44 protein-coding genes, 1 tRNA gene and 1 riboswitch are annotated in these 49,637 nt (G+C 44.3%); of the genes, 29 read left to right on the top strand and 16 right to left on the bottom strand.

The window, feature by feature from the left end:
* Positions 1-524 precede the first annotated feature (524 nt).
* The gene (locus IV71_RS08225) at positions 525-674 is read left to right on the top strand and encodes a hypothetical protein (RefSeq protein WP_010692143.1); all 150 of its coding nucleotides are present in this window, start codon (positions 525-527) and stop codon (positions 672-674) included.
* Between the two features lie 62 nt (positions 675-736).
* On the opposite strand, the gene IV71_RS06335 is transcribed toward IV71_RS08225, so the two are convergent.
* Positions 737-1,702 (bottom strand): Abi family protein, encoded by a 966-nt coding sequence (locus IV71_RS06335; RefSeq protein WP_010692142.1) that lies wholly within the window; start codon positions 1,700-1,702, stop codon positions 737-739.
* Between the two features lie 423 nt (positions 1,703-2,125).
* Here IV71_RS06335 and IV71_RS06330 point away from each other — a divergent pair, with 423 nt between their 5' ends.
* The 3 genes from IV71_RS06330 to IV71_RS06320 all read left to right on the top strand — a co-directional run bounded on the left by IV71_RS06330 (position 2,126) and on the right by IV71_RS06320 (position 3,446).
* Entirely contained in the window at positions 2,126-2,482 is a 357-nt protein-coding gene (locus IV71_RS06330; RefSeq protein ID WP_010692141.1) for a hypothetical protein, read from the top strand.
* A complete protein-coding gene (locus IV71_RS06325) occupies positions 2,479-2,895 on the top strand; it encodes a hypothetical protein (RefSeq protein WP_010692140.1) in 417 nt (138 codons plus the stop codon). Before IV71_RS06330 ends, IV71_RS06325 begins: the two co-directional genes overlap by 4 nt.
* 74 nt (positions 2,896-2,969) lie before the next feature.
* Positions 2,970-3,446 (top strand): pyrimidine dimer DNA glycosylase/endonuclease V, encoded by a 477-nt coding sequence (locus tag IV71_RS06320; protein ID WP_010692139.1) that lies wholly within the window; start codon positions 2,970-2,972, stop codon positions 3,444-3,446.
* A gap of 53 nt (positions 3,447-3,499) precedes the next feature.
* Here IV71_RS06320 and IV71_RS06315 read toward each other — a convergent pair whose 3' ends face one another.
* The 4 genes from IV71_RS06315 to IV71_RS06300 all read right to left on the bottom strand — a co-directional run bounded on the left by IV71_RS06315 (position 3,500) and on the right by IV71_RS06300 (position 5,961).
* Positions 3,500-4,555: an ABC transporter permease gene (locus tag IV71_RS06315; RefSeq protein ID WP_010692138.1), complete on the bottom strand. Its 1,056-nt coding sequence runs from the start codon at positions 4,553-4,555 to the stop codon at positions 3,500-3,502.
* A gap of 103 nt (positions 4,556-4,658) precedes the next feature.
* Complete coding sequence (locus IV71_RS06310) at positions 4,659-5,255, bottom strand: TetR/AcrR family transcriptional regulator C-terminal domain-containing protein (RefSeq protein ID WP_010692137.1); 597 nt, start codon at positions 5,253-5,255, stop codon at positions 4,659-4,661.
* Between the two features lie 22 nt (positions 5,256-5,277).
* A complete protein-coding gene (locus IV71_RS06305; protein ID WP_010692136.1) occupies positions 5,278-5,802 on the bottom strand; it encodes a GNAT family N-acetyltransferase in 525 nt (174 codons plus the stop codon).
* Positions 5,803-5,889: 87 nt separating this feature from the next.
* Positions 5,890-5,961: transfer RNA gene (locus IV71_RS06300), tRNA-Gln, on the bottom strand.
* A 206-nt stretch (positions 5,962-6,167) separates the two neighbouring features.
* Between IV71_RS06300 and IV71_RS06295 the strand changes: the two genes are divergently transcribed.
* The 5 genes from IV71_RS06295 to IV71_RS06280 all read left to right on the top strand — a co-directional run bounded on the left by IV71_RS06295 (position 6,168) and on the right by IV71_RS06280 (position 10,176).
* Positions 6,168-6,866, top strand: a complete 699-nt coding sequence (locus tag IV71_RS06295) for a GntR family transcriptional regulator (protein WP_010692135.1) — start codon at positions 6,168-6,170, stop codon at positions 6,864-6,866.
* Positions 6,867-7,378: 512 nt separating this feature from the next.
* Positions 7,379-7,519, top strand: a complete 141-nt coding sequence (locus IV71_RS07960; RefSeq protein ID WP_010692133.1) for a hypothetical protein — start codon at positions 7,379-7,381, stop codon at positions 7,517-7,519.
* 103 nt (positions 7,520-7,622) lie between these two features.
* Positions 7,623-8,267: a CPBP family glutamic-type intramembrane protease gene (locus tag IV71_RS06290; protein WP_010692132.1), complete on the top strand. Its 645-nt coding sequence runs from the start codon at positions 7,623-7,625 to the stop codon at positions 8,265-8,267.
* Between the two features lie 148 nt (positions 8,268-8,415).
* Complete coding sequence (locus tag IV71_RS06285) at positions 8,416-8,961, top strand: CPBP family glutamic-type intramembrane protease (RefSeq protein WP_010692131.1); 546 nt, start codon at positions 8,416-8,418, stop codon at positions 8,959-8,961.
* A gap of 30 nt (positions 8,962-8,991) precedes the next feature.
* Positions 8,992-10,176 (top strand): ATP-binding protein, encoded by a 1,185-nt coding sequence (locus tag IV71_RS06280; RefSeq protein ID WP_010692130.1) that lies wholly within the window; start codon positions 8,992-8,994, stop codon positions 10,174-10,176.
* A gap of 38 nt (positions 10,177-10,214) precedes the next feature.
* On the opposite strand, the gene IV71_RS06275 is transcribed toward IV71_RS06280, so the two are convergent.
* The 6 genes from IV71_RS06275 to IV71_RS06250 form a co-directional block, all read right to left on the bottom strand.
* On the bottom strand, positions 10,215-10,880 hold the full coding sequence (locus tag IV71_RS06275; RefSeq protein ID WP_010692129.1) for a YoaK family protein: 666 nt from the start codon (positions 10,878-10,880) through the stop codon (positions 10,215-10,217).
* A 111-nt stretch (positions 10,881-10,991) separates the two neighbouring features.
* Complete coding sequence (locus IV71_RS06270; protein WP_010692128.1) at positions 10,992-11,687, bottom strand: methionine ABC transporter permease; 696 nt, start codon at positions 11,685-11,687, stop codon at positions 10,992-10,994.
* Complete coding sequence (locus IV71_RS06265) at positions 11,684-12,763, bottom strand: methionine ABC transporter ATP-binding protein (RefSeq protein ID WP_010692127.1); 1,080 nt, start codon at positions 12,761-12,763, stop codon at positions 11,684-11,686. The genes IV71_RS06270 and IV71_RS06265 overlap by 4 nt, the downstream gene beginning before the upstream one ends.
* 29 nt (positions 12,764-12,792) lie before the next feature.
* Positions 12,793-13,632 carry a MetQ/NlpA family ABC transporter substrate-binding protein gene (locus IV71_RS06260; RefSeq protein ID WP_010692126.1) on the bottom strand — a complete coding sequence of 280 codons (840 nt, stop codon included), beginning with the start codon at positions 13,630-13,632 and terminating at the stop codon, positions 12,793-12,795.
* A gap of 18 nt (positions 13,633-13,650) precedes the next feature.
* Positions 13,651-14,979, bottom strand: a complete 1,329-nt coding sequence (locus tag IV71_RS06255; RefSeq protein WP_010692125.1) for a M20/M25/M40 family metallo-hydrolase — start codon at positions 14,977-14,979, stop codon at positions 13,651-13,653.
* Between the two features lie 74 nt (positions 14,980-15,053).
* Positions 15,054-15,890 carry a MetQ/NlpA family ABC transporter substrate-binding protein gene (locus IV71_RS06250; RefSeq protein ID WP_010692124.1) on the bottom strand — a complete coding sequence of 279 codons (837 nt, stop codon included), beginning with the start codon at positions 15,888-15,890 and terminating at the stop codon, positions 15,054-15,056.
* Between the two features lie 469 nt (positions 15,891-16,359).
* Between IV71_RS06250 and IV71_RS06245 the strand changes: the two genes are divergently transcribed.
* Complete coding sequence (locus IV71_RS06245) at positions 16,360-16,785, top strand: cytidine deaminase family protein (RefSeq protein WP_010692123.1); 426 nt, start codon at positions 16,360-16,362, stop codon at positions 16,783-16,785.
* 114 nt (positions 16,786-16,899) lie between these two features.
* On the opposite strand, the gene IV71_RS06240 is transcribed toward IV71_RS06245, so the two are convergent.
* Both IV71_RS06240 and IV71_RS06235 read right to left on the bottom strand, forming a co-directional pair.
* Complete coding sequence (locus tag IV71_RS06240; protein WP_010692122.1) at positions 16,900-17,553, bottom strand: NAD(P)-dependent oxidoreductase; 654 nt, start codon at positions 17,551-17,553, stop codon at positions 16,900-16,902.
* Between the two features lie 257 nt (positions 17,554-17,810).
* Positions 17,811-18,191, bottom strand: coding sequence for a hypothetical protein (locus IV71_RS06235; protein ID WP_010692121.1), 381 nt, complete (start codon positions 18,189-18,191; stop codon positions 17,811-17,813).
* 297 nt (positions 18,192-18,488) lie between these two features.
* Between IV71_RS06235 and IV71_RS06230 the strand changes: the two genes are divergently transcribed.
* Both IV71_RS06230 and IV71_RS06225 read left to right on the top strand, forming a co-directional pair.
* On the top strand, positions 18,489-21,167 hold the full coding sequence (locus tag IV71_RS06230; RefSeq protein ID WP_056995044.1) for a calcium-translocating P-type ATPase, PMCA-type: 2,679 nt from the start codon (positions 18,489-18,491) through the stop codon (positions 21,165-21,167).
* A 4-nt stretch (positions 21,168-21,171) separates the two neighbouring features.
* Positions 21,172-21,609, top strand: coding sequence for a hypothetical protein (locus IV71_RS06225; protein WP_029489939.1), 438 nt, complete (start codon positions 21,172-21,174; stop codon positions 21,607-21,609).
* A gap of 133 nt (positions 21,610-21,742) precedes the next feature.
* On the opposite strand, the gene IV71_RS06220 is transcribed toward IV71_RS06225, so the two are convergent.
* The 3 genes from IV71_RS06220 to IV71_RS06210 all read right to left on the bottom strand — a co-directional run bounded on the left by IV71_RS06220 (position 21,743) and on the right by IV71_RS06210 (position 27,065).
* Positions 21,743-25,021 (bottom strand): mucin-binding protein, encoded by a 3,279-nt coding sequence (locus IV71_RS06220; protein WP_056995043.1) that lies wholly within the window; start codon positions 25,019-25,021, stop codon positions 21,743-21,745.
* A 295-nt stretch (positions 25,022-25,316) separates the two neighbouring features.
* Entirely contained in the window at positions 25,317-25,820 is a 504-nt protein-coding gene (gene thiW / locus IV71_RS06215; RefSeq protein ID WP_056995042.1) for an energy coupling factor transporter S component ThiW, read from the bottom strand.
* Between the two features lie 126 nt (positions 25,821-25,946).
* Positions 25,947-26,050: riboswitch (TPP riboswitch) on the bottom strand.
* Between the two features lie 22 nt (positions 26,051-26,072).
* The gene (locus IV71_RS06210; protein ID WP_010692116.1) at positions 26,073-27,065 is read right to left on the bottom strand and encodes a sugar transferase; all 993 of its coding nucleotides are present in this window, start codon (positions 27,063-27,065) and stop codon (positions 26,073-26,075) included.
* A gap of 196 nt (positions 27,066-27,261) precedes the next feature.
* On the opposite strand from IV71_RS06210, the gene IV71_RS06205 reads away from it, so the two are divergent.
* The 17 genes from IV71_RS06205 to IV71_RS06120 all read left to right on the top strand — a co-directional run bounded on the left by IV71_RS06205 (position 27,262) and on the right by IV71_RS06120 (position 49,603).
* A complete protein-coding gene (locus tag IV71_RS06205) occupies positions 27,262-28,656 on the top strand; it encodes an ABC transporter substrate-binding protein/permease (protein ID WP_420889350.1) in 1,395 nt (464 codons plus the stop codon).
* The gene (locus IV71_RS06200; protein WP_056995041.1) at positions 28,653-29,402 is read left to right on the top strand and encodes an amino acid ABC transporter ATP-binding protein; all 750 of its coding nucleotides are present in this window, start codon (positions 28,653-28,655) and stop codon (positions 29,400-29,402) included. Before IV71_RS06205 ends, IV71_RS06200 begins: the two co-directional genes overlap by 4 nt.
* A 39-nt stretch (positions 29,403-29,441) precedes the next feature.
* Complete coding sequence (locus IV71_RS06195; protein ID WP_029489938.1) at positions 29,442-30,887, top strand: ABC transporter substrate-binding protein/permease; 1,446 nt, start codon at positions 29,442-29,444, stop codon at positions 30,885-30,887.
* A gap of 54 nt (positions 30,888-30,941) precedes the next feature.
* Entirely contained in the window at positions 30,942-31,991 is a 1,050-nt protein-coding gene (locus tag IV71_RS06190) for a competence protein CoiA (RefSeq protein WP_010692112.1), read from the top strand.
* Between the two features lie 48 nt (positions 31,992-32,039).
* On the top strand, positions 32,040-33,827 hold the full coding sequence (pepF, locus tag IV71_RS06185) for an oligoendopeptidase F (RefSeq protein WP_056995045.1): 1,788 nt from the start codon (positions 32,040-32,042) through the stop codon (positions 33,825-33,827).
* Positions 33,828-33,863: 36 nt separating this feature from the next.
* The gene (locus tag IV71_RS06180; RefSeq protein ID WP_010692110.1) at positions 33,864-34,796 is read left to right on the top strand and encodes a phosphoglycerate dehydrogenase; all 933 of its coding nucleotides are present in this window, start codon (positions 33,864-33,866) and stop codon (positions 34,794-34,796) included.
* A 631-nt stretch (positions 34,797-35,427) separates the two neighbouring features.
* A complete protein-coding gene (gene pheS, locus IV71_RS06170) occupies positions 35,428-36,477 on the top strand; it encodes a phenylalanine--tRNA ligase subunit alpha (RefSeq protein WP_010692108.1) in 1,050 nt (349 codons plus the stop codon).
* Positions 36,478-36,479: 2 nt separating this feature from the next.
* Entirely contained in the window at positions 36,480-38,939 is a 2,460-nt protein-coding gene (pheT, locus tag IV71_RS06165; protein ID WP_010692107.1) for a phenylalanine--tRNA ligase subunit beta, read from the top strand.
* A gap of 69 nt (positions 38,940-39,008) precedes the next feature.
* Positions 39,009-40,295: a UDP-N-acetylglucosamine 1-carboxyvinyltransferase gene (locus IV71_RS06160; protein ID WP_010692106.1), complete on the top strand. Its 1,287-nt coding sequence runs from the start codon at positions 39,009-39,011 to the stop codon at positions 40,293-40,295.
* A gap of 90 nt (positions 40,296-40,385) precedes the next feature.
* Positions 40,386-40,649: a type B 50S ribosomal protein L31 gene (locus IV71_RS06155; protein ID WP_010692105.1), complete on the top strand. Its 264-nt coding sequence runs from the start codon at positions 40,386-40,388 to the stop codon at positions 40,647-40,649.
* Positions 40,650-40,730: 81 nt separating this feature from the next.
* Positions 40,731-42,119 (top strand): 23S rRNA (uracil(1939)-C(5))-methyltransferase RlmD, encoded by a 1,389-nt coding sequence (gene rlmD / locus IV71_RS06150; RefSeq protein WP_010692104.1) that lies wholly within the window; start codon positions 40,731-40,733, stop codon positions 42,117-42,119.
* 88 nt (positions 42,120-42,207) lie between these two features.
* The gene (locus IV71_RS06145) at positions 42,208-43,545 is read left to right on the top strand and encodes a UDP-N-acetylmuramoyl-tripeptide--D-alanyl-D-alanine ligase (protein WP_056995040.1); all 1,338 of its coding nucleotides are present in this window, start codon (positions 42,208-42,210) and stop codon (positions 43,543-43,545) included.
* A 7-nt stretch (positions 43,546-43,552) separates the two neighbouring features.
* Positions 43,553-44,713: a serine hydrolase domain-containing protein gene (locus IV71_RS06140; RefSeq protein WP_010692102.1), complete on the top strand. Its 1,161-nt coding sequence runs from the start codon at positions 43,553-43,555 to the stop codon at positions 44,711-44,713.
* A gap of 131 nt (positions 44,714-44,844) precedes the next feature.
* Positions 44,845-46,407 carry a degradosome RNA helicase CshA gene (cshA, locus tag IV71_RS06135; RefSeq protein WP_029489936.1) on the top strand — a complete coding sequence of 521 codons (1,563 nt, stop codon included), beginning with the start codon at positions 44,845-44,847 and terminating at the stop codon, positions 46,405-46,407.
* Between the two features lie 92 nt (positions 46,408-46,499).
* Entirely contained in the window at positions 46,500-47,723 is a 1,224-nt protein-coding gene (locus tag IV71_RS06130; protein ID WP_010692100.1) for a bifunctional folylpolyglutamate synthase/dihydrofolate synthase, read from the top strand.
* Positions 47,690-49,111 carry an MFS transporter gene (locus IV71_RS06125; RefSeq protein ID WP_010692099.1) on the top strand — a complete coding sequence of 474 codons (1,422 nt, stop codon included), beginning with the start codon at positions 47,690-47,692 and terminating at the stop codon, positions 49,109-49,111. Before IV71_RS06130 ends, IV71_RS06125 begins: the two co-directional genes overlap by 34 nt.
* 57 nt (positions 49,112-49,168) lie before the next feature.
* Positions 49,169-49,603, top strand: coding sequence for a JAB domain-containing protein (locus IV71_RS06120; protein ID WP_056995039.1), 435 nt, complete (start codon positions 49,169-49,171; stop codon positions 49,601-49,603).
* The last annotated feature ends 34 nt before the right edge of the window (positions 49,604-49,637 follow it).

Genomic DNA, 49,637 nt, shown 5'->3' with positions numbered 1-49,637 from the left:
TTTTTTTATTTTGGATATAATAGTAGCAAGCTACTCGGGCTGTACGCAGTGGGATAGTGGAAATGACGGGAAAAACGCAGACGTGCGCCCGTCTTTTTTTGTGTTTAAACGCAAATCAGCAGAAAGTCAGCAGTAAATTGTGACTATAAAAGAAAAGACAGAACGCATGTCGCTCTAAGTGTTTCAAGTTTTCATGATTTACTAAGAAAGTAAAAATCAAACATAATTAGAATAAAATCAAACGTAAAAATGCGTTATAATTTGTACGTCGTTACCGTAGCGACTTTTAAAGGGCATTAGTCCTGTACATAAATAGCACCAGAAATTCAGACATTTTTCAGACACATGTTCTTAAAAGTTCTGTTATATAGGCGTTTTCATTTCCGTTAGTCGGCATATATGCTAGTATCTAATTTTAAAAAGGGGTCTGACCATGAATAATGGTCAGATCTCTTTTTTATTCTCTTTTAAATTAGATGTATTGATGTATAATGTCCCTATAAAATTGAAGGGAGGATATTGAAATGTCATTTGAAGAAAAATTCGACGCAACAAAGGATAAGCTAGCTGGAGAGGCCAAGAAGGCTGAGGGCGAAGCAAAGAAAGTTGCTGCTGACGCAAAGGATGCTGCTAAGGATGTGGCCGATAAGGCAAAGGAATCTTTTAAGAAGTAATCCATGGGGCACTGCCCCGTACATAGTGATGTAACAGATAATCAGACGATAAAGAGAGTTGATTAAAGAATTTGTTCGACCCGTTCAATCATGTTTTCTGGAATATTACCAAGCAAGCGACGCATCGGTTCTTCGTTAATTGGTAGTAAGCTATCAAAAATACGGAGTAGGTTTAAAACTTGATCCTTAAAAATTTGCTTTTCACTCTGCTTTAAAAAGAGGCCAAAAAGAAGAAAAAGGATATAAAAATCACTTTCAGTATGTTTAGTCTGTCGTTGTTTGCAGCTAGGTAGTAATTTTTCAGGATAAAAGGCCTGTAGTTGAGATTGAGTGATTGTTTCCTTTGCACAAAGCTGTCCAATTAGTTCGCCATGGGCGAGAGCATTGCGAAAATCGAGGAAGAAACGAAGTGCCTGTTCAAAGAATGGCAAGGTGATTTTTTGGTTTGAGTCGTTGCAAAAGCCGTTGGCAACGGCCTCGCGTATGGCATCAGGGCTAGCGGCATACCAATGTTGGAATTGGCCAAAAGTCATTTCGTTAACTAATACCCAGGGAGGAATGTTTCCTTGTTGTTGAAAGTCTTCCAAGGTTTGCGAAATGTGCCTTTTTTGTTGTGTTATGTGGAATAACCTGGCTAAATGTCGTTTTTGTGCACAGGTGCTGGTGTTATAATGATCGATTCTTAGATAATTGTTTTGTTGAACACCGAATTTTTTGGCCGGTTCATACTGAAAGAGTGATTTGATATTTTTTTCGATTGATAAAAGAGCTTGAAGTAGTTCGGAAGAAAGACGATTTTCTAGCATTTGAAGAACGCCAAGTGTTTCAATGGTGATACCAGGAATGAATTTTTCGCTATGGTGATCTTTTTTGAAGGCTTGCCTATATCCATCAACTAGGGTTTCGTATGAATACTTTTTGAGTGTGTAAATGGCACTTTTAGGGGATTCTACTTCAATGTTATATTGTTCTCTCAGCACGGTCACTTGCTGATTCCAATTAAGAAATGGTTGTGTTTTAACTGACATATTGACACCTAGACCTTTGTATTAACAAAACCTTGTATTTGATAAAGCCATTTTAGCACAAGTGCGAACGCCTGTTCGCGCTTGTGCTGTTTTTTTTACAAAAATGGTTGCTCAGTGGAAGAAACCATTACAAAATTTGGCATTTTTTCTTATTGAATGGACCTATTTTTTCTAATTTTTGGTACTAAATTCAAAACAAACGATTTAGACAAAGACTTGATAAGCTTGCAAAGCTATTGTAATTTGACTTTTTAAGTGATGAAAAAGTCCGCTAAATAGGCATTTAAGTACATATCGTTATGACTTTCACTTGTAAGAAATCTTCTTGTTAAATTTGCTTAATGATTTCGAAATATCTTGATATTCCTCCGACATCTTCAACTTGCTATTCTGACAGGGTTAGAGATTAGGGAGAGCAAGTATATGAGAATCGTAAAAAAAACATTGGTCATAGCGACCTTTACAGCATTGACAATTTTAGCTGCCGTTGGAATTTCGTTTAGCCACACACATACCGGAAATTCACGGTCCAATCAAAAGCAGATGGTGACTGCCGTTTCGTCAAGTATTTCAAAAGTCGAACCGACTTCAGATTCAATCAAAACGGATGATACGCAGGAAAGCCAGGAAGCAACTGGGAGTTCAGTGAAAGCAGACGCAACTGTGCAAAACGAGGGGGCAAGCTCTACCGTTTCGAATGCTAGACCAACTTCACAAGTCAACACGACTGCTTCTACGACAAAGAAGCCAGCAGAAGCGCAAACACGACTGCAGCAATGACGGCTCCAGCAACTGCTGGGACGGCGACGGAGTCAACGACTATTTCGGTTAAAGAGGCGGTTCGTACAGATGGCTTTAACTTTTTAGGTCAGCATTTTGACATTAGTTCTTTTTCAAATACAACTGGTGGCAACACACCTCGCTGGACACCGTATATTTTTCAATGGACAGCGTTGCCAAACTATTACTTAGCTGAGGCTGCTTCAAGTGCAGGATCGGCTGTTCGACAGCTGTCAATTGGAAGTGAAGTTGTTGTTAACGGGCAAACATATCACGTAACAGACATTCGACACGGGATGAAGCGTCTTGATTCGATGGATGTGGTTGAAAGTCTTTCAGGACAGCATCAAATGGGTCTACAGACCTGTGATGACGCTTCCGGATCATACATTTCAACTTATTGGTTTGACTAAATCATAAAAAAGCAGAAGGTTTTCTTTCTGCTTTTTTCGTATAATAAAAAGATAAAAGTTAGGGAGGATTTACCATGCGACTTTGGCATTATCGAATAATTCCAGCATTATCACGGCAGCACTTACTCGGACAGTGGCGAGAATGTTTGGCAATTACGGGGGCCATCCGTAAGAACGGACGGGTTAATCACGCAACGGTGAATCGCTTAAATGATTTTGACTTGCAACACCTGTTTGTCTATGTCGAATTAGTAAAACGGGAGATGACACGGCGTGGATATAAGACTTCTGATAAATCACACCAAAAATTGATTGATGATGTGGAATACGATTGGACACAGCCAATCTCGTTTAGTGAAAATGAGGTGGGTGATGTTTTGTTGACAGACGGGGAACCACTTTTTGACGGTTTTCACGATAAGCGGTATCTGCTGCAAAATCTGTACATGATGCAAGAGAAGGCCGATACGGATCAAATCGAAAAGAAGACCTGGGAGCAGATGTTAAAGCAAGTAGCCAAAAAATACCCAGAATTTTTAAAGATGAAATAAAAAAAGCGAGTCGTCATTAGACGACTCGCTTTTTATACTTTAAATCGGTCTGATTATGCCTTTTCAGCGTTTTGAATTTCTGACTTGTGACCAAGGAAGAAAAGGATCAAACCAACAATGACGTAAGCTGACAAAACGCCGGCTGACATTCCGATGGCATGACCATCAAAGAAAGTTAGGTTACGCAAGAGCGAACCAGTTGCACCAGGTGGCAGGAGTTGTCCGAAGAAGCCCCAACCCTTTGGTAACATTTCAGGTGCTGAAGACAGACCAGAAAGTGGGTTACCAAGAAGAATCAAGAGAACGGCTGCGATTCCAAGACCAGCGTTTCCCATGACTTCGAGCAAACCAAGAACGAAGAAGCCAGTTGCTGCGATCCCAAGCATGGCACCGAGTGACGTCAAGAAGTAGTTGCCGTTGAAGGTTCCCACAACGAATTGGATAACACCAACCAGGCCAAGTCCACCGACAAAGGCGAAGGCGATGGCAGCCCAGAACTTTTGCTTCTTACCCTTCACCGTGTTGGCGATGGCAACAGCACCAATCCAACCACCAAGGGCGATTGGCAAGGCGCCGGCGGCCAGTCCCGTTCCCTTAGGGTCAGCCTTAGGGAAGGCTTTCAATTCAACGACTTTCAAAGTCTTAGCGTCGATGGCTTGAACCTTTGCGTCCAAAGCCTTCAACATCGTGGCATCAGTTGCCTGTGCTTGCATCTGGGCAATTTGGGCCTTGGCAGCCGTCTTTTGCTGAGCAACAACGGCGTTACCCATCGTTTCCAAGGCTTGGGCAACGGCCGTAGAAGCAGCCGTTGCCTTGTACAAAGTCATGTCGCCGGTGTTTGAAACTTCAAAGGCACCGTAGACCTTACGGTTGTTAACGGCGTCCTTCATTGAAGAAACAGACTTGTACTGCTTAACGTCGAAGCCCTTCTTTTCCAAAGGCGTGGCAAACTTATCGTATACAGCCTTGTCAGTCGTGACAACACCAACGGGTACGTTGTTCACACCTGAGTTAACGGCTGGCAGTGAAAAGGTGGTCATCATGATTCCGAGAACCACCGTCAAGCCAACAGCTAAGGTCAGGATGAACTTAGGTGATGATACTTTCATTTTATATTCCTCTCTTTTATGAGCTGTATTAATTATAGAAAAGGAAGCAAAATAAAAAAACCAACAAATGTTGGTTAGGAGTTGGATAAGTATTTAGATAACCTTAGCCATTAGTGTTGTAAGGGTTTTGAACTAATTGGATAGCGAGATTAGGTATGATGTGACTGATAATGTTGGCAAATTCCTCCGGCGATTCTTTGAAACCATTTTTTGCCCAAGTAATAAGGGTTGAAGAAACAGCTGAGGTGAGTAGCACAACAACGTACTCTCTTGGGACTGTCAGATATTCATCAGAGATAATGCCTTCGAAAACAGTGCGACTTTTGTCTTGCATGGTTTTTTCGAAAGAATTGCCAACGTTATTCGAAAGCATCAATACAAAAAGTTCACGGTTTTGATTGATGTTTTGAACAATTCCGGTCGCTCGATCTTGAAATTGTTCGATTAAGGGCTTATTCGATTGCCAGTTCACGTCAGGTAAATTGTTGATCAAGTTATCCAACAGTTCTTCTTGCAATTGGTCCATTAAATCGTATTTATCCAAAAAATGAGCGTAAAAGGTTGAGCGATTAATCGCCGCCTTATCGATAATCATTTTAACCGAAATACGATCGAATTTTTTTACTTTCAGTAAATCAATAAAGGATTGCCGAATTGCTTGATCAGCTTTAGAAAAGCGCACATCGTTTTTATTTTTCATATGAAACTCGTTTCAGTTGACTCTAGTCCGCCTTAACAGGAACCGCAATTTTTCCACGAAAGTCATCGGCAAACAAGCCCATCATGTAAGAGTCATGGTACTGACCTTCAGCAAAAAAGTGGTCCTTGAGGCAACCTTCTTCAACAAAACCAATCTTCTTGTAAATATGCACGGCAGCAGCGTTTTCAACATCGACGTATAGATAAATCTTATGTAGGTTGAGCACGTTGAAGCCGTATTCGATTCCCGCTCGCATACCAGCCTGAGCAAGGCCATGTCCTTGGAATTTTTTGTCAATGATGATTTGAATTTCGGCGTGACGGTGAATCGTATTGATTTCCATCAATTCAACGACACCGGCAAAAACACCATCTTTTTCGATGACGAAACGACGTTCAGTTTGGTCCAACACATGCCGGTCATAAAGAATGGAAAGTTCATCAAAAGAATTGTAGGGCTCTTCAAACCACAGCGCCATCACTGACCGGGAATTCTTTTGTTGATAAATATGGGGTAGGTCCTTTTTTTCTAACGGACGAATGTTCATGGAAACCTCTTTCTTTTTTATAACTAACTTTAGTGTATCATTATTAAAATAAAAAAAGACGGAATCGAAGGATTCCGTCTTTGTTGATTGCCCCTGCTGGATTCGAACCAGCGCATAACGGCACCAGAAGCCGTCGCCTTACCGCTTGGCCAAGGGGCAATTACTTGATATATATTAGCGGATTTTTATTCGAAATGCAAGTAATTTGCATAAAAAAGTCGTTTTTTTTAGTCCTCTATTAAGGGCAGGAATTGACCTAAAATGATATTTGAAAAATCAAGCTAGACCAATTATAATTGATAGAGGAAATAAAGGGGATAACCCCAGATAAAACTGGACTATTCTGGGAAAAGGAGACTTTCACAATGGCTATACCACGTTACATTGAAATACATAATGAAATCAGGCAGCGGATTGCGGCCGGAGAATGGCAAACAAATAAACGTTTACCCGCTGAACGTGAGTTGGCAGCTTCGTTCAACGTTTCCAGAATGACGTTACGACAGGCCATTCAAACCTTAGTCGACGAAGGCATTTTGGAACGCCGTGTTGGTTCCGGAACCTTTGTGGCCGAAAAGAAGGTTTCCGAACGCGCTTTGGGTGTGACTTCCTTTACCGAGCTTATGAAAAAGTCTGGGAGGAAGGCTCAGTCAGTAACCGTTTCTTACAAAGTCACGACACCATCAGTATCTGAAATGGACCATCTGAAGTTGAACGCAGAGGACGAAGTTCTGGTGATGGAACGCTTGCGTTTGGGTGATTCTGAACCCATCCTACTGGAACAGACGACTTTGCCAGTGAAATTGGTGAACAACTTTACTCGGTCAGAGTTGACCGATTCGCTCTACAAGACGTTGATTGACGCCGGAATTCAGCCGGGTCGGGCGGAGCAAACCATCACGGCTTCTCTTGCCACAGAACGCCAAGCTGCACTGTTAGAAATCAAGCGTGGTGATCCTATTTTGTCAGTGCGCCAGGTATCTTATGATCAACAAGATAATCCATTCGAATACGTCCGTTCTTACTATGTTGGTGAACGCTTTGAATTTAAATTAACACGATAATGACTGTGTCCTCCGCTAAGCGGGGGACTTTTTTTGTGCGCTGAAAAAATATTTTTTGGGAGTTACGGGATGCTTCCCTAGTGTTGTGTTGCATATGACGCTATTTACCAAGCGATATTCTTTTGTCCCTTATGCCTGATATTTTTTTAGATAAGAATGGGAGGACCGATGTTATGGTCTTTCTAACAGATTGAAAAGATTAATTAGAGTCAATAAAAAATAGTTATAGAGTCTAAAAAGTCTAAAGTGTCTTATAAAGTGAAGATTTGCACAATGTGAAGGGGGCTGATATAACTAAGTCAGAACTAAGTCTTATGACCAAGAAAATCTGAAAGGAGATTGTCACATGGAGAAAAAATGAGTTACTTTGAACAAATGAACGAGAACAGTTTACAGTTGATCAACGGAGGTAGTCGGTCGACTTACCGTGCTGGGCAAGCTTTTGGTACCACAGCTCATATGGCTTTCGCGGTGGTGTTTCATCTTGGACTGTAATGAAATAGGGGGCTATTATGAAAAAATGGCAGGTACAAGTATTGAATGATCATGAATTACTCACAATTAGTGGCGGAATGATTTGGCGTCCAACTAATCACACTACGGCTAAGGACCGAAGGGACTTCATTGAGGGTTTTTTCAATAAGTTATTTTAAAGGATAGAAATTATTAAAGGGCTTAGTTTAGCTAGCGACTATTGGTACAATAGTCGTTTTGCTATGTATTGAAAAAAATTATCACTTTGTCAGGAGAGTAGCTATGAATCTTCAACTAAAGCATCCTCATAACATACCATTTGTCCTTTTCAGCTTGATTGGGCTAGTTTGGTTATTAGAGCAGCAATTTATTGGTAAGTCATTGGTTACGTTTATAGTTGGCTTATTTATCACGCTTTCCTTATTTGGAATTGCTGGATTGAAAGGACTCTTTCAAAAAATGAAAGGGCCCTTTTGGTTCCCAATCTTTTGCTTTATAATGTATTTTTTGATTGAAATATTTTACACCATAATTGCTGTGACAAGTACAGGTAATCGTTACTTGTTTAAACATGAAATGGTTAATCAAGTCAAATATTTACATGGACTTGACGAGAAAATTTGGTATGGAGTGCGTTTTTTATTTTCAGCGGTTAATGAAGAATTGTTGATGATTCCTCTTGTCTTACTAGTATTCATCTTGCTAAAAAGAACAAGACTAGCTTGGTGGATAGCCAGTCTTGCTTCAGCAATTTTATTCGCTTCCCTCCATTTCAATGTCTACTCCCTCAATGTTTGGGTCATTGGACTCTTGATGATTGGACGAATTCTTCTCAACGAAGTTTTTCGTTTAACCAATTCAATTCGAACACCGATGTATGTCCACTTTCTATTCGATACTTGTAACCTGTTTTTTATGATGCTTTAGTTTATTAATAATTTGTTACAAGATTAATGATTGAAAACGGAGGAAATTGATGAACGTGCAATTGAAAAATTATAAGAATCTTCCCCTCGTAGTTTTACTAATAATCGGTTTTTCTTGATCACTAGCCCGTCCAGTTGTTGGTGAGGATTTGGGTACTTTTTTAACTGGACTCTTAATTACGCTACTGTTATTTGGTTCAGCGGGGTTAAAAAATTTATTTAAAAAAATGCATGCTCCGATTTGGTTTCCGTTTTTCGTTTTTGTCATGATGAAGTTATTTGATGGATTCTATATGATGATCGTAAGTGCAGCCACCGGTAATCATCATCTTTTTGAGCACGTTAGTACACACAATTTTGCCCATTTACATCGTTTACCAGAGAAATTGTGGTGGGCGGGACAATTTTTGTTTTCTGCTATTAACGAAGAATTATTGATGATACCAATTGTATTAACGATGTATATTCTTTTAAAGCGAACAGCAACAGGTTGGTATATGGCTAGTTTCCTTTCGTCAATTTTCTTTGCCTACCTGCACTATACCGTTTATGCTATGAATGTTTGGCTAGTTATAGGCTTGATTATTAATCGTTTGGTGTTAAACGAGCTCTTTCGCCTAACAAATTCTTTGCGGGCGCCAATGTGCGTTCATTTCTTAAATGATGCGGTGGGGATATTAGGCTGGATGTTATAATAGTCCCAGTAAAATGCAGATAGAGGAGATATGGCAGAAAGTTCTCAAAAAAAAGAATTGTTTTTAGGCGAAAAGTCCCTACATCGAAAGTTTAAGCTGTCAAATCGCATGTTGCTATCCAAGCATCTTTTAATTCTTGGCCAAACTGGTGCCGGAAAGTCAACGTCGGCTAAACAAATCATTAGCCAGTTACAAGAAATGAATCAAATTAATATGGTTTTTGATCCAACTGGTGAATATGGTCGAGATTTGGATAATCGAATTTCATATTGTTTGGCTCAAAATGCTTACATCGATTTATCGTCGCAATCTGCAGAAGAACTGCTGGGAGTACTGGGCCTAAATTGGAATAGCCAACTCACGGAAAAGTTGCAGGCTGCCATAACCTCGCTTAGAATACAGGAACAGCGGCGTGTCCAACCAATGCAACCATTGATTAAGGTGAATTACTCAATGAAGGAGTATCAAGAAGCAGTAAATGGGCTACTCGTGCGCAACCAACATTACGCAATGCAGCTGTTACCAGAACAGTTAGTTCAAGAATTCATTCGCCCCTTCAATGATGAACGGGCGGACTACCGTCTCCTGGGCCAAACAATTGATCATAAGGCGGTGAGCCATTATTGGCCACAAATTCAGGAGTTAGCCCAATTACTTCAGTCAAAACGATTAAACCAGATTTTTGGTTTTAACGATACCGAAAATCAGCAAACACGCTATGATTTGTCATTTATCTTGAAGACTTTCGAAGGTCGTCCAAGTAGGCATCGTTCATTAGTCATTGATTTATCGGAGTTACAACCCTTTCCAGCTATCCAACAACGGGTTATTTCCTTCTTAATGGAACAGCTATTGCAAAACCGTTTAAAATCCGATGCAACCCTTCCCGTTGCTATCTTTTTAGATGAGGTACATCGATATTTGCCTACTAACCAGGCAATCAACGAGAATGGCCTTTTTCATATTTTACGAGAAGGTCGAAAGGTCAATTTAAATTTGGTGGTGTCGACTCAGTCAATGCAGGATTTACCACTGTCTTTGCGCGGTCAGTTTGGTTCGTTACTGATTCACCGGTATCAAGCAACGGACGATCTTGCTGACTTACCTCTTTCAAAACGGTTGTTAGCACATTTACCGAAACTCTCAGTTGGTCAGGCAGTTTTGCTGACACAGCTTGGAAAGCACCATCTATTGAAAATTCAGCAACCAATATAAAATCAAAAGGGACAACGGTTAACCGTTGTCCCTTTTGACTACTGCCATTGAACGATTCGACTCATTAACAAGGTGAGAATGGCTGGAAATAGAATGGCATATTCATTTGTGAGGGGTAAAAGAAGACTGACCAAGAAGGCGCCGATAAAAAATGAAAAAATGACGAGTCCCAAGTCGATGGCACGTTGGCGCATTACGGCATTGCGCCGAATGAAGCCCTCGTAGGCGGCTTCGCTGAGACTCCGTAGGTTGCCAGTCATTAACAGTGGCATGAAAGGTTTTCCCTTTAAAATGCGAAATTCCTGAAGTGCGGCTGCGGCCGCAATAGATAGAATGGCCGTGCCGAAAATATTTGGAATTGACTGACAGATAAGGGCAGAAAGGGTCAGTAACGTTGTCATATACAGCAAGACATATTGTCTTTCCTTATTGATTGAAAAGTTTTTTAAGGTCCGATAATGCTGGAACATCTTGACCATTAAGGTTCCAAGGATGAAAGCAAAGATAGAAAAAGCGTATCGACCGACACTGCCCCAGTGAAGTTGACTCGCGTTGATACCCATTAGGATGATATTCCCAGTTTGGAGTCCAGCAAATACCTGACCGTGCATATGGTAGGAAAAGGCATCAATGGATCCAGCAGTCATGGTTAGTAAGCTGGCAAATAAAACTCGTTCATGGGATGGAAATTGATTTTTTGTCACTTTTCAAGACCTCCGACAAAAGATTATTTTACATTAAAATGTCTGATAAGTCTGAAAAATTTGAAGACTTTGTAATAAAAAAAGATGCCAACATGGCATCTTTTTATTGGATTATTTGTGGTTATATTTCTTGGCCAACCAATCACCAGTCACTTGAACAATTAAGACCATAATCAAGACAAGAATGGTAGCAACCAGGGTTGTATCGTTTGCGAAACGGTTGTATCCATAGGCTACGGCCATGTTACCAAGGCCACCGGCGCCAATGGCACCTGCCATGGCAGTCAAACCAATTAAGGAAATCAGTGTCACCGTTGAAACACGAATAATTTCAGAACGGCCTTCCTTGATGTAGACACCAAAGACGATTTGACTAAATGAGGCGCCAACGGCCTGTGCGGCTTCAACAATGCCACTGTCAACTTCTGAAAGTGCCACTTGGATTTGACGAGCGTAGAAGGGGAAAACGCCTAGTGACAAGGGCACTAAAGCAGCGTTAATCCCAATCTGCGTACCCACAAGTGCCTTAGTAAAGGGCGCAATGAAGGCTAACAAAATGATAAATGGTACAGCTCGGAAAACAGAAACAATTTTGTCAAGAATCCAAAAGATTGTCTTGTTTGGTGTAATACCACGGGGACCGGTTACAACCAAACCAATTCCGAAAATCAAACCCAGCAGGCCACCGAAGACCGCCGACCAGAAAGTCATGAAGAGTGTTTGGAAAATGGCCGTTCCCCAGCCGGTGTCACCACCCCATCCTTGATAGACGACGTTTGGAAATGTTTGTGAAAACCATGTACTCATGCTTGTTCTCCCTTCAAGATGTTAACGGAAACGGATCGTGCGGCTAAGAAGTCTAAAGCGTCCTCAAAGTTGTCTTGTTCACCAGATAGGATAACCAAGAGGGAACCAACTTCCGTTCCCTGAAGTACTTCAACATTGCCATAAAGAATGTTAGCCACGATACCGAAGTGCTGGTAGAGACTAGTAATTAGTGGTTCGTTCGTTGAATTACCAGAGTAGGTCAATTGTGCAAAGACTTGTCCTTCCGGAAGATTCTTGATGGTATCGCTGGCAGTAATTGTTGCGATGGCCTGATCTTGGTTAGTGGCAGTAGCGATGAATTCTTTAGTTAATTCGGCCTGCGGATTGGTAAAGATGTCCAGAGTGGAACCCTTTTCCAATACACGACCATTCTGCATAACGGCAACCTTGTCGGCGATTTCCTTCACGGCATCCATTTCGTGAGTGATTAAGAGGACGGTCAGGTTATACTCATCGTTTAATTTCTTCAGCAATGCTAAGATTTGACGGGTTGTCTTTGGATCTAAGGCTGATGTTGCTTCATCTGAAATTAAGATTTCGGGATCGTTCGCTAGCGCGCGGGCAATCGCCACACGTTGTTTTTGACCACCTGAAAGCTGAGAAGGATACTGCTTAGCCCGGTCTGACAAATCAACTAATTCGAGCAACTTAGCGACTTTTTCCTTCTTGACTGCTTCCTTTTCCTTACTGTTTTCAAGAGCAAAGAGCACGTTGTCTTCCACCGTTCGCTCGTTCAGGAGGTTGAAGTGCTGGAAGATCATACCAATCTTACGGCGCTTTTCCTTCAATTCGTGTCCGGTAATCTTTTGGGCAGCGGTTCTGGCTTCCTTCTTGAAAATGGTTTCGCCGTTGATCGTTACTGAACCGGTGGTTGGCTCTTGCAAAAGGTTAACGGTTCGAACGAGAGTGGACTTTCCGGCACCTGAGTAGCCGACGATTCCGTAGATATCGCCCTTTTCAACGTCGATGGAAACGTCTTGGACGGCATGGATGGTCTTGCCTTTTGGTGTAAAAGTCACGTCAATGTTTTTCAATGAAATAATGGGGGCAGTCATATGCGCCTTCCTTTCAATTCGATTTAATCTTAGTTAAAATTCTTATCCCAAGCGGCTTGTTCCGAATCACCATACTGCTCGTGAATTGCCTGCTTGACTTCCTTAGTTTGGAAGGCCTTAACGACTTCCTGATAGGTCTTGTTGTTCTTGTCCTTTGAGCGAGCAGCAATGATGTTTATCCACATCTTGGCATCCTTGTTCAAAGGTTCTGTGAAAATGGCGTCTTTTAATGAGAGACCGGCAGCCGTTGCATAGTTTCCATTGACAACGACACCCTGTGCATCGCCCAGTGTACGGGCCGTTTGATCGGCAGAAATTTCTTTAATCTTTAAGTTTTTAGGGTTCTTCGTAATATCCTTGGTTGTTTTGAGGTTTGAACCAGATGATAATTCAATTAAACCAGCATTTTTCAAAACATAGAGGGCCCGACTTTCGTTTGATGCATCGTTTGGTACGACAATCGTGTCGCCGTCTTGAAAGTCTGACACTTGATGGTAGGACTTGGAGTAGAGGTGAATGGGGGCGATGAATGTTTGACCAATTGCCTTGAGGTTGGAATGGTTTTTACTATTATAAGCATCCAAGAAGGCGTAGTGCTGGAAGGCGTTCAAATCCACATCGCCATTTTCGAGTGCTTTGTTGGGCTGTGAATAGTCGGTAAAGCGCTTGAATTTCAAATTAATTCCATACTTACTTTTGGCGGTTTTGGACACTTGAGACCAAATGGCATCGTCTTGTTTGTTGGCTGCCATCACACCGATGGTCACTGTCTTCTGTGCCTTTTGGTTTGGTTGCACAAAGGAGAAGTAGCCAAGAACCAAGACCACTAGAAGGACGAGGGCGTTAATGATTTTACTTTTATTAGACATTTTTACGTTTCTTTACTATTATTTTTCGTAACTCGCTAGAATGTTTTTAACGAAAGTCACGTTCTCATCATAGTCCTTTAGACGGATATTTTCATTGGGGGCATGGTCCAATGTGCCAGGGTAGCCAATTCCAAAACCGACAATTGGGGTTTTAGTGGCTTCAAAAGCGTAATTCATTGGGCCGGTACCGGCAGAAGTGGGGATGACGACTGGCTCCTTGTCGTAGGTGCTTTGGCTGAGAGCAATGACGCGCTTGATTTCTGGGTCTGTCATGTCTGAGCGATAACCACCTTGACCAAGTGTCTTTTCGACTTCGATATCGTCAAATCCCTGGTTAACTAAATGATTTTCAATTGCTTTTAGAGTGACATCAGGGTCCATCCCCGGAACGAGGCGGGCCTCAACTTTGGCCGTCGCTTCGGCAGGTAAGACAGTTTTAACACCAGCTCCCTGATAACCAGAAGTAATGCCTTCAATATTCAAGGTTGGCTCAAAGTAGAGGGCCTGTTTCCAATCTTCACCATGCTTGTCAGTTAACAAGGGGGCTTCGATTTGGTTTTTCTTGATAAAGTCTTCCCGTGTCTCTGGAAGGGCGGCAATCAATTCTTTTTCCCGCTGGTTAGGCTTTTTTACTTGATCATAGAAATGAGGAACAAGGATGTGCCCGTCTTGGTCAAAGAAGGTAGCCAGTGCTTGACTCAATCGCCATGCAGCAGAATTAACAACGGCAGCAAGCGATGAATGAAGATCGATACCAGCGGTTTTGGCCTTTAAGTTAAAGGTGACAATGCCCTTGTTTCCACCATCGATGATGGGACGACCATCTTTATCCTTGGAACCGGATTCCCAAATAATGAGGTCTCCTTTGATTTCAGGGTGTTTTTTGAAATAGTCATCAAGGTGCTGTGATGCGGTTTCTTCTGAACCTTCGACAACAAAGAGAATGTTAACGGGTAGTTGCTGATCATGCTCGTCAAGGTATTCGGCCAAAGCCGTCAAGCGGGCGGTTAGGTTCCCCTTATCATCATCGACGCCACGGCCATAAAGGTGACCATCTTTTTCTGTCAAAGTCCAGGGGTCTGAATCCCAAAGGTCGAATGGCTCAGCCGGTTGAACGTCGTAGTGGTTATAAATGATGAGTGTTTTGGCAGCGGGCTGTTGACTTTTGAAGTGGCTAATCACCAGTGGAGCAAAGTAAGTGTCATCAACCGTCGTCTCGCCACCGAGGTCGGTGAGGGCTTTAGCAATCCGGTTGGCCGCTTCTGGCAAGTGTTCACGTTTGGCTGAAACGGAGGGGATGGCAACGAGTTCTTTTAATAGATCTAAATATGTTTGTCGTGCTGTCATGTGTCATTTCCTTTCTGATTTAACTGTTATGTACGTGGGAAAGTCCCACGTTGTTGCTTCTCTTTTTACTCAACTTAATTGAATGAGCGGTCCCAGGCTGGGATAGAAGCATCGCCGTATGCCTTTTTAATGGCTTTCTTAACTGCGTCTGACTGGTATGCCTTAACAAAGTCCTTGTAGAGCTTCTTGTTGGCATCCTTCTTGTTAGCAGCAATGATGTTAACCCACTGTTCGGAATCCTTGTTAAATGGTTCTGTAAAGATGGCTTGCTTTTCAGAAAGCTTAGCTGTTGATGCGTAGTTTTGGTTCACTACGGCACCTTGAACATCGTTAATTGAACGAGCCGTTTGATCTGCTGACAATTCCTTAATGGTCAAGTTCTTAGGGTTCTTCGTGATGTCCTTAACTGTTACTAAGTCACCATCCTTCAAGTCAATCAAACCAGCATACTTCAGAACCTTGAGAGCACGACTTTCGTTTGATGGGTCGTTTGGCACGACGATTGTGTCACCATTTTGGAAGTCGGATACTGACTTGTACTGCGTTGAGTAAAGGTGGATAGGGGAGATTACCGTCTTACCAATGGCCTTGATATCCGTTCCGTTCTTCTTATTGTAGGCGTTCAAGAATGCGTAGTGTTGGAAGGCGTTGACGTCAACGTCGCCACTCGTCAAGGCCTTGTTTGGCTGTGAGTAATCTGTAAAGTACTTAACCTTAACGTTGATACCGTACTTATCCTTTGCCTGTTTTTCAATAACGTCCCACACTTCATCATCTTGCTTGGTTGCAGACATGCGACCAACTGTGATGGTCTTATCTTCTGATGAACCGTGTGATCCAAAACTGAAGTAAGCTGCGGCTGCAACAGCCACGATGGCAATTCCTGAAATAATCCACTTTTTCTTTGACATGATTTTCTCTCCTGGGTGTTTTAGATAACAAAAAAGTCGCCTCTGTTTCCACGTGGAAAAAACAGAAGCGACTTTCGCGTTACCATTCTGAGGTTTTTGTCTAGGATTGCCCCTAGACGACTCACTAACCATCGGGCCGCGGAGAATGATCCTAGCCGAATGGTGTGCCTGGGTAACGTAGGCCAATCCGTCAACTGCTATCGGTAAACCGAGTGACAATTGCCAATCACAGGTCATTTTCTCCGCCGCACGCACGTAACCTCTCACCAACCGGTTACTCTCTACGCTTTGCTTAGCAGATACTTTCCTGATCAACTTGTTTTGTATTGATATCTTGGTGATAATAATACAACCGCGTGGCATTTATGTCAACATAAAAATGAAATTAAAATTAAAAAAATGTTGATGCTAGTCTTTGCACATTAGCTGAATAGGTTATAATGAGCGGACAAGAAAAGGAGTATGGACGATGGATAAATGGGAAGAACTCTATTTGGCAGCGAAGCCTCTGTACAAACCACATGATGTTTCGCCTTTCATCTACGCACAACATGTGGTTACTGCTATCGAAGCTGAGAATGGCGAAATTTTCACTGGTTTTTGTTTTGAAGCAACGGCGGGAGTCTTTCATCTCTGTGCTGAACGTGCGGCTGCTTTTAATATGTTTCAAAACAGTGGACAGACCAAAATTAAACGAATCATGACTTTTCGTGATCATGTACCGGTTAAAGGTGATAGCATGCCTTGTGGTGCCTGTCGTGAATTTCTCCTCCAGCTGGATGTAGCCAATTCCGATATTGAATTCATGGTGGATTATCAAAAGAGAAGTACCGTCACACTGGCTGAATTAATGCCTCATTGGTGGGGTGAGCAGCGGCTGACAAAGGAAGATTAGCAAACATCTTTGAATTTAATGTCATTTTGCTAGTAATCTAGTAATAATGAATGGTAAAAAAGGTCCCAAGAAATTTTACTCGGGACCTTTTTTACTTTTATATTTGATAACTAATCAGCCGTTCGCCACCGTAAAGCGCTCCTGTTCATGGCGTTGATGGAGCAATTCTTGAACCATGGCATAACCCATTGTTCCGGAAGTCGTTTCGGAGGCACCGTTATCGTTACGAAGGGCAAAGTCGGTTCCGGTCAGGATGCTTTCGGACTTTTGACCGGGAACAAAGGAAATGGCTGGTGAAATGCCAAACCAGTTGACGTTGTGGACGTTCCGCAGGAATTCTAATTCATATAGCTGGTTCTCGGGGGTTGCCCGCCATGCTTTGGTACTGTCATCCGAACGGATATTGTCATAAACTAGGCGTTCCTTTGATTGGTCAGCGTAGAGACTACCAGCACCGAGAATAAAAGCAATTCGTGTCTTTTGGTTACGGAACATCGCCACTAGTTTAGTTGCTAAATCAACATGACGATAGGCTTGGTCTGGCGACGTTGAGAAGGCGTCGACAATGACGTCCATGCCGGCGAAGTCATCGGCCGTCAAGCTGAAGGCATCTTTTTCTAGAATTGAAATGGCTGGATACTTTTCCTTTAGCTGTGTCAATTTTTCAACGTTACGGCCGTTAGCAACAACCGTAATACCATTCTTTACTGCTTCGGCAACAATGGCCTCACCTGCCATGCCGGTAGCACCAATAATAAATGTCTTCATTGTCTATCTCCTTCTAATTGTATTTTTTATTAATACGTACTGTACTTCTTAATAATACAACGAACGGTGAACTATCTCAATAGGTAATTAAAAAAGGATGTATACTATTTAAAAACCCGCTAATAGACTTTAATATCAGTGCTTTAGCGGGTTGTTTTTTCTGTTGTAATTTGGGTATAGAAAACAAGTGCAGATGCTAGCTAGTCAAGAGCTTCCGAAAGGAAAATCCTTTTCTTTAACACTGGTATAACACGTTCTTATGAATGTTTTGCTGAATTCTTTTTCTGATAAAAGATGAATCCTAAAATAATCAAAGCTAAAAGGGCATAGTAATATTTTAAGGAGAATAGAAAAAAGAGTAGGCAGAGAATTGCTGCATATGACAAAAACCAGGCGAAACGGAACTTTCCTTTTTCTTCCCAGTTTTGCCACTTGCTAACGTGACGAACTTCGAATTGAAAGGAGCCCCACAGTCGTTTGATAAAGTAGTAAAAAATTGTCAGACGATGGGCACCGTTACAGAATAACAATAAAAAGACAGCCGTAATATCCTTTGTTAAGCCATAGAGAACCATTAGACAAATGCCCAAAAGATAGGCCAATTGATTATTTTGGTTTGTACATTCTTCCTTAGTCATGAAATGAATGATTCCTTTCGTAGGGAAATACTCAAATAAAAGCCTATCATGAATTTTATTTGATGAACAATGCTTGCCTTTCTTATTGCAGTTGATATAATAATGGTAACAACTCATTCCTGAGGGAGTAACTGGCGACCTAGTCGTTGTTGAGTACCGTCAAACCGAGGTGATTATACCTTTTATCGCGCTTAGGCGCCGGCTCAACATTAAACAGCGAGACTTATGAGAGTAGGATTTTTCCTACTTCCATAGGTCTCTTTTTCTTTATCAGGAAGAAGAATAAAGGAGAGAAAGTTGAAAAAGTCATTTTACCAAATTGATCAGAAACAGTTGGCAGAGGACTTGCAAACCAATTTGAAGCAGGGATTGGCTGTGCAGGAAGCGAAGCAACGCTTCGAAAAGAACGGTGCCAACACGCTGACGGCAAAAAAGAAAAAGTCGTTATTTGCTAAATTTGTTGACCAGTTTAAAGACTTGATGATTGGGATTCTGCTGGCTGCAGCCTTTGTAGCCGCTTTAACTGGTGAACAAACCGACGCCCTCTTTATTTTGGCTATTGTAATTATCAACGCCATCTTTGGTGTTTTCCAAGAGTCTAAGTCAGAAAACGCCATTGACGCTTTAAAGAAGATGGCGACACCAAAGGCAACGGTTATCCGTGGTGGTCAACCAGAACAGGTACCGGCCACTGATTTGGTAGTTGGTGATTTGGTTTCGTTGGAAGCGGGCGACATTGTGCCAGCCGACTTACGTTTGGTTGACGTAGCCAACTTGCGTGTCGAAGAGGCGGCCTTGACCGGGGAATCGGTACCGGTTGAAAAGACGGACAAGACTTTGACAGAGGACAAGTTGCCATTGGGCGACCAAGATAACCTAGCCTTCATGAACGCTCACGTTGTTTATGGACGTGCGCTTGGTATTGTGGTGGCAACAGGAATGCAAACCGAAGTGGGAAAGATTGCCGGGGCTTTGCAAGGGCAAGACGAAACGAAGACACCACTCCAGGAAAACTTGAAGTCCTTGTCGAAGGTGTTGACTTACTTGATCTTGGCGATTGCAGCACTGACTTTTGTTATTGGTTACTTTACTCAGAACATGCCAATCATTGATTTGATTTTGACGGCTATCTCATTGGCTGTGGCAGCCATTCCAGAAGGATTACCCGCCATCGTGACAATCACTTTGGCCCTTGGAACGGCTCGCATGGCGAAAAAAGCAGCGCTTGTCCGTAAATTGCCAGCCGTCGAAACGCTGGGCTCAACCGACATCATCGGTTCTGACAAAACGGGAACGTTAACACAGAATAAGATGACGGTCGAAAAAGTTGTCTTAAATGGGCAGGTTGTTGACTTAGCTGAGGAAAACCCCTTCGATTCGGCTCACTTATCAAAGCCAGCCGCCATTCTGGGCGACATCATGACGTTGAACAACGATAGTCAATTGACGGCCGAAGGATTGGTGGGGGATCCGACAGAAACGGCCCTAATCGACTTTAATGAAAAGTACCGCCCTGATCGACTTGAGGCCCTGCGTGGCCAAGAACGACTACAAGAAATTCCATTCGACTCAGAGCGTAAGCTGATGACAACCATCTATGAAGCGGGGGACGCCTACCAAGTCACGGTGAAAGGGGCACCTGATTCAATCCTTGCTCGAGTCGATTCGGTTTTGGAAAATGGCGAGGTTCGTCCGTTCACTAAAGAAGATTTGGCCCATTATCAGACCGTTAATGGTCAGTTGGCTGATCAAGCCCTCCGTGTTTTGGCCCTTGCCGAAAAGTCGCTGAAAACTTTGCCACAAGAAGCCAAAAGCGATGAAATGGAAACTGGCTTAACGTTGGTTGGTTTTGTTGCCATGATTGATCCGGAACGTCCAGAAGTGAAGGATTCGGTTGCTCAGGCTAAGGCGGCCGGGATAAGACCAATGATGATCACGGGTGACCATCCCCAAACCGCCGCTGCGATTGCCGATCGTCTGGGCATCTTGGATAAGAATGATGACCGCGAAAAGACGGTGATGACGGGTGCTGCCCTGGATGAATTGTCAGATGAAGTCTTTGATAAACGTGTTGAAGATGTCAAGGTTTATGCTCGTGTGGCTCCTGCCCATAAGGTCCGCATCGTCCAAGCTTGGCAGAAAAAGGGAAAAGTCGTTGCCATGACCGGAGACGGTGTGAACGATGCCCCTGCCTTGAAAGCAGCCGACATTGGGGTGGCCATGGGAATCACTGGAACTGAAGTGTCCAAGGAAGCGGCCGACATGGTGTTGGCTGATGATAACTTCTCGACGATTGTGTCGGCCGTGAAGGAAGGCCGGAAGGTCTTTGCCAATATCCAAAAGGCCTTGCAGTATCTGCTGGCCTCGAACTTAGCCGAAGTTATCGCCATCTTCATGATGACGCTTCTTGGCTGGGAGGTTTTGGCGCCCGTCATGATTTTGTGGATTAACCTAGTGACGGATACCATGCCGGCCATCGCTCTTGGCTTGGAACCAGCTCAGAAAAACATTATGCAGCAAAAGCCAAGGGGCAAGACGGCGAACTTCTTATCTGGTGGTGTTGGCCCTGCCATTCTCTGGCAGGGAATCTTACAGGCTGTCATCGTCTTATCGGTTTACGGTTTCGCCTTGGCCTTCCCAGATCATTCCGGAACGGCTTTGATCCACGGCGATGCTTTGACGATGGCCTTCATGACCCTAGGTTTGATGCAAATGTTTAATGCCGTTAACGTGAAGTCCGTTTACCAATCGCAGTTGAATGCTTCGACTTTTAAAAACCACTTCTTCAACGGCGCGTTGCTCTTCTCACTGATTGCCATGATGGCGGTCGTGGTCATTGAGCCATTGAATCCTATTTTCCACGTGACAAATCTAGATCCTTATCAGTGGTTTATTGTGATTGGCGCTTCCATTGCTATCATTGTGATTGTGGAACTGGTAAAATGGGTTCAACGAACATTTTTTAATCGAGGATAAGACATTGGCAAAATTTAACCCCAAGCAAACACAATACTACGTGCAGACTTTGCAAGAAGTTTTGCAGAACACTCAAGATACGGCGGACCACGTGGCGCCTTTCTTCGTCAAGTTAGACGAAGCGAAGCAGGCCGGCAAAGTCGCTGAGATGGACAAGGCCGAATTTGGTGAAATTAAAGCTGAATTTGACGACGCCGTTTCTGCTTACCAAAAGAACGCTCAGACCTTAGCTGGTCTGAAGGTGCCCGTTCGATTTATGGGCGTTCACACCATTATGGCCAAGGCTTACAAGGACTATGCCGCAGCAACAGCCATGATGGCAGATGCATTGAACGAAAAGGATCAGACGATTAACGAAGCTGACTTTGCTCAATCTGAAAAAGATCAAGAGACTTTCTTAACGAAGATTCAAGCACAGGTCGCCAAGATTTTTGGTGCCTAATTGAAGGAAAAGGCCGGATAAATGTCCGGCCTTTTTTTAGTGATTTAGTGGTTAGTGGTACTTTTTTCATGTTAGGTTACTAGGGGAATAACAAAAAAAGCAGACCTTAGGTCTGCTTTTTGCTTACCGAAAATTAGCGATTCGGTCTCTTTGAAATTAAGAAGAGAATGCAGGCAAGAATGACTGCAATGAAAGGTAATGTTTTGATAATCGTATCAATTGATTTTCGGTTGTTATTGGTCGTTAGATACTTCGCTGATTTTGGTGTTTCATTTTCAACAGCCGCTGAGTCCGAGTTCGCGTTTGGGACATCGTGATTACTATTCTTTGATGCCGACTGTGAGGAACCGTTAGTCATGTCAGACTTTTCTGAATCCGCGGATTGCTCGGGCGTTTCTTGCATTTCAGGGATAGCTGGAATAGTAGGTGTACCCGGTTGTTCACTAGGTACAGGGGTAGTCGAAGAGGCGGCTGTGTCTGGTTCAACTGGTTGTCTAGCAATACCAGCTATTGTCGATTGCTCAGGCACTAGCGGTGTTTCAGGTTGGACAGGTTGTTCAGGCACTTCTGGTTTCTCAGGATGTGCCGGTTGTTCGGGAGTTACCGGCGTTTCCGGTTGAACGGGTTGATCAGGAGCGGCTGGTAGCTCAGGTTGAACGGGTTGTTCGGGTGTGACTGGTATCACGGGTTGAACCGGATTTACAGGTATAGCAGGTACTTCGGGAGCAACCGGTACTTCAGGAGCAACCGGTGTATCAGGTGTAACAGGTTGTTGCGGTTCAATTGGACTTGTTGGCACATCCTGTGGAGCGGGTTTATTTGGCTCAACCGGGTGTGGTGTGTTCGGAACTACTGGTTTATTTGGTTCAACCGGTTGTGGTGTGTTCGGAACTACTGGTTTATCCGGCTGCACCGGCGGTTCGGGTGTGACTGGCACAACCGGTTGGTCGGGCAAAACAGGCGGTGTTGGGGTAGTTGGCTTATCCGGCTTTACAGGGGGAGTTGGTTCATTCTTTTTCTCGTACACTACAACCAAGCTTTCTTGTTGATCCTCGTCGGAATCCGTGAGCTTGGGTGCTTCAGTTTTGATTTCCTGAACAGACTGTCCATTTAAAGTCGGCTGATCATACTGATTCTTTATAGAAGAAGGAATCGTGACAGCGTTGAATAGGTTGTCAGAAACATTTACCGGCTGCCAAGCACCGTATTCGACTGTTCCGTTTGCTAAGTTTGAACGAACCGTTCGCGTGTAGTTGACGCGCTGGGTTGTATCTTCAGCAATTGTTTGACCATCCTCATTTTGATAATGAATGGTGCGCATGACGCTTTTGTGTTGAGTTGACGTGCGAACAATGCCGTCATAGACAACAGTGATAACTTGGTTTTTATACTGACCACCTGCATCAGGGATTGGCATTTCAGGGTCAATCTCGCTGATTGGTTCCCCGTTTAACTGAGGGTTTTGATAGCGACCGTCAATTGTTTGAGGAAGGAAGATGGCACTAAATTCGTTTAAGGACGATTCGTCTAGCATCCACTCAGAATAAATTACCTCTCCCGACACCAAGTTCTTGGTAACCGTCCGGTGGTAGTTGATGGTTTGAACAGTATCTTTTTTGATTGCTCGACCATCGTGGTTCTGGTAGTGAATGGTACGTGAAATTGATTGATGCTCCGTTGCAACCTCTGTTTGATCAGCATAGACCACCGTGAGAATTTCACTTTGGTTATTCTGATCGTCGAGCGTTGGCAGCGAACCGGTAATCGTTTGGACTGCCCTTCCATTCAACGTTGGTATGCAGTACTTATTGTCAATCGTTTGAGGGAGTTGTACTGTCTTAAACTGTTGGTCGTTTGCAGAATCAGCCTGCCAATTAGAGTACGTGACTTGGCCAGTCACTAAATTGGTGCTGGCTGTTCGATGAAAGTGAAGGGTTTCAACACGATCATCCTTAATTTTTTGACCAGCTTGATTTTGGTACTTGATGGTGCGGGTGACTTGCTTATTTTGGGTGGTACTCTCACTGCCATCCGCGTAGACGATGTTCACTGCTAGCGTTTGAGAGCTATTGTTGTCTAGGGATGGTTGGAGACGCTCGACAGTGGTTACTGATTGGCCGTTGAGCGTTGGTTTTTGATAGCGGTTGTTATCCAGTGTTTGGGCAATGGTAACAGCTTCAAAAGCTGAATCGGAATCGCCATCAGCTACCCAGTTGCCGTATTGGGCATAGTCAGTACCCGGTAAAGTCGTCTTCGTGCGGTGAAAGTGAAGCGTTTGCGTTATCGGTGTGGTGCCCTCAATTTGTTGACCTCGGGCATCAACCTGATTGATTGTTCGGGTAACCGTTTTTTGCTCGGTTTGTGTAGCTAATGTTCCCCAAACATACCAATCAGCAGTTTGCTTACCGGTGTTGAAGAGACTTTGGTAATCTGCAGTGGAAAGAATGTTTCCCTTTGGATTAACTAACGTACCACCGTTGACCGCCATAATGGTTGAATAGCGGTCGCCAAGATCGGCATTGTTATCAAAATGAGCTTCTGGTAACTTGACGTTAATCAGTTGGCCGTTGCCAATTTGATCAAACATCATTTTCATGCTAGTCACATGTGTTGTATTAAAGGAAGAAATGTTCAGCGAAGAAAGAGAAGACGATGCCCGGAACATATAGTCCATAACCGTCACGTTACTGGTATCCCAAGAACGAAGGTCAAGTGACTTTAGATTACGCATCCAACTGAACATATCCGACATGTTCGTGACTTTTCCGGTGTTAAAATTGGAAACATCAAGGCTTGAGACGCCAATGCCGTTGAACATGACCATCATGTTGGTCACGTTTGCCGTATTAAAGCGGCTAACGTTTAGGGAACTGGGTGCCTTATCTCCCGTAAACATCCAGGACATGTCCGTGACTTTGTCCGTGTTCCAAGTCGACAGGTCGAGCGAAGTCAACGCATAATCACTGTTAAACATGGCGTTCATACTTGTCACTTGACTAGTATCTATCTTGTCGAGGCCAGTAATGTCTTGTAAATACACCAATTGCGCAAACAAATTCGTTGAATCTGCCGGTGCCTGAACACGTTCGGTGAAGACAATATGCTTCAGATGTGGGAATTGCTTACTCAAGCGACTGGTGCTGGCCGTTGGCAGCGTACCACCGCTAGTAAAGGTTAGCGTATCAGTAGAAGTATCATAGGTGTATGAAACTTGTCCAAAGGTTGTATGACTATCGGCGCTCACAAAAGAAGCGCTGCCGGGGAGAGCGTGACTAGCAGCCTCAGGCATGGCCAAGGAAGCACCAAACAGTGTTAAGGAAGTTAGGGACAAGACAACCCAGTTCTTTTTAACCTTATGCAACACTTTTCGTTCTTTATTTTGATAATTAAATGGTGATTGATGATTCATCATATGAATCACTCCTTTTGGAATCAGTTCAAATTTTTTAGTAAATTAGAATATACAGTCAAAGTAATTGTAACATTAGAAAAGGTGAAGATTAGGTTCTCACTCTTTAATTATACATTTTTTATCATTTTGAGCAGAAAGTATTATTTTAGACTGAATGGGTGGAATTTGCAATTAGTCTTTAGGTGAAGTGGTTAAATTATTTTTCCAGATGGTGTTTTTTGACAGGAATCGTAACTGCCATCCAGGGAGTACTTCATTAAAAGAAAAAAGGTCGGAACAATTTGTTCGGACCTTTTTATGAATTGATTTTGGCTTTCATTCTGTCGATAAGGCCATTCTTTTTTGTTAATAGAATCGTAAGCAAACCGAGCAGGCTCCCAACCGCTGCTGATGGCAGGAAGAAAGGAATTAGTTGTGCCCAATTGCCTGCCTTCATGCCATAGAATGTCACCATGAATGGGTAAGAAAGTAGGGCTCCCAAAATACCTGAGCCAACCATTTCACCGATGGCAAGTAAATAAACATTTTTTGTTTTTCGATAGAGATATCCAGCGAGTAGTGGACCGATGATCCCACCGGTAATGGCCATGATGGTTCGACCAGACAGCATGCGTAAAGAGCCACATATAAGGGCAGCAGCCATCCCGTACCAAGGTCCGAGCAGATAAACGGCCAAAACATTGACGAAGTGTTGGAAGGGGGCCATTGCTGGAAAGACGACGGCTGTGTTCAAAACATAGGCCAAAGCAGCAAGAATAGCGGTTGCCATCATTTTTTTTAGTGATAAACGTTTTTTCATGTTGTGATTCCTTTACTGTTCCAAATGAGTGATGTAAGAAGCTTTGAATATAGAAGGAATCATGCCGAAATAGCCCTCCTTTCTGGTCTTTTTATCCACAAAAAAAGACGCCTGAAAAGGCGTCCATATCAACGTGGGAAATTCCTACGACGGCATGATCCGTATCAGGTCAATGGGTCGGTAATCGATTACCCTCTCAGCCCGTCACACGGACTCCCCAAAGATTATTTTAGCAGGAAAAAGAAGTGTTGACTATCTAAAATAATGTAGCACCTTTTCTAACACTTCCTTAGTAAAGTAGCCCTCACTGATGCGCTTTTGGAAGAGACGACTATTTTCTTGGAAAGTTAGGTAATCAGCTGGTCGAACTACTCCAACCAATTTAGTTAGATCTGAAAGATTGTCAATGGTCATACCAAGTTGGTTGGCCCTCACGATGTCGCCTAGGTAGGATTGAGACCAAGCAATCAGTGGTAATCCGGCTTTTAAATAAAGGGAAGCTTTGTGTGGCGCGTTGACTTTGGTGTAAGATTGAAAAAATTTATCCTCATAGTCTGAGTCCCAAAGAAGGCCGAAACCAGATGAAAAAGCCGTTGTGATTTCTTCGGGATCAAAGGAACCAACCCAGTTAATGCTTTTTGGTAGGACAAGGTCCTTCCAGCGTTTGGGGCGAGAGCCGAAAAGATTCAGCTTGGGGCCTTGATAATGTTGGAGCCATGGGGCTTTTTGCCAAGTACCAGCGTAGTTAATTTCCTTTTTAAAAATTGGGTTCAGTGCTGGCGTTGGCCCTAAGTAGTCGAAGAGTTGAATGGTTTCCATAGGTGTGGTCACTCCGTGTTGCTGCAAAGTCGAGGCCATTGGTTGACTGTGGGCGATAATCAGATCAGCACACTGTGCCAACTCCCATTCCCAGGCATGTTCACGGCTGACTCGTAATGGTTCGAAGTCGTGGATGAGTAGCACGTACTTTGCCTCCCTTTGTTGAATGGCTCGTTGAAAGTCTTGTTCAAAAGCTTGCGACATATAGGTTGGAAATTGGTGAACAACGATATCGTTTTTACCGACTTTGTCGAGAAAGGTATGGATTTTTTGGTGACGGATTTCAGCTGAGAAGCGGGCATCGTTATAGCGTTCGATGCTGAGTCGCTGCCAACCAACGGATTCCCCTATTTTGGCAATGTCTTCCTTAGCCTTCAAAGCGCCGGCTGGCATCCAGGGTTCGATTGTGTGGGTGATGTATGGCATGATAATTAACTCGCTTTATTGAATAGAAGGATGGAAGAGGACTAGACCATTGCCTATTTTTGTGTAAGGATAGCTAACGCTATTCGATTCAATCGAAAGGCTCCCTGCTAAACTGAAGTTATTCGAGCAAGAGGGGTTAACAATGAAAAAGAAACTTTTAGCGTTTATTGTGGCATTATCTGCCGTCTTTGCTGTGATGGGTGCGACGGGTCATAAAGCAAATGCCGACGAACCACACTACACCATTACGTCTGACGCAACCTATGCGCCGTTTGATTTTCAGGATAAGAATAATCAGTACGTGGGGATTGACCAGGATTTACTGAAGGCTATTGCGAAAGCGGCTGGCTTTACGGTGACGGTCAAGCCAATGGCTTTTAATGCTGCGATGCAGTCAGTTGCTTCATCACAGGCTGATGGTGTCATTGCCGGTACAACCATCACGAATGAGCGAAAAGCTGTTTATGACTTTTCAGATCCCTACTATAAAACAGGAATTGCTTGGGCAACGGCTAAGAATTCTAAAATCAAATCATTGAGTGATTTGAAAGGCAAGACCGTTGCTTTAAAGACTGGAACTGCCGGTGCTGAATATGCCGAATCAATCAAGGATCAGTACGGTTTTAAGATTACCTACTTCTCTGATTCAGATACGGTCTATCGTGACGTTATCAACGGAAATTCTGTGGCGACCTTTGCGGATCTTCCCGTATTGCAGTATACCATCAAGAACGGAACGGCTTTGAAAGTTCAGAATTCAAAGGAACCGTTTGCGGCTGGTGATTTAGGTTTCGCCGTTAAGAAGGGGGATAACGCCCAGCTTTTGGCCGACTTTAACAAGGGCTTAGCCATCATTAAGAAGAACGGAACTTACGACAAGATTGTCAATAAGTACCTCTCGGCTAAGGCTTCAACTTTTACCGGTTCAGCTAAGGACAACAGCACAGTTTGGGGCATTTTGAAAACCAATCGCTCCGCCTTTTTGTCAGGATTGAAGCAGACCTTGTATTTGACAGTTGTTGGTATCATTTTGGCTTCGCTTTGGGGACTGTTCTTAGGAATCCTCGGTGTTTCAAAAAACACTTTGTTGCGTAGCCTTTCAACAACGATTGTTTACATTTTCCGTGGTATGCCAATGCTGGTACTGGCCTTCTTCCTCTATATTGGAATTCCGGCAGTTACTGGTACAAAAATCTCGGCCTGGACGGCTGGTATCATGACCTTGGTTTTGAATGAGGGAGCCTACATTGGTGCCTTTGTTCGGGGAGGCTTTAATTCTGTTGATAATGGTCAGATGGAGGCGGCCCGCTCGCTCGGTCTTTCGCACAGCCAAGCCATGCGACGCGTGATTATTCCACAAGGACTACGCCTGATGGTGCCGTCCTTCATTAACCAATTCATCATCACGTTAAAGGATACTTCTTTGTTGTCAGCCATTGGTATTCTGGAATTGACACAGACCGGAACGTTGATTGTGACACGAAACTCTCAAGGTTTCCGTGTTTGGGCAATCGTTGCTATGATATACTTAATTGTAATAACGTTACTGACTTTGTTTAGTAACTGGGTTGAAAAAAGGACGAAAGCATGAGTGAAGAGAAACAAGTGAAAGTACACGTTGACAAAGTCAACAAGTCATATGGTGATAACCATGTCTTACGCGATATTTCCCTGGACGTCATGGACAATGAAGTGGTCGTAATGATCGGCCCTTCCGGTTCTGGTAAGTCGACGTTTTTGCGGATGCTAAATCAGCTTGAAAAGCCAGATTCTGGTTTGATTGAAGTTGATGGCTATGATATTTCTGATCCAAAGACCAATATCAATAAGGTTCGCGAAAATATCGGAATGGTTTTCCAGAATTTCAATCTCTTTAATAATTACTCCGTCATCGATAATATTACGTTGGCACCCGTGCAACTTGGCAAGATGACGAAGGCAGAAGCCGAGAAAAAGGCAAAGGAATTGCTTGAAACGGTTGGCTTGCCTGACAAGGCCAGCGCGCCCGTGTCCTCCCTTTCTGGTGGACAAAAGCAACGAATAGCCATCGCCCGTGCCTTGGCAATGGATCCGGACATCATGCTCTTTGATGAGCCAACTTCCGCTTTGGATCCCGAAGTGGTTGGGGATGTTTTGGACGTCATGAAGCACTTAGCAAAGATGGGGATGACGATGATTATCGTTACCCACGAAATGGGCTTTGCCAAGCAAGTGGCTGACCGTGTTGTCTTCTTTGAATCAGGAAAGATTCAGGAATCCGGAACGCCAGAACAAATCTTTACTGCACCGAAGAACGAACGTTTGCAAACCTTCCTATCGAAGGTTATGCAAGCCTAAGTTCTTCTTGATAAACGAGAGGAAGAATAGACCATGGTCATGAAACGGTTAAAACCGCTATTGACTGCACTGGTTGCGATGCTTTTTGCCGCAGTTGCGGTTGGCACAAGCGCTAGTGCAGATTCAAAACCCAACTACATTATTTCAACGGATGCCACTTACGCACCCTTCGACTTTCAAGATAAGAATAATAATTACGTTGGAATTGACATGGATATTCTGAAGGAAGTGGCGAAGCGGAATAATTTCACTTATACGCTGAAACCAATGTCCTTTAACGCTGCTGCGCAGATGGTCGCGAATGGTCAGGCAGACGGTATTATTGCCGGAATGATGATTAACGATGCGCGTAAGCAGGTGTACGATGTATCAACACCCTATTACCAATCAGGGGTTGCTTGGATTACCAAGCCAAATTCTAAAATCAAGTCCCTGTCAGACTTGAAGGGCAAGACCGTTGCTTTGAAGACCGGAACGGCCGCTGCTGCTTATGGTGCCTCCTTAAAGGATAAGTACGGTTTCAAAATTAAGTACTTTAACGATACCGACACCATGTACAATGACGTGGTCAATGGAAACACCGCCGCGACTTTTGAAGATTATCCCGTTATCCAATACGCCATTAAAAACGGTATGAAGTTAGAGGTTCGTAATCCCAAGAACCTCGGTAACGCTGGTGGTGTTGGCTTCTTCGTTAAAAAGGGTGAGAATGCTCAATTGTTGCAACAGTTCAACACGACTTTGGCGGCGATGAAGAAGGATGGCACTTACGATAAGATTATCAACAAGTACTTGAATTCGAAGCAGTCCACCTTCGTTGGTTCGGCTTCCGACAACAATACGACTTGGGGAATTCTTAAATCAAACAAGAACGCCTTCTTTAAGGGCTTGCTAGAAACTGCTAAATTAACCATTGCAGGAATCATCCTTGCATCGCTTTGGGGGTTGTTGCTCGGCATTATGGGGATTTCCGAATCGAAGTTTTGGCGTGGCCTTTCGACAACCATTATTTACGCTTTCCGTGGCTTGCCATTGATGGTGTTGGCCTTCTTCATCTACATCGGGTTACCCGGTGTGATTGGGGTTAAGATTCCAGCCTTCACCGCTGGATTGTTAACGTTAATTTTGAATGAAGGAGCCTACACGGGTGCCTTTGTTCGCGGTGGTTTTGAATCCGTTGATGTCGGACAGATGGAAGCGGCCCGTTCGCTCGGTTTGACCCATCGACAAGCCATTTGGAAAGTCATTGTCCCTCAGGGATTGAAAATTACGGTGCCATCGTTTGTCAACCAGTTCATTATTACGTTAAAAGATACGTCCATCTTGTCAGCGATTGGTATCCTCGAGTTGACGCAGACTGGGACGTTGATTGTTGCCCGTAATTCACAGGGATTCCGTGTGTGGGCAATCGTTGCTGTCATTTACTTAATCGTTATTACACTATTGACTTGGCTATCAAACTGGCTGAAGAAAAAAATTGCTTAAAGATAAATTTTAAAACACCTCATTCGTATCAATAGACGAATGAGGTGTTTTATTATGCTAATTGCAAGTACGATTCAAAATGACTATTGTATAGCTGAAGAAGCAAAAACAAACGAAATTTATCTTTGTCCTGGTTGTCGTGGTCCGGTGCGTTTAAAACGTGGGAAGGAGAAAGTGGCCCACTTTGCTCATGTTTCAAAACAAGGCTGTTCCGGCTTTTCAGAAGGTGAATCGGCTGATCACCTAGCTGGTAAATTGGCACTGTTCCGTTATTTTTCAAAGAAAATGCCCGTTCAAATAGAACCAGTTTTATCAATGATTGATCAACGACCAGATTTGTTAGTCGGTCGTCCAGGAAGCCAAGTGGCGATTGAATACCAATGTTCACCGATTGGTAAAGCTGACCTCGAACGCCGCAATGCTGGCTACGCACGGATTGGCATGCGCGTATGGTGGATACTAGGACCCAATTACTGGCGAAAACGTTTATCCACAGCGACCGTTTGCCGTTTTTGGCTGAAAGGTAGAATTTGGTTTTATTTATCCGAAAAAGAGCATTTTGTTCGTGAAGATTTCTTCCGTCGACTGGATTTTAAAAAACGCTTTGCGCGTAAAACAGTGTTAAAGGATCCCTTGGAACTATCGGCACGAGAAGTGGCCAATTGGGCAAAAATCTTTGATGATGTTCCTTTAACAGAACAGATTGTGGCCAGACCACCAATTCTTGACGTGGCAAGACAGCGAGCGAAGCTGTCGCTGCAGTTGGCTCGTGAGCAAATCAATCCTGCCATCGTGAACTATTTGTACGAAAAAGGGCAACGGGTGGATCAATTACCCGACATTTGTTTACTAGGTGATGTCTTTGGGTTGGTCATTCCGAATTGGCAATACCGTCTAACCGTTTTGTTATTGCTGGAAAAAGCTGGGAATGATGGCATCAGTAGTCAGTTATTAGAACAGCGATTGAGTCGGTATTTTTATCCAGGATTTGGTTATGAAAAGGCTGTTTTTGATTGTTTGATGGCGGAGCTGCAGGAGGCGAAATACGTGACTTTTAATCGTGAGAAATTCTTCATAAAAAGGAAGCTTATCTTTAATAATTAGGTTCTTTCTATGTTAAACTGGAGAAAAGCCAAAAAAGGGGTGCCAACCATGGGACAAATCACACGTGAAGAGTTGCCTGAAGAACTCACTTGGGATTTAACAAGTGTTTTCGAATCAGACGATGCCTACCAAAAAGCCTTTGACCAGTTAATTGCTGAATTGCCAAATTTAGCCGATTATCAAGGTCATCTTGCCGATTCAGCGGAATCATTGTTAGCTGGTTTGGAAGAAGATTTAAGAATTGAACGAGCTTTTGAAAAGCTTTTTGTTTACGCACATCAAAAGTTTGATCAGGATACGGCCAATTCAAAATACGCTGGGATGAATGCGCAGGTACAAGATTTACTTGCTCAGGTTTCTTCCGCTACCGCCTTCTTCCAGCCTGAAGTCTTGGCGATGGATGAAACGAAGTTGTCTGCTTATCTTCAGCAACCCGAATTGAAGCCTTACCAGCATTTCTTCGATGTCTTGTTAAGCGAAAAGGAGCATACGCTTCCTGCAGATCAAGAAGCTTTGTTAGCGGGTGCTTCGACCGTGATGTCATCTGCTGAACAGACTTTTTCTGTTTTGGATAATGCCGATATTGACTTTGGCGATGTGATGGATGAAAACGGTGAAATCAAGGAGTTGACTAATGGCCTTTATGCCATCATGCTTCGCTCTAAGAACCCGGCACAGCGCAAGGAAGCGTTCCAAGCACTTTACAATGCTTACATGGCTTTGCAAAACACTTTTGCCTCAACGTTGTCTGCGACCGTTAAGAAGCATAATTTCTTAGCTAAGGTTCGTCATTATCAGTCCGCACAAGAGGCCGCTGTGACGTCCAATCAGATTCCGGTGACTGTGTATCAAACATTAGCAAGCAAGGTCAACGATCACTTGAATCTCTTGCATCGTTATGTTGCTTTGCGCAAGCAAGTATTGGGACAAAAGAAACTTCATAATTATGATTTGTACGTTTCGCTTGTTGACGATGTTGATTTTCCAGTAACATACGAGAAAGCGCAAGAAATTGCTCTCGCCGCATTGGCTCCATTGGGTGAAGACTATTTGGCCGTTGTTCGCAAAGCCTTTGCTGAACGTTGGATTGATGTTGTTGAAAATAAGGGGAAGCGTTCGGGGGCATACTCAGGTGGCGCTTACGATACCAATCCTTATATTTTGTTAAACTGGCAGGATACGTTGGATAATGTTTATACGCTTGTTCATGAGATGGGACACACCGTTCATTCTTATATGACTCGCCACGATCAGCCTTATTACTATGGTGATTATCCAATTTTCTTAGCAGAGATTGCCTCAACGACAAACGAGAGCTTGCTGACCGATTATCTCTTGAAGAAGACGGATGATGACAAGGTGAAGGCCTACGTCTTGAACCAATACCTTGATGGTTTTAAGGGCACTGTTTTCCGGCAGACGCAGTTCGCAGAATTCGAAGCATGGATTCACGAACAGGATGCAGCTGGTCAGCCACTGACTGCTGACACGATGTCTGATTACTATGGTGCATTGAATCAAAAGTTCTATGGTCCGGATGTTGCTGCTGACCCTGAAATTGCCTATGAATGGACACGGATTCCGCACTTCTATTACAATTTCTATGTCTACCAATACGCTACGGGTGAAGCTGCTGCAACCTCTTTGGCACAGGGAGTGTTAGAAAATAACCAGGCTGAATCGTATAAGGAATATTTGAAGGCCGGTTCTTCAGCTAATCCGCTGGACGTGATGCGAAAAGCGGGTGTCAACATGGAGAAGGGTGATTACTTAGATGCGGCTTTTGCTGTGTTTGCTGAACGTTTACAACAATTAGAAACGCTTTTGAAAAAATAAATAGGTTGCGTTATAACTTATGTAAAAGGAGTTCTCATGACAAAGAAAATTTTGGTGTTTGATGGTGTTAACGATCATGCTGTAAAGGAACTTGGGGAAGCGGGGTATCAGGTGGTTTCCAATCCACAGGCTTCTGACAAGGATTTTTCCGGAGACCCTGATGTCGTTGGGTTCCTTCTCATGACGTATCCAATCACTGGTGCAATTATGGATCGTTATCCTAATTTGAAGGTTATTGCACGTCATGGCGTTGGTTATGATAACGTGGACTTGGAAGCAGCCAAGGAACGTGGAATTGTCGTAACGAACACACCTGGGGCCAATGCGATAGCAGTTGCCGAAACGGCCGTCACTTTGATGTTGATGGCCGGTCGCCTCTTTGATACTGATAAGCGTGGAATTACAGATGCCAAGGCCAAGGCCTATGGTGCCGCTCACCCTGGTATGCAGGTGTCAGGCAAGGTTGTTGGTATCTTGGGCTTTGGGCACATTGGACGCACCGTTGCCGAACTATTGACCGGATTTGGCGTGAAGGTTTTGGCATACGCTCGTCACGATAAGGATGTACCAAATGGCCGCATGGCATCATTGGACGAAATTTTTGAACAGTCGGACTTTGTTGTTTCAACGTTACCAGCAACTCCTCAGACAACCAAGATGATTGGTGAAACGGCCTTTAAGAAGATGAAGCAAACGGCTGTTTTGGTCAATGTGGGAAGAGGACCAGTTGTTGATGAAGCAGCCTTGATTATTGCATTGAAGGCTGGTGAAATTGCTGCTGCGGGTCTCGATGTTGTTGAAAAAGAGCCAATCTCACCTGATAATGAGTTGCTTTCATTGGAAAACACTTATGTATTGCCACACATTGCGGGTGGTTCCCGCGAAGCCAAACAGGAAATTGCCGAAACGGCGGCTCAAAATATTCTTGATGTGTTGGCTGGTAAGGGCAGCAAGGATCAAGTGAACTGAAAATATTAGAACTTTTTATAAATAAAGTTTAGATAAAAAAGGTCAAAACCATTGATTGAAGTGGTTTTGACCTTTTTGTTATTTAGAAGATTTTTTCGGTTTTTTTAGTACCCAGTTAACACCTGTGAAAATGACGAAAAAGATGATGGATGACGTCAGGTCCTCTCTGAGGCTCCCAGAGTGGAACCAAAGATGGATAACGAGGAAGAAGACAATCGTTCCAATTAGTGATGAAAATAAGGCTTGTTTCATAGTGGCTACTCCGATAATTGATGATATTTTAGTTTATCATGGCGTTTTGAAAAAACAAAATAGCATGAATGAGTAACTGATGGACTGAATCCTTACCTTCCCTAGTTTCTCTTTCCATAATTTGCTATACTTAAGAAGAAATACAGGACCTAGTAGAAGGAATGCTGACTACGAAGCGAGCGGGAACAGTGAAAGCCCGTTAGTCGAATCTTCGAATTTCAGTCCGAATTAACCTTGATTTAATCGTCAACGGCGGCCGCCGATATCGGTCAAAAGCGCTAGCTTTTGCTAGAACTTGGGTGGTACCGCGGCATTCGTGACGTCCCTTGGCATCGATAGATGACAGGGGACTTTTTTGTTGAATAAAAGAGGGATGAAGATGACATTAGTTGAAGAATTACAGGGCTTCTTGAAGGAAGCAACAACTGAATTGGCTAAGCCTGACGTGGATGTTGAAGCAGTTCGTGTGACTTTTCTAGGGAAAAAAGGAAAGATTACGGGCGTTTTAAAGTCCATGAAGGACTTGTCGATTGACGAAAAGAAGGAAGTCGGGCAGGTGGGAAACCAAGTCCGGACCGCCATCCAAGAAAAAATTGAAGAGAAGAAGGCTGCGCAAGCCGCTGCTGCTCTCGAGGAAAAACTAGCTGCTGAAACTTTGGATGTGACGCTGCCAGGTGCCAAACCAAAGATTGGAACGCCACACGTTCTTCAGCAAATTATGGATGAAATTGAAGCTCACTTCTTGGGGCTCGGTTATCAAATAATTGATGACCCGGTTGATTCACCCGAAGTTGAAACGGATGAATACAACTTTGAACGAGAAAACCTGCCAAAGGATCACCCTGCTCGTGATATGCAGGATACTTTTTACATCACGCCTGAAATTTTGCTGCGTACGCAGACTTCTCCTGTCCAATCGCGTGTGATGGAGAAGCACGACTTTTCAAAGGGACCCCTGAAGATGATTGCCCCTGGGAAAGTCTACCGTCGTGATACCGACGATGCGACCCACTCGCACCAGTTCCACCAAGTCGAAGGGCTGGTTGTTGGTAAGAACATCACCATGGCCGATTTAAAGGGAACTTTGCTTTCCATTATGCAAGAGCTCTTTGGTGAAAAGCACCAGATCCGTCTGCGCCCTTCTTACTTCCCCTTTACGGAACCATCCGTTGAAGTGGATGTTTCATGGAACGAAGTGACGGCAGACACTAAGCCAGAAGACATTAAGTGGATTGAAGTCTTAGGGGCTGGAATGACCCACCCAAACGTGTTGAAGATGGATGGTATTGACCCTGAAGAATATACGGCATTTGCTTTTGGTCTTGGGCCAGATCGTTTTGCTATGTTGAAGTACGGGGTGGAAGATATCCGTCAGTTCTACTTAAACGACACGCGTTTCTTAGAGCAGTTTAACGAGCGAGGAAACTAAACATGAAGACGAATTTAAAATGGTTGAATGAATACTTAACGCCTGGATTGGATTTGAGCAAGCAGGCGGTGTTGGACCTGGCTCAACAAATTGAGTTAACGGCCGTCGAAATTGAAGAAGTCGGTCAAGTTGCCGCTCAGCAAGACGGCTTGGTCGTTGTTCGTGTTGACGAGTTGAAGGACCACCCGGATTCTGACCACCTAAAAATCACTCAGGTATTTGATGGGCAGGAAAAGATTCAGGTTGTCACGGGAGCGCCCAACGTTTCCGAGGGTCAGTTGGTTATTTTAGCAACGGTTGGCGCCCACATTATTGATCGCGAGTCAGGAGAGCTGGTGAAGATCAAGAAAGCGAAACTTCGTGGTGAAGTTTCTTACGGAATGCTTGCTGCCTTGCAAGAAATTGGTTTGCCAGATGCCGTTTGCCCCGAACCAATCGAAAATGGTATCCATGTCTTCGCTGAACAAGATGGCGTGAATCCCGGGGATGATGCCTTGGCAGTGCTTGGCCTGAAGGATCCAATGATTGATACTGACCTAACGCCGAACCGCGCTGACTTGCTTTCGATGCGTGGAATGGCTTATGAAGTGGCTGCTATGACAGGCCAAAAGGTGGCAGAAGTTGCGGACAAAGGGGCTAAGGAAGCCGCCTTTTTGGCTGATGACCAAGCAACCGTTCAGATAGGGGAAACAGGTCTTGCAACGGGCGTTGCCTTGTCAGTTGTGAATGGCGTTTCGGTTGATAAAAGCCCGCTTGCTATCCAATCGCGTCTGTGGACTTCTGGCATTAAGCCAGAAAACAATGTGGTTGATGCCATGCACTATTGGCTTTTGGCAACCGGACAGCCATTGGCCGCCTTTGATTTGGATCGCTTGGCTGACAAAGTCATTACCGTCCGCTTAGCTAAGGAAGGTGAAGTATTGGGACAAGGGGATGGCGAAGAAGCCATGGCGCTTCGTTCTGGTAAAGACATTGTATTAGTCGCTGGGGAACAAGTCATTGCATTGGCTGGTATTGCGATGGATCCGATGTTTAAGGTGAGTCATTCAACGAAAAACGTCCTATTAGTGGCCGGTCAGTATAACCCAAGTTTCATTCGCCAAGCCGCTCGTCGTCATGGGTTGCGTTCCGAATCGTCCTTCCGTTTGGAACGTGGGATTGATTTGACTAATACAAAACCTGCCTTGCAATCAGCAGCCAATGCGGTGGCGAAGGCTAGCGATGCCACGCTGGCCAAGGGTCAGGCACTGGCTGGCTTTGATAACATTGAGGAAACGGTCATTGAAACAACCGTGTCTCGCATTAATCAAGTACTAGGCACGACTTTGTCAGATGAAACGGTTGTTGATTTGCTCGAAAAGTTGAACTTGACCGTTGCAAACAACGATGGTCGGTTAAAGGTAACGGTACCTGGTCGCCGAACAGATTTGACGATTCCAGCTGACCTTGTTGAAGAAGTCGGCCGTTTGTATGGCTATGATAATTTACCAACCGCTTTGATTGATGGGCAATCAACGGCTGGTGATTTAACACGTCGTCAGAAAAAGATCCGAGCATCACGGCGAATTTTCGAATCACTCGGCTTTGACCAGGCCATCTCTTATGCCTTGATGACACCAGAAAAGGCCACGGCCTTTAACATGATGGGGAAGCATCCCGTCTTGGCATTGGACTACCCGATGTCTTCTGACCGAACGGTTGCCCGTCAAAATTTGATTTCTGGCTTAATTGACGATGTGGCTTATAACGTGGCCCGCTCCGTCAAGAACATTGCGCTCTATGAGCAAGGACGTATTTTCTTAAATGACAATGCGGCCAAGCAGCCGGTTGAAGAAGAGCACATTGCCGCCGTTTTGGTCGGTTCACTGGCTGAATCAACTTGGGAAACCGGTGAAAAGGAAGAAGAAGTTGATTTTTATGCGCTAAAGGGCCGTGTTGAAACTTATCTTGAAAACATCGGAGTGGATCAGGTAACCTTTAAGCAGTCGAAGGCACACGCCAACATGCACCCAGGACAAACGGCTGATGTTTATGCCGGTGACATTTACATTGGTTATCTTGGACAAGTTCATCCTGAGTTTGTGGCGAAGCAAAAGTTGCCGGTTATCTTTGCCTTTGAATTAAATCTCGAAGAAATTATTCTCTTATCAAAGCGTGAGGTTACTTACCAACCAATTTCCCGTTACCCACAAATCACGCGAGATTTGGCCATCTTACTGGATGACCAGATTACCAACCAAGAGGTCTTAGACGTTATTTGGGAGAGCGCTGGACAGTATTTGAAGGACGTTTCTTTCTTTGATCTCTATAAGGGTCAGGGAACACCAGATGGTAAAAAGTCATTAGCTTACCAATTAACGTATCAGGACCAGCACGACACGTTGGTCGAAGAAAAGGTAACAATGGACTTTGCTAAGGTCACGGAGGCCCTGGCTAAGCAGCTTGGTGCTGAAATTCGTTAATTGCAATTGTCAGTAGAAAGAAAAGCCCGTATAATTGGGGTAAAACGATAGTTAAGTAGGATTCGCCCTATGGCAAAAATTATTATTAATGGTGGCCACAAAGTCGCTGGTCAAGTGACCATCGGTGGTGCCAAAAACTCAACGGTAGCGCTGATTCCAGCCGCTATCTTGGCAGATACGCCAGTGAACTTTGACAACGTACCACAGATTTTGGACGTTAAGAACTTACAATACATTTTGGCGGCCATGAACGTTCATTCGAATTTTCATGATGGCGATTTGTCGATTGATCCAACCACCATTCGAGAAGCTCCCTTACCAGCAACCGCGATTAAGTCCTTGCGTGCTTCGTATTACTTCATGGGGGCCTTGCTGGGTCGCTTTGGTCGAGCAACGGTGACTTTTCCTGGTGGTGATAACTTGGGCTCCCGTCCAATTGATCAGCACATCAAGGGCTTTGAGGCCCTTGGTGCCAAGGTGACAGAAGAAAACGATGTGATTCACATCGATGCAACGGAAAACGGTTTGAAGGGTGCCCGGATTGCCCTCGATACGGTTTCCGTTGGGGCAACAATTAACATCATCTTGGCCGCCGTACGTGCTGAAGGACAAACAATTATCGAAAACGTGGCCAAGGAGCCTGAGATTATCGATATTGCGACTTTCTTGAATAACATGGGCGCTAATATTCGTGGGGCAGGAACGGATACGATTCGGATTACTGGGGTCGATACGTTGAAGGCTCAGAATACACATTCGGTTATTCCAGATCGAATTGAAGCTGGAACTTATATGTCTTTGGCTGCAGCCTTTGGGGACGGGGTCACGATTCAAAACGTGATTCCTGAGCACTTGGAATCTTACACATCAAAATTGATGGAGATGGGCGTTGATATGCAAATTGGTGATGAATCGATTTACATTGGTCCTTCTCGTAATTTGAAGCCTGTATCGATTAAAACCATGCCATATCCTGGTTTCGCAACTGATTTGCAACAGCCAATCACACCATTGTTGTTCTTGGCAGAAGGTGAATCGACCATCATTGAAACGATTTATCCAAAGCGGATTCGTCACATTGCCGAATTGCGCCGGATGGGGGCTGATGTCTCTTCTCTCAATCCTGGGGAAATTAAGGTTAACCATTCAGAACGACTCGTTGGGACGACTGTGGAAGCGGCCGAGATTCGAGCAGGGGCTGCTTTGGTGATTGCGGCCGTGATGGCCGATGGGCAGACAGTGATTGATAACGCTTCGCATATTTTACGTGGCTATGACCGGATTGCCGAAAAGCTCCGTGGTCTTGGTGTTGACCTCAAAATTGAAGGGGTTGATTTGATTAATTTGATGCCATAAGTTCTTGTCAAAATAACCGAGGCATGCTACACTTATACAGTTAATAACTGACTCTGGCTATGATTAGTCAGGGCGCTAAGGAGATTATTCATGAAAGCAGATATCCATCCAAATTACCGTCCAGTTGTCTTCATCGATGCCGCAACTGGTAAGAAGTTCTTGTCAGCTTCAACTGTTGAAACTGATACAACTGCTGAATTTGACGGTCAAGAATATCCATCAGTACGTATGGACATCACGTCAGACTCACACCCATTCTACACTGGTAAGCAGAAGTTTACTCAGGCTGATGGTGCCGTTGACAAGTTTAACAAGAAGTTCGCAAACTTCGGTTTCAAGAACAACGACCAATAAGTTTGTTCAAAAAACGTTCACCTTGGTGGACGTTTTTTCTTTTGACAAAGTCCGTTACTACATCCATTAAAAGGAGTCACCATGGCTAAGACAACGCCACCTGTAAAATTGAATGAAACGGTTACCTTAACAATTGATCGGATTCGACAAAATGGGATGGGACTCGCCTGGGCTAACGATGCCAAAACTTACCCGGTCTACATCGCCAATACGATGTTAGGGGAAGTGGTGGACGTCCAGATTATTCAAGTGGATAAGCTGTCGGCATACGGTGCTTTGAAAAACGTTTTGAAAGCTAATCCTGAGCGCATTGACGCGAAGCGGGATTATCTTCTGGAGGCTGGGACAGCACCGCTCGTGAATTGGGCTTACCCTGCTCAAAAAAAATGGAAGCAATCGTTGGTCAAAGATAACTTTGCTGCCGCTGGCTTGACTGTTCAAGTTGCTGAAGCTGTCACGATGGACGAACAAGTACCATCCTATTACCGGAATAAGACGGTGGTGCCAGTTAAGTGGCAAGGCGGTCAGTTACAATCCGGTTTTTACCAACGGGGAACGCACCAGTTAGTACCCATGGTGGACTACTTTGTTAACGACCGTCGTCTGGACGAAGTAATCGTCGTTGTTCGCAACCTTTTGGAGAAATTGGACATTTCGGCCTATGATCCAGATACAGGGCAGGGGGCAATCCGTTACATCATGGTCCGCCGTGGCTACTATTCGAAAGAGTTGATGGTTATCTTAGTATCGAATGAGCCGACTTTGCCCAAGCAGGAAGAGGTAGTTCGGGCAATCGTGTCCGAATTGCCGGATCTCACCTCCTTGATTTTGAATAAGGCGCCCAAAAAAGATTACGTTCAGTTATCAGCAGATAACGAGACGCTTTACGGAAAAGACCAAATTGAGGACACTTTGCTTGGCAAGCGTTTCCTGATTGGTCCCAACTCCTTTTACCAAGTTAATCCAGTGATGACGGAAAAGCTTTACCAGACAGCAGCTGATTTGGCTAAGCTTAAGTCAACGGACTTGGTTGTTGATGCGTATGCTGGAATTGGAACAATCGGGATGTCGGTGGCTGATCGCGTAAAGCAGGTGATTGGCGTTGAAGTCGTCCCTGGCGCGGTTGCCGATGCTCAAAAAAATTTGGCCCTCAATGGGATTACAAACGCAACTTACATTTTGAAGGATGCTCCTGAACAGTTTGTCGAATGGCAGGAAGCAGGGGTGCACCCCGACGTGGTCTTCGTCGATCCACCCCGACGTGGTTTAACACCTGAACTCATTGAGAAAACGGCTAGCATGGAACCTGACCGGGTGGTCTACGTTTCTTGTAATCCCGTGACGGCTGCTCGCGATTGTGCTCTCTTTAAAAAAGTCGGCTACGAAATTGCCGGGCCAATTGTTCCTGTCGATCAATTCCCGCAAACGGCTCACATTGAAACAGTGACGGTGCTGAAGAAAAAAGGGTAGAATAATCTCAGATGTTACTTAAATTGGTTGATTGTTTGTACAAGCACGATAATGATTTGAAATTTTTCTGAATTAAAAGGACTTTTACATGAAACTTACATTAGCAGATGTCAAAAGAGCAACACTGGGAATCATACAGGGAACGGAAACAGTCTCAGTGACAGGGGTTTCCTTTGATTCACGCAAGGTTCAACCAGGGGACCTGTTTGTTGCATTGGTTGGCGAAAACGATGGCCATGATTACATTCAAATGGCGATGGACAAAGGGGCCAGCGCAGTATTAGCAGCAGAAGGGCATGTGTTAGCGGGTGATGTACCCGCAGTTGTGGTGCCTGACACTTTGCGTGGGTTGCAACAGCTGAGCCAGTTTTATTTGAAGCAAGTGCAGCCAAAAGTCGTTGCCATCACTGGATCCAATGGGAAGACTACCACGAAGGACATGACTGCGGCAATTTTAGCCAAAAAATATCAGACCTTTAAGACACCAGCTAATTTTAATAATGAGATTGGCCTACCGGTAACCATTCTATCAATGCCAGAAAATACCGAAGTGTTGGTGCTTGAAATGGGAATGGACCGACCCGGTCAATTAACCGAGTTGTCTAATTTGGCACAGCCGGATATTGCAGTCATTACGATGATTGGGGAAGCACATTTAGAGTTCTTCAAGACAAGGGCGAACATTGCTAAAGCAAAGTTAGAAATCACGCAGGGGCTGAAAAAAGGAGGAATCTTCCTCATCCCGGCCGATGAACCATTATTGACTGAGGCGCCTGGTTTGCCTGAAAACACCGAAATGTTTGGCCCCGTGCCAAACGATGTTTCTGAAAGTCTAACTCAAACGGTCTGGACCGAGAACGGGGAGCGGTTTGCAATTCCCATGCTAGGCCGTTATAATGTTAAGAATGCAGAAGCAGCGATTATGGTAGGTCGGACACTCGGTCTTGACATGAATACCATGGCAAGTGCTTTGGCACATTTTGATTTAACGAAGAACCGGACGGAGTTGTTGACGGGGAAGAATGGTGAGCGGATTATTTCCGACGTGTATAACGCCAATCCAACGGCAACAAAAGAAGTCCTCGCCACTTTAGCCAACGATGGGGCAGAAAACCTCGTGCTCGTTCTCGGCGATATGCTCGAACTTGGCGAGAAGGGACCATCATTACACGCTGGATTGGCTGCAGCCGTTATCGCTGCAAAGCCAAAGCAGGTTAATTTAGTTGGCCCATTGATGGTTGATTATTTAGCGCCAGCGCTTAAAAAAATTGACCAAAACTTACTGATTAAGACTTATCAGCAAGATGAATTACCACAATTAGCAGCAGATTTGAAGGAAAAGCTGACCGGCAACGATCTTATTTTCTTGAAGGCCTCGCACGGTATTCATCTTCAAGAAGTTGTGACGGCTTTGTCCGGAAAGTAGGAAGTGGATGCTTAAGCGTACGGATCTTTTTCCAGCTAAAGTAAAAGTTCGTTGGGTAAAACGCCCATCGCTTTATTTCCTTTTATTTGGAATAGCGATTGTTGGTTTTGGAACGGTGACCGTTGCTTCACAATCCCATGGCCAGCATCGAGAAGCAAAGGATGTTTCCGCTTCTTCCGAACCTAATCTTGATAAGACGGTGGCGGCCGATGGGAAAGTCGCCAAGAAGCTCAATCAAGCTTTAGAGGATAACCATTTTTCTGGAACGGCGCTGGTCGTAAAGAACGGAAAGGTCTTGCTTCATGAAGGGTATGGCAAGGCAAACGTTCAGAAAAATCGTTCGAATAACCCAAAAACGACTTTTCCAATCGCATCGACGGCTAAAATTTTGACGGCTATTTTGGTTGGGCAAAGTGTTGATGCGGGTAAGTTATCATATGACAGTAAGTTATCCGATTACTATCCAAACGTACCCAATGCTGATCAAATTACCATTCGAGACTTACTAACCATGACCTCTGGCTTAAAGCAGAGCAAGCAACCGGAAGAATATTCGAATGACATGGCCAATGTCGATTTTTCGGCGGCTAATGCCGAAAGCTCTGGGGGTGTCATCGGTACTGGTGATGGCTGGTCTTATCAGCCAATTAATTACCGTTTATTGGCGGGAATTTTGATGAAAGTCACTGGCAAAAGCTATCAAGAACTTTGTCAGCAAACCTTTAATCATAATGCAAAGTTGGGCATTTCGTATTATCCGGCTTTCAAGCAAGCGGCTAACCTAGCCAACGCTTACCAGGTTGGGACAGACAGTGAGCGGGATGTGACAACGGTTGAATACCAACGTGAAACGGGCACTGGCAACGTTGCCATGACGACTGGACAGCTTTACCAACTATACCGGTTGTTTTTCACCAATAAACTGACTAAAAACCATCAGGATTTGTTGGTGCAACACTTGCCAGCGCACTATGCTTCTGGTCTTTATGGTTATGGCTCTGTTTATGAGGGACACGGCATTTTCTCAGGCTATGAGTCAAATGTTGTGGTCTCTAACCAGGGTAAAGACGCGGTCATTTTACTTTCTAATCAATACGACAAGGAACACTCATTCCAGAAAGTTGGGCAGGAGGCCTTTAGTCAATTGACCGGAAAAGAAGCACCATAAAACGGTGTCATATTAGTCAGTCCAGTTAGACTATAAACTGCTTGGCCTTTCAAACGCGCAGGAAGCGCGTTACTATAGAAGTAGACCAATTGGTCTTAAAGCGCGCTTTCGTGCTTTCAAAGGAGAAAATTTTGAAGTTTGAAGAACTCGGCTTGTCAAAAGCCATTTTGCAGTCCATTGCTGCCCACGGTTATGTGGAAGCAACCCCTATTCAAGAAAAAACAATCCCGCTCACTTTAGCAGGGAAAGATGTTATCGGACAGGCTCAGACTGGTACCGGTAAAACGGCAGCCTTCGGTTTGCCAATTTTGGAACACATTGACTTGGATAATCCTAATATTCAAGCAGTTATTATTTCACCAACTCGTGAATTGGCCATTCAAACGGCTGAGGAATTGAAGAAGTTGGGATCAGATAAGCACGTTAACGTGCAAGTTGTTTTCGGTGGATCGGATATTCGCCGTCAGATTCAGGGTTTGAAATCTCACCCACAAATCTTGGTGGGAACACCCGGTCGTTTGCTTGACCACATCAATCGTAAGACGGCCAAGTTGGGCCATGTCCAGACTTTGGTCCTGGATGAAGCCGATGAAATGCTGAACATGGGCTTCTTGGACGATATCGAAGCGATTATTGCCCAAGTTCCTAAGGAACGTCAGACGTTGCTCTTCTCAGCAACGATGCCCGATTCAATTCGTCGTATCGGGGAAAAGTTTATGACTAATCCCGTTATGGTAAAAATTGAAGCCAAGCAGTTGACCACTGACTTGGTTGAACAATACTTTATTCGTTGCCGTAACGAAGAAAAGTTCGATGCATTGACACGAACGATTGATATTCAAGAGCCATATTTGGGTATTGTTTTCGGACGAACGAAGCGTCGTGTTGAAGAATTGGCCCGTGGATTGGAAGCTCGTGGATACCGCGCTGCTGGGTTGCACGGTGATTTGACTCAGCAAATGCGTTCGCGTGTTTTGGACCAGTTTAAGTCCCATGAGATCAATCTCTTGGTAGCGACTGATGTGGCTGCTCGTGGATTGGATGTTAAGGACGTGTCACACGTTTATAACTTTGATATTCCACAAGATCCAGAATCATACGTGCACCGTATTGGACGTACTGGTCGTGCCGGCGCTACCGGAACGTCAGTAACGTTAGTTGCACCGAATGAAATGGATTACTTGCGTGCGATTGAAGAATTGACAAAGAAGCGCATGACGCCAATGCAACCCGCAACTTTGCAGGAAGCTCGTCTTGGTCGTATTGATGCCTCATTGGATGAAGCCGCTGTCTTAATGTCAAAGACGAATCCAGGTGAAATGCAAGCGCAGGTATCTGCTTTGTTGAGCCAGTTTACGCCTGAACAGTTGGCTGCCGGTTTGTTGGCTTCTGTTGCTGGTTTGGAAAAGCAAAACGCACCCGTTACCTTATCTCGTGAACGTCCATTGCCACGCCGTAAGGGTGGTAAGGGCGGATCACGTGGCGGCTATCGTGGTGGTAACCGTCGTGGAAATGGCGGTGGCTACCGTGGCCGTCGTGATGGCGATCGTCGCGGAAATGGTGGCGGCTACCGTGGTCGTCGCGATGGTGAGCGTCGTGGAAATGGTGCTTACAAGGGAAACAACCACTCGAGCGAACGCCGTGGAAGCGGCCAGGGTCGCAAGCGTGACTTTACCGTTCGTGAAAAGGGTTAATGCTTTTCTTTAAATAAAAGTTATTAAAACCGTCTGTTATCAGACGGTTTTTGTGTTTATAATGAAAGTATAGATTAGAAAGGAGGGCTGTTATGACGATTGATGAAGTTTTGGCTGCCATACACTCACGGCCAAAAGTCGGTAAAAAAGATAGTCAAGAGCGGATGACAGCCCTTCTATCGGCACTCGGGCATCCTGAAAAAGACATTGGACCAGCCATCCACGTTACGGGAACGAATGGGAAGGGGTCGGTAGCAAACATGTTATCCGCCATCGGGATTGCTGATGGCTTGCGTGTTGGCTTGTTTACGTCCCCTTTTATTGTGCGCTTTAATGATCGCTTTCAAATTAACGGGCAAGACATTTCCAATGACGCACTAGTTGCCGTATACGAACGTGTTCAAGTAGCCCTTCGACAAGTTGAAAACGAATCGGATGACCAACTGAGACCAACAGAGTTTGAAGTGGTCACGGCGATGATGTTTTGCTATTTTGCCGAAGCAGACCTGGATTTGGCCATTATCGAAGTTGGCATTGGCGGTCTTTACGACTCGACAAACTTTCTCACAACGACTGCTGTTGCGGTGATTACTTCGGTTGCGCTCGATCACCAAAAGTTGTTGGGAAACACCGTTGAGGCCATCGCGTATCAGAAAGCCGGTATTATTCGATCTGACCGACCAACGGTGGTTGGATTGGATATGAATCCGGTGGCCAAAACCGTGATTGAAAAGTGTTGTCAACGGGAGAGCAGTCCTTTAATTGTTGCCCAATCAGTTCCTTTTAAAACGGCATTGGCTGGCGACTACCAGAGGGGCAATACCAATATTGCTGTTGCAGCTTACCGAGCATTTCGGCCAAATGTAACGGATGAAGTGCTTGGTACTGGTTTAATGCATGCTAAGCTACCTGGTCGTTTTGAAGAGGTCATGCCTGGCGTCTTTTTGGATGGCGCGCACAATCCGGCAGGTTTGGAAGCTTTACAAAGAAGCATCGATGCCCGCTTTGACCAGCCTGTGATGCTTGTCATTGGTGCCCTTGCTGATAAATCGCTAGGAAATTTTTTAAACCAAATTGTCGAAAAGCGTCGACTGGACGTTCGGCTATTTAACTATCAGGGAATTCCTGGACGACCGGGAATGACTTGTACTGATTATGATGAAAAAGTCTTTGGTCCACCGCTTGCTTCCGTTGATGAAGTAATCCAGTTGGCGAAAGAGAAGGGGGAGCCGGTCTTCTTTACTGGTTCCTTGTATTTTGTTGCAGATGTTAGGAGACAAATATGTCAGAAGAAAAAGTACTCAGCCCAAAGTTAATTTTAAGTATTTTAGCCATTGCGTTGATTGCCTTTACCGATATTATGTTGGAAACGGCACTGAACGTGTCTTTTCCGGTTTTGATGGCGAATCTTCATGTTGATTCAGCCACCGTTCAGTGGTTGACATCTGGGGTTATCTTGTTAACGTCGATGGTGATCATCATGTCCTCATGGCTAAAAGATCGTTTTAAAAATCGCTCGCAGTTTATGGCTGCTGGAATTATTTCCTTAATTGGAATCTTTATCGATGCCGTTTCAAATCAATTTCCATTAATCCTTTTTGGACGTCTGCTTCAAGGTGTTGGGGCCGGCGTTGGCTTGCCACTGATGAATAATGTCATTTTCGAACAAGTGCCGGTTAACCGGCGCGGAACGATGGTCGGCTTAGCGTCATTGATCGTTTCCTTTTCCCCAGCATTAGGCCCTGCTTTTGGCGGTTTCTTGACGGACGCCTTCGGATGGCACATGATTTTTTGGGTGGTGATTCCACTACAGTTGATTGCCTTGATTCTTGGGTGGGCGACGATTCAACAGACTGTCCCAACTAAAAAAGTCCGTTTTGACTTGGTTGGCTGGTTGCTCTTATCCGCCTTCTTCGTTGGTGGTCTAATCACCATTGATCGTTTTTCGGCAGACGGACTCTTTAACTTACCAAGTATGCTAGCGTTAGCCGCCTTTATTTTTGGAATTGTCGGTTACTATTTCTATGCTCGAAACGAAAAAGAACCGCTTTTGGCCCCATCAATGTTTGCAAAGCCAATGTTCCGACTGGCTGTCTTCTCAGCATTCATGTTACAAATGGTCAATTTGACTTTTAACTATGCTATTCCAATGGGCTTGCAATTAATTCTGCACCAGAATTCCTCTGTTGCTGGTCTGGCCCTCTTCCCAGGGGCTTTGGGCTTAGCCTTCATGGCGGTTATTTCCGGTAACTTGTATGACCGCTACGGTGCCCGCCTCCCTAACAACATTGGGCTTGGCTTAATCTTCTTTGGTGTGCTCTTTATGGCGGTCTTGCCCTTTACATTACTTACGGCAACGGTTGGCTTTATTCTCATGCAACTTGGTGTTGGTTTCTGGAACGGAAACAACATGACCAATGCCATTTCAAACATGGACCGTGTCTACCATAATGCTGGAAACTCCATTTTTGCGGCCGTGAATAATTATTCTGCTGCCGTTGGAATTGCTTTGGCTGCTTCGATTGTTTCTGTTTTCCAAAACAAAGCAACGAACATGGCACATGGAACAGCGGTTGGCATGCGGATTACCTACATCATGGACTTTATCCTTGTTGTTATTGCGGCGTGGATGTCAATGCGTGTCATGAAGATGACGAATCCCCATGCTAACAATGCAAACGAAGAAATTGAATTAACAAAGTAAATCGGTCATCAATATAAAAAACCTGTTTTTTCGTATTACTCAGTAAGGAGAGTAGTTATGAAGAATCAGGTTTTTTCGTTTTATGAATCACTTGGCGAAGATGCTGTACATGCGATGGCGGTGTTTAATCTTTATTTTCCTTCTGGCTATGACTTTTTCGAATTGGACCAGGAGACAAAGGAACGTTTTATCGCCGAAAACCCACGCATCAATCGAGCGCTTTTACACGCTTTAAATGCTGGTCGTAAGATGGCAGGTGACGTTCGACAAAGTCTAATTTCAGCCAGGCACTCAGAGAGCTTCGGACGTTTTGCTCAATCAGAATTGGGAAGTTCAAATCAGGAACAGGTCTGTCTCGCTTTATTAAACACGCAGCTCGATCTTATCGGTTGGGAGGTTGTTTTTGTCGGGACTTTAACGGAGGTGTCGGCTTCACCACGTGAAATTTTTCAACGGGCGTTGAAGGCGAATGCTCGTATGTCAATAAGTTAGACACTTTTTTTACATCACTAGGTTCGATTCATAG

This window comes from Fructobacillus fructosus KCTC 3544, from assembly GCF_001438695.1.
Taxonomy (GTDB): Bacteria; Bacillota; Bacilli; order Lactobacillales; family Lactobacillaceae; genus Fructobacillus; species Fructobacillus fructosus.
The sequence above is the reverse complement of the archived record's forward strand: the minus strand, read 5'-3'. Positions and strand labels throughout refer to the sequence as shown.

Bases quoted from the DNA above. Each gene is read 5' to 3' on its own strand.
- IV71_RS08225 (WP_010692143.1), top strand. From the start codon at position 525: ATGTCATTTGAAGAAAAATTCGACGCAACAAAGGATAAGCTAGCTGGA.
- IV71_RS06335 (WP_010692142.1), bottom strand. From the start codon at position 1,702: ATGTCAGTTAAAACACAACCATTTCTTAATTGGAATCAGCAAGTGACC.
- IV71_RS06330 (WP_010692141.1), top strand. From the start codon at position 2,126: ATGAGAATCGTAAAAAAAACATTGGTCATAGCGACCTTTACAGCATTG.
- IV71_RS06325 (WP_010692140.1), top strand. From the start codon at position 2,479: ATGACGGCTCCAGCAACTGCTGGGACGGCGACGGAGTCAACGACTATT.
- IV71_RS06320 (WP_010692139.1), top strand. From the start codon at position 2,970: ATGCGACTTTGGCATTATCGAATAATTCCAGCATTATCACGGCAGCAC.
- IV71_RS06315 (WP_010692138.1), bottom strand. From the start codon at position 4,555: ATGAAAGTATCATCACCTAAGTTCATCCTGACCTTAGCTGTTGGCTTG.
- IV71_RS06310 (WP_010692137.1), bottom strand. From the start codon at position 5,255: ATGAAAAATAAAAACGATGTGCGCTTTTCTAAAGCTGATCAAGCAATT.
- IV71_RS06305 (WP_010692136.1), bottom strand. From the start codon at position 5,802: ATGAACATTCGTCCGTTAGAAAAAAAGGACCTACCCCATATTTATCAA.
- IV71_RS06295 (WP_010692135.1), top strand. From the start codon at position 6,168: ATGGCTATACCACGTTACATTGAAATACATAATGAAATCAGGCAGCGG.
- IV71_RS07960 (WP_010692133.1), top strand. From the start codon at position 7,379: ATGAAAAAATGGCAGGTACAAGTATTGAATGATCATGAATTACTCACA.
- IV71_RS06290 (WP_010692132.1), top strand. From the start codon at position 7,623: ATGAATCTTCAACTAAAGCATCCTCATAACATACCATTTGTCCTTTTC.
- IV71_RS06280 (WP_010692130.1), top strand. From the start codon at position 8,992: ATGGCAGAAAGTTCTCAAAAAAAAGAATTGTTTTTAGGCGAAAAGTCC.
- IV71_RS06270 (WP_010692128.1), bottom strand. From the start codon at position 11,687: ATGAGTACATGGTTTTCACAAACATTTCCAAACGTCGTCTATCAAGGA.
- IV71_RS06265 (WP_010692127.1), bottom strand. From the start codon at position 12,763: ATGACTGCCCCCATTATTTCATTGAAAAACATTGACGTGACTTTTACA.
- IV71_RS06260 (WP_010692126.1), bottom strand. From the start codon at position 13,632: ATGTCTAATAAAAGTAAAATCATTAACGCCCTCGTCCTTCTAGTGGTC.
- IV71_RS06255 (WP_010692125.1), bottom strand. From the start codon at position 14,979: ATGACAGCACGACAAACATATTTAGATCTATTAAAAGAACTCGTTGCC.
- IV71_RS06250 (WP_010692124.1), bottom strand. From the start codon at position 15,890: ATGTCAAAGAAAAAGTGGATTATTTCAGGAATTGCCATCGTGGCTGTT.
- IV71_RS06245 (WP_010692123.1), top strand. From the start codon at position 16,360: ATGGATAAATGGGAAGAACTCTATTTGGCAGCGAAGCCTCTGTACAAA.
- IV71_RS06240 (WP_010692122.1), bottom strand. From the start codon at position 17,553: ATGAAGACATTTATTATTGGTGCTACCGGCATGGCAGGTGAGGCCATT.
- IV71_RS06235 (WP_010692121.1), bottom strand. From the start codon at position 18,191: ATGACTAAGGAAGAATGTACAAACCAAAATAATCAATTGGCCTATCTT.
- IV71_RS06220 (WP_056995043.1), bottom strand. From the start codon at position 25,021: ATGATGAATCATCAATCACCATTTAATTATCAAAATAAAGAACGAAAA.
- thiW (WP_056995042.1), bottom strand. From the start codon at position 25,820: ATGAAAAAACGTTTATCACTAAAAAAAATGATGGCAACCGCTATTCTT.
- IV71_RS06210 (WP_010692116.1), bottom strand. From the start codon at position 27,065: ATGCCATACATCACCCACACAATCGAACCCTGGATGCCAGCCGGCGCT.
- IV71_RS06205 (WP_420889350.1), top strand. From the start codon at position 27,262: ATGGGTGCGACGGGTCATAAAGCAAATGCCGACGAACCACACTACACC.
- IV71_RS06200 (WP_056995041.1), top strand. From the start codon at position 28,653: ATGAGTGAAGAGAAACAAGTGAAAGTACACGTTGACAAAGTCAACAAG.
- IV71_RS06195 (WP_029489938.1), top strand. From the start codon at position 29,442: ATGAAACGGTTAAAACCGCTATTGACTGCACTGGTTGCGATGCTTTTT.
- IV71_RS06190 (WP_010692112.1), top strand. From the start codon at position 30,942: ATGCTAATTGCAAGTACGATTCAAAATGACTATTGTATAGCTGAAGAA.
- pepF (WP_056995045.1), top strand. From the start codon at position 32,040: ATGGGACAAATCACACGTGAAGAGTTGCCTGAAGAACTCACTTGGGAT.
- IV71_RS06180 (WP_010692110.1), top strand. From the start codon at position 33,864: ATGACAAAGAAAATTTTGGTGTTTGATGGTGTTAACGATCATGCTGTA.
- pheS (WP_010692108.1), top strand. From the start codon at position 35,428: ATGACATTAGTTGAAGAATTACAGGGCTTCTTGAAGGAAGCAACAACT.
- pheT (WP_010692107.1), top strand. From the start codon at position 36,480: ATGAAGACGAATTTAAAATGGTTGAATGAATACTTAACGCCTGGATTG.
- IV71_RS06160 (WP_010692106.1), top strand. From the start codon at position 39,009: ATGGCAAAAATTATTATTAATGGTGGCCACAAAGTCGCTGGTCAAGTG.
- IV71_RS06155 (WP_010692105.1), top strand. From the start codon at position 40,386: ATGAAAGCAGATATCCATCCAAATTACCGTCCAGTTGTCTTCATCGAT.
- rlmD (WP_010692104.1), top strand. From the start codon at position 40,731: ATGGCTAAGACAACGCCACCTGTAAAATTGAATGAAACGGTTACCTTA.
- IV71_RS06145 (WP_056995040.1), top strand. From the start codon at position 42,208: ATGAAACTTACATTAGCAGATGTCAAAAGAGCAACACTGGGAATCATA.
- IV71_RS06140 (WP_010692102.1), top strand. From the start codon at position 43,553: ATGCTTAAGCGTACGGATCTTTTTCCAGCTAAAGTAAAAGTTCGTTGG.
- IV71_RS06130 (WP_010692100.1), top strand. From the start codon at position 46,500: ATGACGATTGATGAAGTTTTGGCTGCCATACACTCACGGCCAAAAGTC.
- IV71_RS06125 (WP_010692099.1), top strand. From the start codon at position 47,690: ATGTCAGAAGAAAAAGTACTCAGCCCAAAGTTAATTTTAAGTATTTTA.
- IV71_RS06120 (WP_056995039.1), top strand. From the start codon at position 49,169: ATGAAGAATCAGGTTTTTTCGTTTTATGAATCACTTGGCGAAGATGCT.